Annotated in this window: 36 protein-coding genes, 1 tRNA gene, 1 other RNA gene and 1 pseudogene (1 of these 39 cut by a window edge); 13 read left to right on the plus strand and 26 right to left on the minus strand. The window is 66.6% G+C overall.

All coding sequences use genetic code 11. The features are described 5' to 3' along the window. Positions 1–462 carry the 3' portion of an SDR family oxidoreductase gene (locus tag U9J41_RS16490; protein ID WP_322403267.1) on the plus strand. It extends 597 nt beyond the left edge of the window, so only the last 462 of its 1059 coding nucleotides appear in the window; its start codon lies off the left edge, out of view; it ends in the stop codon at positions 460–462. Positions 463–492: 30 nt separating this feature from the next. Continuing rightward, complete coding sequence (locus U9J41_RS16495; RefSeq protein WP_322403268.1) at positions 493–1533, plus strand: SDR family oxidoreductase; 1041 nt, start codon at positions 493–495, stop codon at positions 1531–1533. Between the two features lie 245 nt (positions 1534–1778). On the opposite strand, the gene U9J41_RS16500 is transcribed toward U9J41_RS16495, so the two are convergent. Beyond that, positions 1779–2210, minus strand: a complete 432-nt coding sequence (locus U9J41_RS16500; protein ID WP_322403269.1) for a hypothetical protein — start codon at positions 2208–2210, stop codon at positions 1779–1781. A gap of 83 nt (positions 2211–2293) precedes the next feature. After that, a complete protein-coding gene (locus tag U9J41_RS16505) occupies positions 2294–3196 on the minus strand; it encodes a porin (RefSeq protein WP_322403270.1) in 903 nt (300 codons plus the stop codon). A gap of 482 nt (positions 3197–3678) precedes the next feature. Here U9J41_RS16505 and U9J41_RS16510 point away from each other — a divergent pair, with 482 nt between their 5' ends. Next, entirely contained in the window at positions 3679–4911 is a 1233-nt protein-coding gene (locus U9J41_RS16510) for an alpha-amylase family glycosyl hydrolase (RefSeq protein WP_322403271.1), read from the plus strand. 18 nt (positions 4912–4929) lie between these two features. Here U9J41_RS16510 and U9J41_RS16515 read toward each other — a convergent pair whose 3' ends face one another. From U9J41_RS16515 to U9J41_RS16565, 11 genes are all read right to left on the minus strand, one after another. Continuing rightward, entirely contained in the window at positions 4930–5382 is a 453-nt protein-coding gene (locus tag U9J41_RS16515; RefSeq protein WP_322403272.1) for a hypothetical protein, read from the minus strand. Between the two features lie 49 nt (positions 5383–5431). Further along, positions 5432–5689, minus strand: a complete 258-nt coding sequence (locus U9J41_RS16520; protein ID WP_322403273.1) for a hypothetical protein — start codon at positions 5687–5689, stop codon at positions 5432–5434. Between the two features lie 8 nt (positions 5690–5697). Next, on the minus strand, positions 5698–6030 hold the full coding sequence (locus U9J41_RS16525; protein ID WP_322403274.1) for an ArsR/SmtB family transcription factor: 333 nt from the start codon (positions 6028–6030) through the stop codon (positions 5698–5700). 74 nt (positions 6031–6104) lie between these two features. Then, entirely contained in the window at positions 6105–6836 is a 732-nt protein-coding gene (locus tag U9J41_RS16530; RefSeq protein ID WP_322403275.1) for a helix-turn-helix domain-containing protein, read from the minus strand. Between the two features lie 166 nt (positions 6837–7002). After that, a complete protein-coding gene (locus U9J41_RS16535) occupies positions 7003–7455 on the minus strand; it encodes a TM2 domain-containing protein (RefSeq protein WP_322403276.1) in 453 nt (150 codons plus the stop codon). A 243-nt stretch (positions 7456–7698) separates the two neighbouring features. Next, positions 7699–8460, minus strand: a complete 762-nt coding sequence (locus U9J41_RS16540; RefSeq protein WP_322403277.1) for a PEP-CTERM sorting domain-containing protein — start codon at positions 8458–8460, stop codon at positions 7699–7701. A 501-nt stretch (positions 8461–8961) separates the two neighbouring features. After that, positions 8962–9051: transfer RNA gene (locus tag U9J41_RS16545), tRNA-Ser, on the minus strand. 67 nt (positions 9052–9118) lie between these two features. Continuing rightward, a complete protein-coding gene (locus U9J41_RS16550; protein ID WP_425260589.1) occupies positions 9119–11194 on the minus strand; it encodes a putative bifunctional diguanylate cyclase/phosphodiesterase in 2076 nt (691 codons plus the stop codon). A 1-nt stretch (position 11195) separates the two neighbouring features. Further along, a complete protein-coding gene (locus U9J41_RS16555; RefSeq protein ID WP_322403279.1) occupies positions 11196–12293 on the minus strand; it encodes an HDOD domain-containing protein in 1098 nt (365 codons plus the stop codon). Between the two features lie 170 nt (positions 12294–12463). Next, positions 12464–13102, minus strand: coding sequence for a response regulator transcription factor (locus U9J41_RS16560; protein ID WP_322403280.1), 639 nt, complete (start codon positions 13100–13102; stop codon positions 12464–12466). Beyond that, positions 13099–14466, minus strand: coding sequence for a cache domain-containing protein (locus U9J41_RS16565; RefSeq protein WP_322403281.1), 1368 nt, complete (start codon positions 14464–14466; stop codon positions 13099–13101). The genes U9J41_RS16560 and U9J41_RS16565 overlap by 4 nt, the downstream gene beginning before the upstream one ends. A gap of 321 nt (positions 14467–14787) precedes the next feature. On the opposite strand from U9J41_RS16565, the gene U9J41_RS16570 reads away from it, so the two are divergent. The 4 genes from U9J41_RS16570 (at position 14788) to U9J41_RS16585 (ending at position 22396) form a co-directional block, all read left to right on the plus strand. Next, entirely contained in the window at positions 14788–16863 is a 2076-nt protein-coding gene (locus U9J41_RS16570; protein WP_322403282.1) for a carbon starvation CstA family protein, read from the plus strand. Further along, the gene (locus U9J41_RS16575) at positions 16863–17060 is read left to right on the plus strand and encodes a YbdD/YjiX family protein (RefSeq protein WP_322403283.1); all 198 of its coding nucleotides are present in this window, start codon (positions 16863–16865) and stop codon (positions 17058–17060) included. The genes U9J41_RS16570 and U9J41_RS16575 overlap by 1 nt, the downstream gene beginning before the upstream one ends. 295 nt (positions 17061–17355) lie before the next feature. Then, the gene (locus tag U9J41_RS16580; protein ID WP_322403284.1) at positions 17356–20202 is read left to right on the plus strand and encodes a response regulator; all 2847 of its coding nucleotides are present in this window, start codon (positions 17356–17358) and stop codon (positions 20200–20202) included. 1 nt (position 20203) lies between these two features. After that, complete coding sequence (locus U9J41_RS16585; protein ID WP_322403285.1) at positions 20204–22396, plus strand: putative bifunctional diguanylate cyclase/phosphodiesterase; 2193 nt, start codon at positions 20204–20206, stop codon at positions 22394–22396. A gap of 146 nt (positions 22397–22542) precedes the next feature. On the opposite strand, the gene U9J41_RS16590 is transcribed toward U9J41_RS16585, so the two are convergent. Further along, the gene (locus U9J41_RS16590) at positions 22543–24891 is read right to left on the minus strand and encodes a penicillin acylase family protein (protein WP_322403286.1); all 2349 of its coding nucleotides are present in this window, start codon (positions 24889–24891) and stop codon (positions 22543–22545) included. Positions 24892–25135: 244 nt separating this feature from the next. Here U9J41_RS16590 and U9J41_RS16595 point away from each other — a divergent pair, with 244 nt between their 5' ends. Continuing rightward, entirely contained in the window at positions 25136–25441 is a 306-nt protein-coding gene (locus tag U9J41_RS16595; protein WP_322403287.1) for a hypothetical protein, read from the plus strand. Here the strand turns inward: U9J41_RS16595 and U9J41_RS16600 are convergent. The 6 genes from U9J41_RS16600 to U9J41_RS16625 form a co-directional block, all read right to left on the minus strand. After that, positions 25335–26660, minus strand: coding sequence for a DUF2334 domain-containing protein (locus tag U9J41_RS16600; protein WP_322403288.1), 1326 nt, complete (start codon positions 26658–26660; stop codon positions 25335–25337). The genes U9J41_RS16595 and U9J41_RS16600 overlap by 107 nt on opposite strands. Continuing rightward, on the minus strand, positions 26647–27810 hold the full coding sequence (locus tag U9J41_RS16605) for a glycosyltransferase family 4 protein (protein WP_322403289.1): 1164 nt from the start codon (positions 27808–27810) through the stop codon (positions 26647–26649). The genes U9J41_RS16600 and U9J41_RS16605 overlap by 14 nt, the downstream gene beginning before the upstream one ends. A gap of 230 nt (positions 27811–28040) precedes the next feature. Further along, positions 28041–28631 (minus strand): recombination mediator RecR, encoded by a 591-nt coding sequence (recR, locus tag U9J41_RS16610; protein WP_322403290.1) that lies wholly within the window; start codon positions 28629–28631, stop codon positions 28041–28043. Between the two features lie 34 nt (positions 28632–28665). Then, entirely contained in the window at positions 28666–28956 is a 291-nt protein-coding gene (locus tag U9J41_RS16615) for a YciI family protein (RefSeq protein WP_322403291.1), read from the minus strand. Between the two features lie 21 nt (positions 28957–28977). Then, entirely contained in the window at positions 28978–29304 is a 327-nt protein-coding gene (locus U9J41_RS16620; protein ID WP_322403292.1) for a YbaB/EbfC family nucleoid-associated protein, read from the minus strand. 64 nt (positions 29305–29368) lie between these two features. Next, positions 29369–31603, minus strand: a complete 2235-nt coding sequence (locus tag U9J41_RS16625) for a DNA polymerase III subunit gamma/tau (protein ID WP_322403293.1) — start codon at positions 31601–31603, stop codon at positions 29369–29371. Positions 31604–31698: 95 nt separating this feature from the next. On the opposite strand from U9J41_RS16625, the gene U9J41_RS16630 reads away from it, so the two are divergent. Further along, positions 31699–32370, plus strand: a complete 672-nt coding sequence (locus tag U9J41_RS16630; protein WP_322403294.1) for a hypothetical protein — start codon at positions 31699–31701, stop codon at positions 32368–32370. A 52-nt stretch (positions 32371–32422) separates the two neighbouring features. On the opposite strand, the gene ffs is transcribed toward U9J41_RS16630, so the two are convergent. Continuing rightward, an RNA gene (ffs, locus tag U9J41_RS16635) (signal recognition particle sRNA small type) lies at positions 32423–32521 on the minus strand. Positions 32522–32633: 112 nt separating this feature from the next. Then, positions 32634–34133 (minus strand): 4-hydroxy-3-polyprenylbenzoate decarboxylase, encoded by a 1500-nt coding sequence (ubiD, locus tag U9J41_RS16640; RefSeq protein ID WP_322403295.1) that lies wholly within the window; start codon positions 34131–34133, stop codon positions 32634–32636. Between the two features lie 619 nt (positions 34134–34752). Between ubiD and U9J41_RS16645 the strand changes: the two genes are divergently transcribed. Further along, positions 34753–35523 carry a transglycosylase SLT domain-containing protein gene (locus U9J41_RS16645; RefSeq protein WP_322403296.1) on the plus strand — a complete coding sequence of 257 codons (771 nt, stop codon included), beginning with the start codon at positions 34753–34755 and terminating at the stop codon, positions 35521–35523. A gap of 564 nt (positions 35524–36087) precedes the next feature. Here U9J41_RS16645 and nusB read toward each other — a convergent pair. The 3 genes from nusB to ribBA all read right to left on the minus strand — a co-directional run bounded on the left by nusB (position 36088) and on the right by ribBA (position 38234). Continuing rightward, a complete protein-coding gene (nusB, locus tag U9J41_RS16650; protein WP_322403297.1) occupies positions 36088–36558 on the minus strand; it encodes a transcription antitermination factor NusB in 471 nt (156 codons plus the stop codon). Between the two features lie 4 nt (positions 36559–36562). After that, on the minus strand, positions 36563–37042 hold the full coding sequence (gene ribH / locus U9J41_RS16655) for a 6,7-dimethyl-8-ribityllumazine synthase (RefSeq protein ID WP_056447556.1): 480 nt from the start codon (positions 37040–37042) through the stop codon (positions 36563–36565). A 76-nt stretch (positions 37043–37118) separates the two neighbouring features. Next, positions 37119–38234, minus strand: a complete 1116-nt coding sequence (gene ribBA, locus U9J41_RS16660) for a bifunctional 3,4-dihydroxy-2-butanone-4-phosphate synthase/GTP cyclohydrolase II (RefSeq protein ID WP_322403298.1) — start codon at positions 38232–38234, stop codon at positions 37119–37121. 246 nt (positions 38235–38480) lie between these two features. On the opposite strand from ribBA, the gene U9J41_RS16665 reads away from it, so the two are divergent. Continuing rightward, entirely contained in the window at positions 38481–41354 is a 2874-nt protein-coding gene (locus U9J41_RS16665) for a M16 family metallopeptidase (protein ID WP_322403299.1), read from the plus strand. 131 nt (positions 41355–41485) lie between these two features. On the opposite strand, the gene U9J41_RS16670 is transcribed toward U9J41_RS16665, so the two are convergent. Then, positions 41486–43468 carry a S9 family peptidase gene (locus tag U9J41_RS16670; protein ID WP_322403300.1) on the minus strand — a complete coding sequence of 661 codons (1983 nt, stop codon included), beginning with the start codon at positions 43466–43468 and terminating at the stop codon, positions 41486–41488. A 666-nt stretch (positions 43469–44134) separates the two neighbouring features. Between U9J41_RS16670 and U9J41_RS16675 the strand changes: the two genes are divergently transcribed. Further along, the gene (locus U9J41_RS16675; protein WP_322403301.1) at positions 44135–44647 is read left to right on the plus strand and encodes a hypothetical protein; all 513 of its coding nucleotides are present in this window, start codon (positions 44135–44137) and stop codon (positions 44645–44647) included. 344 nt (positions 44648–44991) lie between these two features. Continuing rightward, positions 44992–45094: pseudogene (locus tag U9J41_RS16680) on the plus strand (IS5/IS1182 family transposase); the annotation flags it as partial.

Raw genomic sequence — 45094 nt, forward strand, 5'->3', positions numbered from 1 at the left:
GCCCACGCCAAGAATTACATGGACAAGGAACCGAGCCTGCCGCCGCCGGTCTACGCACCGCAACTCGTGGCCAAGGCGATCCTGTACGCGGCCCAGCATCCCAGGCGCGACGTGTTCGTCGGCGGCGCGGCCAGGGCGCTCTCGGCCGGCAATTTCGCGCTGCCCACCGTGCTCGACCGCTACATGCGCGCGACGATGTTCAAGCAGCAGCAGTCGGACGCGACCAGCGCACCGAACCGCGGCGATGCCCTGCACGGACCGAACCCGCAGCACGCACTGCGCGAACGCCAGGGCATCTCCGCGCACGTGATCGAGACGTGCCCGTACACGGCGCTGTCGCTGCGCAAGGGCAAGGTGATGGGCGCGCTGCTGGGCGCCGGCGCCCTGTACGCCGCGTGGAAACTGGCGGGACGTCCGGCCGCGCGCACGTGGTCCGCGGGCCGCCTGCGCCAGGCGCTGTGAATCTCTGGCATCGATCGACAAGGAGGCAACATGTCCCTCAAGCTGAAAAAACTGGATGAACAGGTGATGGTGATCACGGGTGCGACGAGCGGCATCGGCCTGGCCACCGCCCGCATGGCGGCCGAAGCCGGCGCACGGCTCGTGCTGGCGGCGCGCGACGCCGACGCCCTCGACACCCTCGCACTCGAATTGCGCCAGCGCGGCGTGGACGTGGCGACCGTGACGGCGGACGTCGGCAACCCGGCCGACGTGGCACGCATCGGCCAACAAGCGATGGAGCGCTTCGGCCGCGTCGACACGTGGGTCAACAATGCGGGCATCAGCGTGTACGGCAGGAACGAAGACATCGCGCTGGAAGACATGCGCAAGGTCATGCAGACGAATTTCTGGGGCGTCGTACACGGCTCGCTGGAAGCCGTCAGGCTGATGAAGGGACGCGGCGGCGGCGCCCTCATCAACCTCGGCAGCGAAGTGTCGGACCGCGCCGTGCCGCTGCAGGGTACGTATTCCGCGTCCAAGCACGCGATCAAGGCGTTCACGGAATCGCTGCGCATGGAACTGGACAAGGAAGACGCGGGCATCTCGCTCACCGTGGTCAAGCCGTCCGCCATCGCCACGCCGTTCCCGAACCACGCCAAGAGCTATATGGAACACGAGCCCGACCTGCCCCCGCCGAACTACGCGCCGGAGCTGGTGGCGCAGGCCATCGTGCACGCGGCCCAGGTGCCCGAACGCGACCTGTACGTGGGCGGGCATTCGAAGCTGACGTCGCTGGCGGGCTACCTGATGCCGCGCGCGCTCGACCGCTTCATGGGCACGACAATGTTCAGCCAGCAGCAATCGGAGCGCCCGAATTCGAGCGCACGCCGCGACACGCTGTACCGGCCGGACGCCGCCCAGGAACTCCACCAGCGCAACGACAGCGACCACCGCGTCGTCGAACGGAGCCCCTACACATCGTTCGAGATGCGATCAAAGTCCACCAAGACCGTGTTGCTGGGCGGCGCGCTGCTGGCGGCCTGGGCGCTGACGCGCAAGCCGTGGCAGCGCACGGTGTGGCACGCGTCGTAGGGTGGGCACCCCGTGCCCACGTCCGCACCGCCATGACGCATGCACCTGGGCGCTGACGCGCAAGCCGTGGCAGCGCACGGAGTGGCACGCGTCGTAGGATGGGCACCCCGTGCCCGCGTCCGCACCGCCGTGACGCATGCATTTGGCGGACACGGGGTGCCCGTCCTGCGGCCATGACGCGTGCGTGGCAATGACAAAGGGCCGGATGGCATCCACCATCCGGCCCTTGTCGTTGTCGCCGCAGCTTACTTGCCCGGTGCCCGCCCCCGCGGCGGCTCGCTGCCGAGGAAGTCGACATCGTCGTCCGTCAGCGGCAGGTTCGGAATCGATTCGATGCGGTCCGTATCGATGTCGCTGCCGTCCTTGCCGATCAGGTCGCGTCCGGCCGCGGCCCGCTCGCCGGTGCCACCGAAGTCGCTGTCGCTTTCGAAGTTCGGGTCGCCCAGGTCGGCGCCGGCGCTGTCGTAGCCGGCTTCGTTGTCCGACGTCGTGCCGGTGTCGAGGTCGATCTTCTGGTCGTCGTCCAGATTGGCCGCGAAGCCGGGACCGCCGACGACGTCGCTGCCGGTATCCGAAATATCGCTCGGACCGAGTGAATCGATGCCGTGGCCCTTGCCCAGGCTACGGTCGGGTGCTTCTGGAAAGTTATCAGGATCAAGTGTGCTCGTACCAGTCATGTTGCCTCCGAAATAATGCAAAAATCATGAGGACAGGCTACCTGCTTTTGGCGCGCGGGGGCGCAACGCACGGGAGCCGGACGCTAGAACGCGTGGCGCATGCCGATGTTCACGGCCGAACTGCCGCTCGGGCGGGCCGCGCCGCCGATCGGGATGCCGGTACCGTTCGTGTTGACGGTGCGCGAGAACGCGGCATAGAAGTCGGTGCTGCGCGAGACGACGTAGCTGGCGCCGATCGCGAACTGCTTCGCGTCGCGGTTGGCCAGGTCACGGTCGTTCTTGTGGATGAACGAGGCGAGGAAGGTGGTCGAATGCGTCACCGGGACCGCGACGCCGACGAGGGTGTCGCGGCTGTCGGTCGACGACGTGCTGGCCACGCCGGCGCCATATGGATTGTCGGGGTTGTACAGCGGCGAACTGCCCCAGCCGCGGTTGGCGGAATAGGCCGCATAGGCCGTGCCCCAGCGCATGCGCACATTGGCCGCAATCAGCGAATTCTTGGCATCCATATTGTTGCCGGCCAGGTCGTACAGATGGATCTGGGCCACGTGCCGGTTCTGGTGGGCGGCGCGCAGCGACAGTGCGCCATAGTCGAAGCCGATCGACATGCCCCAGGCGCGGTCGCCGAGCGGGTCGCCGCCGAGCGTGTCGGTGGTCCAGGAGGCCCCGGTGCTCAGATGCTTGAACTGGCTGTTGTAATAGCGCACGGCGCCGTCGACGGGCAGGCCGCTCTGGGTGATGAGATTGCTGGCCTTGCCGGCCGTGCCGGCATGGAACGGGTCGCCGACGTCGGGATGCGCCAGGTATTCGAAGTTGTACTGGTGGCCCAGCGTGAAGTGGCCGGTGCCGGGAGGGGTGCCGATGTCATCGAGGCGTCCGTAGGTGCGGCGCGGCAGCGAGGCCCAGGCAACGCCGCCGCTCCGGGTCGGCTGGCCGGTGAACACGGCGATGTCATGTCCGCCGGGCGCTTCGCCGACATAGTCCATGTCCGCGCGCCTACCTGCCGGCCGGACGCAATCGGTGCAAGCGCTCTTGCGCGTCGCATCCGGATTGCCGGCACTGGCCGCACTCCCAGAATCCTGTGCGCATGCGAGCGAGGTCCATCCGCCCAGCATCACACACACAACGAAGCCCTTGTTCATGGCGCAATCCCTCTCTACGCCTTAACAGTATCTGCTTGACCGCAGCTTTGTCTGTCCAATATCGCACAAATCTACTCTCATCTTTTCCCGATGTCTTGTCAGCGTATTCTGACGTATGTATGCATGGAAAATATGAAGGTTCCGATTTTGCCGACTGGTCATCGCCGGGTTTCCGATTTAGAATCGCATGGGTCAATTTGTAACTAAACTACGGAATAACGAGAACCATGAGACAACTCCGCCGTACCCTGACTACAATTTCCCTGGCCCTGTGCGCCGCCCTGCCCGCAATGGCCATGACCACGAAAACAACAGTTGTTGCACCAATGAAACACGTAAGCTGGTCGCGCAACGCCAATATCTATGAAGTGAACATCCGGCAATACACGCCCGAGGGTACGCTCAAGGCCTTCGCGCAACATCTGCCGCGCCTCAGGCAGATGGGCGTGGACATCCTCTGGCTGATGCCGATCCAGCCGATCGGCGAAAAGAACCGCAAGGGGACACTGGGCAGTTATTACGCCGTGCGCGATTACACGGCCGTCAACCCGGAATTCGGCACGCTCGACGATTTGCGGGCCCTCGTCAAGCAGGCGCACGGCCTCGGCATGCACGTGATCCTCGATTGGGTGGCGAACCACACGGCGTTCGACAATCCGTGGACGCAGGCGCACAGCGACTGGTATCTCAAGAACGACAAGGGCGATATCTATCCCGTCACCTACACGGATGGCGCCGAGCCCGAATACTGGACCGACGTGACGGGCCTCGACTACAGCAAGCCCGGCCTGTGGAAAGGCATGACGGACGCGATGTTGTACTGGGTGCGCGAGGCCGACGTCGACGGCTTCCGCTGCGACGTCGCCGGCAAGGTGCCGACGCCGTTCTGGAACCAGGCTCGCGCCGAGCTCGACCGCGTAAAACCCGTGTTCATGCTGGCCGAGGCCGACAAGCCCGAGCTGCAGGAGCACGCCTTCGACATGACGTATGGATGGGACACGAAAGACCTGTTCAAGGCCGTCGCGAAGGGCAAGGCGGACGCGCGCGCCCTCGCGGCCTTCGTCGACCATCCACCGAAAGCGTTCCCGCCGGGCGCCTACCGCATGCGCTTCACGAGCAACCACGACGAGAATTCGTGGGCCGGCAGCGACGTCGAACTGTACGGCCCCGCATTCAAGGCGATGGCCGTGCTGGCCGCCACGCTGCCGGGCATGCCGCTGATCTATGGCGGACAGGAATCCGGCCTCGACAAGCGCATCCAGTTCTTCGAAAAAGACCCGATCCAGTGGAAGGACGACGCCTATGCGCCCTTCTACACGCAGTTGCTGGCACTCAAGCACGCCAATCCGGCGCTGTGGAACGGCCAGTACGGCGGCCCCGTGCAGGTGCTCCAGACCGGCAACGACAAGGTGTTCGCGTTCCGCCGCACCCTGGCGGGCAACAGCGTGCAGGTGACAGTCAACGTGTCGAACGGCGCGCAGCGCTACACCCTGCCCGGCGGCAAGCCGCAGACGCTGGCCGCCTGGGACTACCGCATCGACGCGCCGCACCAGCGCTGACCGGACAGGCGGCCGGGCTCAGGCCTCGGCCGCCCTGCGCTCGGGCGTCCCGGCGAACGCGGAACGGTCCGCGCGCCACGGGTCCCCGGGTGCGCGCAGATAATGGCGCACGAGATAGCCCCAGGGAAGCACGAACGGCATGATCACGACGAAGGCACAATTGAACGCGTTTTCCGCAGTGGCGGCGTCCATCGTGCCCGCGCGCCATGCCGGCCAGGCGACCATGCCGAGCCACAGCACCTTCCACACCAGTTCCCACAACAGCACGGGCAGCATCCGCAACGGATAGCGCAGGCCGACGATGCACAGCAGCCAGAACGCCAGCAACATGGCATCGACAATACCCGGTGCCAGCTCGCGCTGCCCCGCATGGCGCAGAATCGACGGCACGGCAAATACGCCGAGTCCGCCGACGACCAGCAAATACATCGCCCGCAACAGGTACAACCGCAACAACGACACTTCGCGCATGATGGCTCCTCGAACGTTGGGGGACGGCCTTGCGGCCATTGAACTGCGATTACTCGACTTCCTTCAACACTTTCTCGACCGCGCCCATGCGCCCCTCCAGGCGTGCGAGCGCGGCATTCATCGCCGCCAGCTGGGCCACGGTCTCGGTCTGGGTCCGGGCGAGCTCGTCCGCCAGCCGGCGGTCGGCCTCGTCGCGGGCCGTGCGCGCCTTCGCCTGCTGGACCATGGCGAAATACTTCATGCCGAAGACCAGCAGCACGGTGGCCAGCGGCAGGCAGATCGTCAACAGATACACGGTGGTGGACATGGCAGCCTCTACTCTTCCTCGTGAAGGTTCAACGTCTTGACCGCTTCGGCGATGGCGGCGGGCGCCAGCAGCACACCGAACTCGGCCACATCGAAATACTTGAGCGCCTTGCCGTCGCTGGACAGTTCGAGCTGGCTCGTGACGAGCCCGGCCTCTTCCAGCTTTTGCAGGTGCAGGTGCAGCAGTGGACGACTCAACCCGATCTCGCGCGCCAGCTGGCTCACGTAATTGCGCCCGCCCGTCTCCAGCGCCGCGACGATGCGCAGCCGGTGCGGATTGGCGAGCGCCGCCAGCATGGCCAGCAAGCGGTCTCCCTGCAGGTGTTTGGCTTTGTCTTTCACGTGTAAACAATATCTGACATGTGAAAGAAAGTCCAGAACGGATTGATGCATATGCGCCGCCGGCGCGCCGACCGTCAGCGCCGCAGCGCCGTGAACCCGGCCGGCTCCCACTCGCGCAACGCCAGCAGCAGGCCGCTGCCGCGCCGCTTGGGCAGCGGCGACGCCAGGCTTTCCTCATGCAGTTCGGCGAAGCGGGCGCGCAAGCGGCGCAGCTCTACCTGCATCGCCGCGAGCGCGCTCTCCGTCAGCATCCCGTGCGTGAAGGCGAGCGTCTCGTCGGGCCGGTCGAAGCGACCGTCGAGGAAATCGGCCAGGCCCTGCGTGCGAAAGTAACGGCGAATGGGACCGTCGGGCAACCAGTCGAAATCGCGCGCCACGTTCAGGCGGATGCGATTGCCCGGCATTAGCGCGATCAGATGCAGGCGATCGAGGTGCAGCAGCTTCTGCAGGCACTCGGCCTCCGTCAGGCGGTACACGGCGAGGATGTCCGCCAACGTCCAGTGATTCAGCGCGCACGCGGCGACGAGCAACAGTTTCGTGTCCGACACGAGTTCCTTTTCCTGCTCGGGGCTCAGGGTATGCAGCCGGGTGCCGGACAGCGCCGCCTCCTGCGCGAGCTCGGCCAGCGTAAAACCGAGCATGTTGCTGATCTCGATGAGACGGTCGACGCCGAGCGTGTCCGACGTCAGCAGGCGCTTGACGCTCGCCTCCGACAGGCCCAGCGTGCCGGCCACGTCGCGGTATGTCTTGCCTTGCAGCTTCAGCTGGCGCTTGATCGTGGTGATGATTTGCGTGACTTCGGACATGGTCGCGGATTTCGATACGGAGGGCAGGAGGATGGGCTTTGACTCTTGCGATCGTAGCATGTCCGGCCAACACAACGGCGGGACCTGATGAGCCAGGCCGACGAGCTGGCCCACGGCGCGACGCGAAGACGCGGGTCTTCGCTTGCAATATGGCAGTCTTTGATGTTCAGGCGACGAGCGACGGCGTTGTCTTTGCAACCGGGACGGCGATCACGGCGTGAACGGCCGCATACCGGGGGGCGTCGATGGAAACGCTCGACTTCGCCGCTTCGGCCTTGATCCGATAACTCTGGTACGCGGGGATCGCGATGGCGGCAAGGATGCCGGCAACGAACGCCACGGGGAAAATCAATACGAGAATCCGGATCGCGATATGCACAGGCTCGCTGATCACACCGTTGTTGTATTTTCTCGCCCAGCTCTGCTGGCTCATGAAGGTGTAGATGAAGGTCTCGACGAGGGCGATCAGACCTGGAATCCCAGTCCAGCAAAACAGGATGTAGAAGATACCGGAGATTGGGCTGCGCAAATAGAACCGATGGATACCGATCCCGCCGACGAATGCCGCCAGCACCGCGGCCACGCTCTGGCTTTTGATATTGCCAGTCGCAGCGGCCATCTGCTGGCATCCACAATGCGGACATGAAACGGCCGTTTCATGGATTTCTTTACCGCAGCCTCTGCAAAACACCATCGTCATGCTTCCCCCAACAGTTGGATTTCGAATTAACAACTATTGTTGAAGAGTATCGCATGTATTTCGTGTTGGCAATAAATTATCAATCAACGTTCAGAGGGCATCGACAGGACCGGCCATCGCAGCCCTGTCGGATACGACGATGGTCTTTCGGAGTCTCATTCCTTACGCGCACATCGCGCATGAGTACGTGGCGCACGATGAACGCCGGCGCGCGTATCCGCCCACGACGGCCAGCCCGGCGACCAGCATCGCCATCGAAGTCGGCTCCGGCACCGGCTGCAACAGGGCATGGGCCGCCGTGGCGAATTCGAGCGTTCCCATGCGTGCGACGCCGGCCGAGCGCAAGGTGACCGCCAATGTGTCGGAAGACGCGAGGTAGCTGGACAGGCCATCGGTGTCGAGGATGTGGTTGCCCTCCTCGTCCGTGACGGTTCCGTTCACCGCCACGGTGGCAAACGCATAGTTCGGCGAACTGGCCGCGCTGGCGGTTGCCCTGGCATCGATGGTGAACGTGACTTGCGTGTACGGCGCCAGGACGAAGCCGAGGAAGCCGTCGGTGTTGGTATCGCCGATGCCGCTCTCGATGGTGACCAGCGAGCTGGCGCTGGTCGGGGTGGCGTCGCCGGCCAGGTATGCGTCCCCCGTGTCGATCCGTACCTGGACGGGGCGCTCGTCCCTGCTGCCGTCCTGCACCGATTCGCGCACGGCGCCGTTGCTGTCGCGCAGGAGCGCCCAGCCGTTCACCGATGAATCGAGGAAGCTGACGCTGGGATCGATGCCGTCGCAGGCATTGAGGTCGACCAGTTGATAGGAGAACGAATCGAACGATGAGGTTGCACTCACTTGTGCCGAAGCACTGGGCGAAGTGCCCAGCATTGCCGCGGAAAGAAGCGTCGCGATGGCTGCGTGATGCGAGGTTTTCATGATCTGCTCCGTTGACGGGCACCCGGCGCGGCCCTGGCGGTATCGCAGTCGTCTGACCCTGGGGATATTGCCAGGCGCGCAGAATGGGATAGGTGACGAGCCAGCCGACCTCGATCGACTATAAGAAGCGCTGCCATTCTTTCGCTTATGCGAACGCAAACGTGCGGAGGTCTCTGTCGAGATGTGGTGCGGGGCGTGTTGCGCGGGCATATTGCGTCCGCTGTGCGGCGCCGGATGCGGCGTTGGCGGCAGCGACCAGCACGTGTCTGACACAGCCCGCCAACCTAGGCAAGCAGCAGACCTGCTGGACGACCTCGATTGAGTGGTCCATCTTCGGGAGGCCGAACCGGCCCGGACACGCGGCGCAGATATTCGCACTCCGCAGTGCGCGCCCCTGGCGCGCAACGCTGTCCGCTGCGCGGCCAGCAAACGGGCGATTCGGGAGGGATGGCCCTGCGGGGCCATGCCCTTCGAATCTCACACGCGAGGCGCGCAGGCGCCTGGCGGAAGCGGTGAGATTCGAACTCACGAACGGGTTCCCCCGTCGGCAGTTTTCAAGACTGCTGCCTTCAACCACTCGGCCACGCTTCCTGAGGAACCGGCATTATACATAAATCATTGCCCCACGGGCAGCAAACGGGCGGCAAACAGACAGGGCCTACTTGGCCGACCACACGACCGATCCAATCGTCGCATCCGCCTCCATGCGCGCCATCAGCAGCCAGTTCTCGCGCAAACTCTTCTCGAACTCATACGCCGGCAACGGCTTCCCGTACAGATAGCCCTGCACTTCGTCGCACCCCGCCTGGCGCAGGAACTCCAGTTGTTCCACGGTCTCCACGCCTTCCGCGATCACGCGGTGCCCCAGCTTGCGCCCCATGCCGATGATGGTGCTCGCGATCGCGCAGTCGCTCGGGTCCTGCGGGATGCCGGTCGTGAACGAGCGGTCGATCTTCAGCGTGTCGATCGGGAAGCGCTTCAGGTACGACAGGCTCGAATAGCCCGTGCCGAAATCGTCCAGCGACAGCGCCACGCCCAGCGCGCTGATGCGGTCCATGATGGCGATCACGTGCTCGATGTCGTGCATCAGCGTGCTTTCCGTGATCTCCAGTTCGAGCCAGTGCGCGTCGAGGCGGTAGCGGCGCAGGGTTTCCGCGACGCGGCCCGGCAGCGAGGCCGTGAATTCGCGTGCCGACACGTTCACCGCGAGGCGGAACGGCGGCAGGCCGGCGCGCTGCCAGATCGCGGCCTGGGCGCAGGCCTGCTCCAGCACCCACTCGCCCACCTGCACGATCAGGCCCGTGCTTTCGGCCAGCGGAATGAATTCGATCGGCGGGACCATGCCGCGCACCGGATGCTTCCAGCGCACGAGGGCTTCCGCGCCCACGAGGCGGGTCGAGCCGATCTCGAATTTGGGCTGGTAGTGCAGAATGAGTTCGCCGTTGCCGAGGGCGTGGCGCAGGCCGGATTCGATCAGCATGCGCTGCTGCATGCCCTCGTTCATGTCGAGGCGGTAGAAGGCGACGCTGCGGTCCGGGTTCTCGGCGTGTTCCTTGGCGCGCTCCATCGCGATGTCGGCCATGCGCAGCAGCGTTTCCGCGTCCTGGCCGTCCTGCGGGTAGACCGAGATGCCGACGCTCGCGCCCACGCGCAGGTCGTGGCCCTGCACGAGGAACGGCGCTTCCAGCGCGCCCTGCAGCTTTTGCGCGACCGTCGTGGCCTCGAAGTGCTGGCGGATGTCGAACAGGCCGACGGCGAATTCGTCGCCGGACAGGTGCGCCACGACGTCCTCGTCGCGCAGCGTGTTGCGCAGGCGTTCGGCGACCTGGCGCAGCAGCTCGTCGCCGACCCTGCGGCCCAGTGTGCCGTTGATCAGCTTGAAGCGGTTCAGGTCCAGGTACAGCACGCAGGCCGTCGACTCGTTGCGCTGGGCGACCATCAGGGCCTGGTCGACGAGGCGGCCGAACAGCGTGCGGTTCGGCAGGCCGGTCAACTCGTGGTAGTAGGCCAGATGATGCAGGCGCTCCTCGGCCAGCTTGCGTTCCGTGATGTCGGTGAGGTAGGCGATCAGGCCGATGCGACGGTCTTCCAGGTCGCACAGCGGCGACAGCGACAGGCTGGCCCAGAACACTTCGCCCGATTTCTTCCGGCGCCGCACTTCCATCATGCGGCCGCCCTGCTCCGCGAAGGCGTCCTCGAAGTCCGGCTCTTCGTCCGCGTACAGGAACAGGATGTTGCGGCCCACCGCTTCCAGCGCCGTGTAGCCGAACAGGAGTTCCGCGCCCTTGTTCCAGCTGGTGATGTAGCCCATCCGGTCCAGCGTGAGGACGGATTCGTGGATCTGGTCCAGGATCTGCGACTGGTGCGCCAGTTGCGCCTCGACCTGGGCATAGGCATGCGTGGTGCGCCGGGCCAGCGAATGCACCTGCAGCAGCGAACCGGTGAGGCCGGCCAGGCCTTCCAGCAGGCGCCAGTCTTCCAGGCTGTAGGCGCGGCCGGCGACTTCGTAGCGGCCGAAGCACATGCCGTCGGCGCGCACTTCCTGCAGCAGCGCGCCGTCGACCGCGGCTCGCGGAATGGCGTCGTCGGGGATGAAGGCGCCGTGCGGGCTGGCGAGCAGCGCCCCGGCGATGCGTCCCAGTTCGGCGTACAGGGCATCGCCCCGGAGTTTCAATACAGCGTCGCAGACGGCAGCGCTGCCGCCCACGAAATCCATCGTCGCAGCGGCTGGCATCTTAGACATTGCGGGCTACCTGGATGGCCCAGTGATAGGCGTGCAACTGGCTCTGCCACCAGTCCGGCCCGGAGACGCCCGCTTCCTCCAGCGTCTCCGGGTCGGGCCGGCCTGCTTCGGCCAGCCGCAATCGTTGTCCGAGCTGCCCTTCGCGCCGCAGCAGCGCGGCTTCGACGTGTTCGGGCAGGTTCAAGTCCTGTACGACCTCCGCCATCGGCATCTGGAACAGGCGGTCCAGCAGCGAGAACACGCCGGCCATGAAGGCGAGGTCCTGGTCGTCGCGGTCGCCGCCGTCGCGCTTGCACAGCGCTTCCAGCGCCGCGCCGCGCAGCGCGGCCACCGGCAGCATCAGGTTCGGCGGACTGTCGGGATGCTGGCGCGCGTACAGCAGCAGTTGCAGCCAGCGCTGCAACTGGCGGCGGCCCAGGCGGCTGATCGCCTGGGCGAAACCGGTGATCTGGGTGCCGACGGAAAACGCGGCCGAATTCACCAGCTTCAAAAGATGGTAAGACAGGGCCGGGTCCTGCTTGAGCTGCGCTTCCAGCTCGCGCGAATCGGCATCGCGGGCCAGCAGCGCGAGCATCGTCAGCATGTGGCGGCGCGAGGTGCCGTCGTCGCCTTCCGGCACGCTGCCCTGCAGCGCGTAATCGCCGCTGAACCAGGAAAAGCCGGCGTTCTCGCAGGCGCGGTAGCGCGCCATGTCGTCGACCTGGTAAGCCAGGTGCGGGCCGAACAGCGCGGGCAATCCGCCGGCGCGCGGCAGCTCGGCACAGGCGTCGCGCGCGACGGTGCGCAGCGCGATCGGTGCGGCGACGCCTTCCGGCAGCGCACCGTCGATCAGTACCCGGTAGCCGGCCATCTGCAGTTCCGCCAGGCGGCGCGCCGTGCCATCCGTCGCCAGCGCCGCGGCGCGCACGGCCAGCAGCACGCGGTTGGCCGGCAGGACGTTCAGGATGGGCGGCGTGAGGACGGCGACGTCGTCGAGCCGGACGACGCAGTCGAGCGGCGCGATGGCGGCCAGCAGGTCCGCCGTGCCGAACACGCCCAGCAAGCCGGCGTCGTCGAGCCCTTCTTCCGGCGTGCCAAGCAAAAGCGCCACCCACTCGTTCTGCGCATTGGCGACGGAACGTATTTCAACCACCGGGAACGGGGCGCTGGCCATTGGCGGATTAGCGATTATGCATTGATAGTAACCAGCTAATAGTAGAGCACCCCTTTTCGGAAAGCAACTGTTTCTGTTTCCTGCGGGATACGTTTTTGTAGATATATTTACGTCCCTGCGCTGCCGAACCGGCCGTGCTGCACGGCGAACTTGATCAGCTCCGCCTGCCCTTCGATGCCCAGCTTGCGCTTGATGTTCAGGCGGTGCGTTTCGACGGTGCGCACGGACAGGTCGAGCGCCCGCGCGATCTGCTTGTTCGACTCGCCGTTGGCGATGTGGCGCAGCACTTCCTGCTCGCGCGAGGTGAGCTGGTTGTCCTGGGCGGCCGGGCGCGCCAGCTGGCGCGCCACCGCGGCGCTGTAGTAGATGCCGCCGGCCATGACGGTGTCGATGGCGAGCACGATGTCCTTGCCCGGCGCGTCTTTCAGTACGTAGCCGCGCGCGCCCGCCTGCATGGCCTGCGTGACGTATTCCAGCTTGTCGTGCATGGACAGGATCAGCACCGCGATGTCGGGGAAATTCGTGGTCAGCCGCGCCGTGGCCTCGATACCGCTGCCGTCGCGCATGGTGATGTCCATCAGCACGAGGTCGATGCGCGTGCTGCCGGCGAGGCCCAGCGCGTCGGCGCCGGAATCCGCTTCGGCCACGACGCGGAAATGGGGCACGGCCTCCAGGCGCGCGCGCAGGCCGTCGCGCACGAGCGGATGGTCGTCGACGAGCATGATGTGGATGGTCCCGGTCGTCATTCATTCTCCAGTTCGACGCTTGCGCACACGGTGGTGCCGGCCGCCGACGATGCGATGTCGAGGTGGCCGCCGATGGCGTCCAGCCGTTCCATCATGTTGCGCAGGCCGATGCCGCGCTGCGGGTGCGTGGCCACGCCCTCGGCGTCGAAGCCGGCGCCGTCGTCGGCGATGGTGAGCAGCACGCGCCCGCGGGCCGTGTGCAGGGACAGGTCGATGTGCCGGGCGCCCGCGTGGCGCTCGATGTTCGTCAGCGCTTCCTGGGCGATGCGGAACAGCACCGTGCCGACGGTCTGCGGCAGGTACTCGGCATCGCGGTCGCCCGACGCCGCGAACGTCACCGGCGTGCCGCTGTGCTGCGAGAATTCCTCGGCCAGGTGGTCGAGCGCGGCCGCGAGCCCGAGGTCGTCCAGCAAGGTCGGACGCAGGTCGTGCGAGATGCGGCGCACCTCGCCCAGCACCTTGTTGAGTTCTTCGGCCGTGCGCTCGAAGCTGGCATGCGCCTGGCGCTGCTGGTCCGGCGTGCCTTTCATGCGGATGATGCCCGCCTCGATCTGCAGCTTGATCGACACGAGCCACTGGCTGATGCCGTCGTGCAGGTCGCGCGACAGGCGCGCCCGTTCCTGCTCCTGCGAATCGACGACGCGCTGCGCGAGCGCTTTCAGCTTCGTGTCCGCCACGCGCGATTCGCTGACGTTCAGCGCGAGGCCGGCGCCGCCGATGACGAGCGTGGCGAGGATGGCGACGCCGGCGATCCACCACATCGTCGTCTGGATGTTGCGCGACTGCTGGGCGTCGACCTGGTCGAGCGCGGCCTGCACGTCATCCAGGTACAGGCCGCTGCCCATGATCCAGCCCCATTGCGGGATCGCCACGACGTAGCCGAGCTTGGGGCCCGATTTGTTGGTCGACGGCTTGACCCAGTTGTAGCGCACGAGTCCCCCGCCCTGCTTCGCCACGGCGACGATGTTCTGGATGGTCGGCGCGCCGAACTGGTCGCGCAGGTTCCACAGGTCGCGGCCGACCAGCTCGGGCTGGCGCGGGTGCATCAGGTTGCGGCCCTGCATGTCGTAGACGAAGAAATAGCCGTCGTCGCCGAAGCTGAGCGATTGCAGCACGCGCTTGGCTTCCGCCAGCGTGGCCGGGTCGCTGCGGCCGGACGCCGTCAGGTTGGCGATCGAGTGCGAGGCCAGGTCCACGTAATGGCGCAGTTCGGCCTGCTTGCTCGCCAGATAGGCCTGCTGGATGGTGGCGTGCTGCTCGTGCGCCAGCGCGATCGCCTGCTGCCGGACGAACAGCGCGATCGCGCACAGCGCCACGATCAGCGGGGCGATCGCGAGGAAGATGACCTTCTGCCGTAATTGCATGCCGTGCGCGTGGAATGAGTCGTAACATCAAATTGTACAGCGTAGGGTGCGCACCCGGTGCCCACGCGTGACGTATGTGCCGTGTTGGCGTTGCGCGTGGGCTCGGGGAGCCCACGCTACGGCCCGGGCGAACGACGCGCCGCCCGAGCGCGATGTCGTCTCGTGGGCTCGGGGACCCCACCCTACGTAGGATTACGTAGCGCGCTGCGTAGTCGTGCGCTTGTTGGATGCCGACCCGTGCAAGATACTGGATGGCACGCTGCTGTTCATGCAAGCCGGCATCGACCGGTCGGGCAGCGCATCCAATCGGAGGAGTCAATAATGAAACGTCTAACAAGCCAGCTCGGCTGGGCTGCGCTGTCGCTCGCGGGCGCCGCCTCGCTCGCCTACGTCGCCCTCAAGCGCGGCGAATCCATCAACGCCGTCTGGGTCGTCATCGCGGCGGTCTGCGTGTACCTGATCGCGTACCGCTTCTACAGCCTGTTCATCGCCGACAAGGTGATGGGGCTCGACGCGCGCCGCCAGACCCCGGCGTACAAGTACAACGACGGCCTCGATTTCGTGCCGACGAACCGCTACGTGCTGTTCGGCCACCACTTCGCCGCGATCGCCGGCGCCGGTCCGCTCGTCGGTCCCGTGCTCGCCGCGCAGATGGGCTATCTGCCGGGCATGCTGTGGATCCTGGCCGGCGTCGTGTTCGCCGGCGCCGTGCAGGACTTCATGATCCTGTTCATCTCGATGCGCCGCGACGGCCGCTCGCTCGGCGACCTGATCAAGTCCGAAATGGGCGAGATCCCCGGCGTGATCGCCCTGTTCGGCACGTTCATGATCATGGTGATCATCCTGGCCGTGCTGGCGCTGATCGTCGTGAAGGCCCTGACCGCCTCGCCGTGGGGCGCGTTCACCGTGATGGCGACGATCCCGATCGCGCTGTTCATGGGCATCTACTCGCGCTACATCCGCGTGGGCCGCATCGGCGAAGTGTCGCTGATCGGCTTCGTGCTGCTGATCGGCGCCATCGCCGGCGGCCAGTACGTGCACGACTCGGCCACCCTGGGCGCGACGTTCAACTTCACCGGCATCCAGCTGACGTGGATGCTGATCGGCTACGGCTTCGTGGCGTCGGTCATTCCCGTGTGGCTGCTGCTGGCGCCGCGCGACTACCTGTCCACGTTCCTCAAGATCGGCACCATCGTCGGCCTCGCGCTGGGCATCGTGTTCGTCGCACCGATGATGCAGATGCCCTCGATCACCCGCTTCATCGACGGCACCGGTCCGGCCTGGTCCGGCTCGCTGTTCCCGTTCCTGTTCATCACCATCGCGTGCGGCGCCGTGTCCGGCTTCCACGCGCTGATCTCGTCGGGCACCACGCCGAAGATGATCGAGAACGAACAGCATGCCCGCTTCATCGGCTACGGCGGCATGCTGATGGAATCGTTCGTCGCCATCATGGCCCTCGTCGCCGCGTCGACCATCGATCCGGGCGTCTATTTTGCGATGAACAGCCCGGCCGCCGTGATCGGCACGACCGCCCAGACGGCCGCCGCCGCGGTCTCGCACTGGGGCTTCGTGATCACGCCCGACCAGCTGACGCAGATCGCGAAGGACGTCGGCGAAAACACCATCATCTCGCGCGCCGGCGGCGCCCCGACCTTGGCCGTCGGCATGGCCCACATCCTGTCGAACGTCATCGGCGGCAAGGTCATGATGGCGTTCTGGTACCACTTCGCGATCCTGTTCGAGGCGCTGTTCATCCTCACCGCCGTCGACGCCGGCACGCGCGCCGGCCGCTTCATGCTGCAAGACCTGCTGGGCGTCTTCGCGCCGTCGTTCAAGCGCACCGAGTCGCTGCCCGCCAACCTGATCGCCACGGGCCTGTGCGTGGCCGCCTGGGGTTATTTCCTGTACCAGGGCGTCGTCGATCCGCTGGGCGGCATCAATACCTTGTGGCCGCTGTTCGGCATCGCCAACCAGATGCTGGCCGGTATCGCGCTCACGCTGGGTACCGTCGTGCTGTTCAAGATGAAGCGCGGCCAGTACGCCTGGGTCTCGATCGTGCCGACCATCTGGCTGCTGATCTGCACGCTGTCCGCCGGCTGGCTCAAGATCTTCGATCCGAACGTCAAGGTCGGGTTCATGGCGCACGCCCACAAGTTCCAGGCCGCGCTCGACCAGGGCCAGGTGCTGGCGCCGGCCAAGTCGCTCGACCAGATGGGCCGCATCATCTTCAACGACTACGTCGACGCCACACTGTGCGGCTTCTTCATGGTCGTCGTGATCGCGGTGCTGCTGTACGGCATCCGCACGGCGCTGGCCGCGCGCCGGAATGCCCGCCCGAGCGCGCAGGAAACGCCGTACGTCGCGGCGCCGGCCGCGTCGATGGCCGAGGTGCAGTGATGCTCGGCGCGCTGGCACAGGCGGGCCGCTACCTCGGGCAAAGCATGCGCCTGATGGTCGGCCTGCCGGAATACGACACCTATGTGGCGCACATGGAAAAGACCCATCCGGATCAACCGGTCATGAGCTACGAGGCGTTCTTCCGCGAGCGCCAGCAGGCGCGCTACGGTAACGGCAAGCGCGGCGGGTGTTGCTGAGCTTGCCGTTCACAAGTAGCGCCTGAATACTCGTCGTCCCTGCGGAGGCAGGGATCCAGTTTTGCATGTGCTGTGGTAACGCATACAGAACTTGGGTCCCCGCCTCCGCGGCGACGACGTTTTTATAGATATTCCCTCTTCTCCCGACCGCCCCGGCTCCCCGCCACTTTGCGCCAGCACAAACGGCGCGCCATAGCCCTCCCCTATAGTCAATTCCTGCAAGAATTTGCTTTCTTGCATGGTGAACCTGCTTGACAGGTTCGTTCGCAGCGCCGACCGCCGGATCCGCCCAACCATGCTGACTCTCGAGCGCTCAAGCCTCAACCGAAAACTGACGTCGATGTGCCTGCAGGCCGCGGCCAGCGCGCTGCTGGTCGTCTACATCGTCTTCGCCGTGGCGACCGTGGCCGGCCAGCGCCGCGCGGAGCGGCAGGAGCTCGATGCGCTCGCGGCCGTGCTCGCGCAGGGCAGTCTCGATGCCGTGCAGTTCAACGACCGCCGCCTGGCCACGCAGTTGCTGGCGGCGCTGGACGCCCGCCAACGCCTCAGCGCCGCCGTCCTGTACGACCGCAAGGGCCGGTCGTTCGCCGCCTGGCACGCGCCCGGCCACGACGCCGGCCCGGACGAGGCGCTGGACAGCGTCGCGCCGGACGCCCTCGCCGCCGCAGCGGCCGCCGGCAGCCGGCCCTGGCTGCCGGCGCTGCGCGTCTATCACGTGCTCGGCGCCGCGGCGGATGCGGACGGCCATCCCCTCCCGCCGGTGGGCGCCGTGATGATCGAGAGCGACCTCGTGCCGCTGTGGCTGGACATCGCGCGCGCGCTGGGCGTGATGGCCGCCGCGCTGGGCGCCGCGATGCTGACGGCGTTCGTGCTCGCACGGCGGCTGCGGCGCAGCATCGGCGACCCCATCGGCAAGCTGATCAACGCGGCGCAAAAAGTGTCGGCCAGCCAGAACTACACGCTGCGCATCGCCCACAACCGCAGCGACGAACTGGGCATGCTGATCGACAGTTTCAACAATATGCTGGCCCAGGTCGAAGGCCGCGGCGCCGCGCTCACCCACCACCGCGACGAACTGGAGCGCCAGGTCAGCGTGCGCACCGAACAGCTGGAACGGGCGAAGAACGCGGCCGAGGCGGCGAGCCGCGCGAAGAGTGCCTTCCTCGCCACGATGAGCCACGAGATCCGCACCCCGATGAACGGCGTGCTCGGCATGACGGAAATGCTGCTCGGGACGGAGCTGACCGAGACCCAGCGCAACTACACCCGCCTCGTCAAGCAGTCGGGCGAGCACCTGCTGGTGATCATCAACGACATCCTCGACTTTTCCAAGATCGAGGCCGGCAAGCTCACCGTCGAGTACATCAATTTCAATCTGTGGGACCTGCTGGACGACATCCACACCGTCTACACGCCGCAGGCCGAGGCAAAGAACATCCTGCTCCACTTCGACATCGCCAACGACATCCCGGTGGCGATCTGCGGCGACCCGAACCGCCTGCGCCAGATCATGGCCAACCTGCTCGGCAACGCGGTCAAGTTCACCGACCAGGGTCGCATCCTCGCCAAGGTGCGCATCGCGAGCGAGGACAACCAGGCCGTGATGCTGCGCTTCGAAGTGCACGACACCGGCATCGGCATCTCGCGCGACGCGCGCGGCCGCATCTTCGAGGCGTTCTCGCAGGCCGACGATTCCACCACGAGAAAATACGGCGGCACCGGACTCGGTCTCGCCATTTCGAAACAACTGGTGGAGCTGATGGGCGGCGCCATCGGCGTCGAGAACGCCCTGACGCAGGGGTCCGTGTTCTGGTTCACCGTCGCCTTCGACAAGCGCCGCGTCGACCCCGATGCGCCGGGCGACCACCAGCACACGATCGACGGCCTGCGCGTGCTCGTCGTCGACGAACGGGAAACGAGCCGCGTCGGCCTCGAACGCCACCTGGCCACATGGCGCGTCGAGTGCGATGCCGCGGAAAGCGCGGACGAAGCGCTGGCCCGCCTGGACGACGCGGCGCGCGCCGGCCAGCCGTACGACGCCGCCATCCTCGACATGGAGCTGGCGCATACGAGCGGCCTGCTGCTGGCCGCGCAGGTCAAGTCCGACCCGGCCACGCGCGCCACGCGCCTCGTGCTGCTCAGTCCCGAACTGCTGGCCGCCGACCCGGTGCAGCGGCGCGAGGCCGGCGTCGCCTACCAGCTGATCAAGCCGGCGCGCGCGGCCGACCTGTTCGCCTGCCTGGCGACGCCGCCGCGCGGCCAGGTGGCGCCGGCGCCGCGCTTCCTGCCGCCGCGCGCCCTGCAGCTGGACGCCAGCCGCCCGCGCACGCGGCGCGTGCTGCTGGCCGAGGACAATCCCGTCAACGTCGAAGTGGCCCGGGCGATGCTGGAAAGCCTCGACCTGCAGGTCGATTGCGCCCGCAACGGCCAGGACGCCCTGCAGGCCGTGCAGGAGCGACGCAACGAGAACCAGTACGACGCGGTGCTGATGGATTGCCAGATGCCCGTGATGGACGGCTTTGCCGCGACGGCCGCGATCCGGCGCGCCGAACGCGAAGCGGGCCGCGGCCGCGTGCTTCCCATCATCGCCATCACGGCGAACGCGCTGCAGGGCGACCGCGAAGCGTGCCTCGCGGCCGGCATGGACGACTACCTGTCGAAGCCGTTCAGCCAGCAGGAACTGGCCGCCGTGATCGGACGCTGGATGGCGCTGCCGCTCGCCGCCACCATTCACCACGACGACGCGCCGCCGCGGCTGCCGCGCGAATCCGTCGACGTGATCCGGCGCGACGTCATCAACCGCGTCGCGCTGGAGAAGATCCGCGCCCTGTCGCGCGAGCGTGGCGACGCCCTCGTGCAGAAGGTGATCGCCGCCTACGTCGACGACACACCGCAGCAGCTGCGCACGCTGCGCGGCGCCATCGACGGCCTCGATACGGGCAATGTGCGGCGCATCGCGCACACCCTCAAATCGGCCAGCGCCAACGTGGGCGCCGAGGCCCTCGCCGCCCTGTGCAAGGCACTGGAGCACCTGGGCCGCGCCGACACCACCGAAGGCGCCGGCGCGATCCTGACCGACATGGAACACGAGTTCCAGGCCGTCCGGCATTCGCTCGCCGCCATCCTCGAAAAGGAAACCTGACATGCCAGCCCATTCCACCCACCAGCGCGCTCGGTTGCCCGCCACCGTCCTGGTCGCCGACGACGATCCGGTGATGCGCCTCCTGATGCTCGAAATGCTGGACGGCGTCGGCCTGGAAGGCATCGAGGCCGCGGACGGCGAACAGGCCGTGGCCCTCGCGCACGCGCGCACGCCCGACCTGATCCTGCTGGACGTCGAGATGCCGAAGATGGACGGCTTCGCCGCGTGCCGCGCGATCCGCGACCTGCCGAACGGCGCGATGGTCCCGATCGTGATGGTCACCGGCGGCGACGACCTGGAAGCCGTCACCAATGCCTACGAGGCCGGCGCCACGGACTTCGTGTCGAAGCCGATCAACTGGCCCATCCTCGGCCATCGCGTGCTGTACGTGCTGCGCGCCAGCGACGCCATCGTCCGCCTGCGCATCGCCGACGCCCAGAACCGCGCCGTGCTGGCCGCCATCCCCGACACGTTCTTCCGCATGTCGCGCGACGGCGTCTACCTCGACTACGAGCCGGGCCGCGAGGGGCCGGGCCGCGAAGGGCCGGGCCGCGACGGACCTGGCCGCGGCGTGCGCGACGCCGGCGCGGAGGAACAGATCGTCGGCCGCCACGTGACGGACGTCCTGCCGCGCGACATCGCCGAACGCCTGCTCGAACAGGTCGGCATGGCCCTGCACGTGCGGCAGGTGCGCTCGGTCGAATATGAACTGATCCGCTTCGGCGAGGCGCAGCATGTCGAGGCGCGCCTCGTCGCCACCGGCCCGGACGAAGTGCTGGGCCTCGTGCGCGACATCAGCGAACGCAAACGCGCCGAGGAACAGATCCGGCGCCTCGCCTATTGCGACAGCCTGACGGGCATCCCGAACCGGCAGGCCTTTCTCGAGACGCTGGAACGCGAGCTGCAGCGCTCGAAGATCAGCAACAAGAAGTTCGCCGTGCTGTTCATGGACCTGGACGCGTTCAAGCGCATCAACGACACGCTCGGCCACAACGTCGGCGACCAATTGCTGAAGCAGGTGTCGGACCGCCTGCGCGAGACGATCCGGCCGAACGACCTGCTGTCGCGTGGCGACCTGCTGCCGCGCGTGGACGCGGCCGGGAGCGCGGACACGAACCTCGCGCGCCTGGGGGGCGACGAATTCACGATCCTGATCCCCGACCTCGAACGGGTCGAACACGCCCTCAACGTGGCGCACCGCGTGAAGGACGCCATGCGCCGCCCGTTCATCATCGAGGGCAACGAGATCTTCGTCACGGCGAGCATCGGCATCTCGCTGTTCCCCGAGGACGGCGACGACTGCACGTCGCTGCTCAAATACGCCGACACCGCGATGTACCACGCGAAGAACTGCGGCAAGAACAACGCCAAGCTGTACTCGTCGTCGCTGACGATGCAGATCATGAGCCACGTGAAGCTCGAAGTCGGCCTGCGCAAGGCCTTGCAGAACAACGAGCTGTACCTGCTATATCAACCGCAGCTCGACGTGCGCTCGTCCGAGATCGTCGGCGTGGAAGCCCTCGTGCGCTGGCGCCATGCGGAGCGCGGCGTCGTCTCGCCCAACGAATTCATCCCGCTGGCCGAGGAGACGGGCCTGATCGTGCCGATCGGCGAATGGGTGCTGCGCACGGCATGCAACCAGGCGCGCCACTGGCAAAAGCTGATGCGCCGGCCCGTGCGCATGGCCGTGAATCTGTCGGCCAAGCAGTTCAAGGACGAGAACCTGTCGCAGATCGTGCTGTCCGCCCTGCACGACACGGGCCTCGACCCGCGCCTGCTGGAACTGGAGCTGACCGAGGGCACGCTGATGGACGATGCGAAGGCGACCCTGGCGACGCTGGAACAGCTGCGCGGCATCGGCGTGTACCTGTCGATCGACGACTTCGGCACCGGCTATTCGTCGATGAACTACCTGAAGCGCTTCGACGTGCGCACCCTCAAAATCGACCGCAGCTTCATCTGCGGTCTGCCGCAGGATTCCGAGAACGCGGCGATCACCCGCGCCATCATCGCCATGGCGCACGGCCTGAAGATGATCGTCGTGGCGGAAGGCGTCGAGACGGGCGAACAGCTCGTGCTGCTGGAGGAATACGGCTGCGACCTCGTGCAGGGCTTCTACCTGGGCCGGCCCGCGCCGGCGGACTCGGTGACCGGGATGCTGCGGCAGTTGTGGGTGCCGATGACGGCGCGCTGAGAGCCCGCCGTTTCCACGGACGCACAAATATCCGTCGCCCCCGCGCAGGCGGGGGCCCAAGTGTTCAGTGACCGCGCACACAAAACCGTGTTCCCGCCAAGGCGCACCGCCAGTCCGGCAACGACGGTGTGCCGTTCGCGCTGCCGCTATCTCGTGAACGTCAGCGTATGCACCGCCGCCCCGGGCAGCAGGGGCGTCGGCTTCCCGTGCACCCAGTCCTCGTGCCCCTTCAGGAAGTCCGGCGACAGCGGATGCCCGCTCTGCCCGCCCGGCATGTCGAACAGCCCTGCTTCCTCATGGCCCGGCGCCACCGTCAGGCGTTCCGACTGTCCGAACTTGGGCCCGGCCACGCGCGGCATGTTGGCGTCGCCCGGCAGCTGGTCCGGCGGGACGCTCAGCCAGCGGCGCAGCGCCGGCACCGCGATCGTGAACGGATGCGCGATCGCGGCCGTGTTGCGCCGCCCCCAGGTGGCCTGCGCGAGCGGCGTGCCGTCGGCCGTGAGTCCGGCGATGGCGCGGTCGACGGCGGCCAGTTCCAGGTCCTGCCAGCTGGCGTAGCCGGACGGCAGCCACGCGGCCGGACGCTCGTCCAGCAGGCGGGCGACGACCTCCGGCCAGCGCGACGTCGCGACCACCATGCTGGCCTTCGGGTCGAGCCTGGCCAGCGCCGCGTCGACGCCGGCGAACAGCAGATCGTGCAGCGACCACATGAACCCGCGCGCCAGGCGGTAGCCGACGGACGTCGTGCTGGCGTGGCCGTCCCAGCTCGTTTCCAGCAGGCGGCGGAACTCGGCGCGCTGCGGGTGTTTATCCAGCGCGGAGGCATCCAGCGCCGCCAGGGCGCGCTGGCGCCAGAGCGCGATGAACGGCGCGCGGTCGTCGAGCGAGGCCTGGAACGCGGCCGGGACGTCCGTCTTGTCGCCCAGCCGGCGCACGTTCCCGCTCAGCTGATGGACGCGCGCGCCGAGGTCGAAGCCGCCGTCGCCGATCGCCTGCGCCGCGTCGCCCGCCAGCTGGCGGCTGTTCGCGGTGACCAGCTGGCCGCCGGGCGGGTTCACGACGCGCGGGTGCGCCTCGGGCGCGAGCAGCCCGTCCCAGGTCGGCACCGTACCGTCGAAGGCAAGCGGGAACGAGATGCCGACGCCGCCCTGCGTCCGGTGCGGCAGCGCGCCGCCGATGGTCCAGGCGATGTTGCCGCGGTCGTCGCCGAGGACGATGTTCTGCGCCGGGATGCCGTCGCTCGCCGCCGCGGCCAGCGCTTCATCGAGGTTCGTCGACGACTCCAGCTTCAGGTGATTCAGGTTCAGCGCCTCGGGCGCATGCGCCACCCAGTGCACGGCGTACGGCGTGCCCTCGACCGTGCGGATGGGGCCGAGGCTCGTGTCGCGCACGGTCATCGATTGCGCCGGGCCGCCTTTCACGAGCAGCGTCTCGGTGTGCGCCACGGGCGTCTCCCAGCCGGAAGGCAGGCGCACCTGGCCGGGGTGGGCCGCATCGGTGCCCAGCCGGACGAGGTCGAGCGTATCCGCATAACTGTTGGTGAAGGCCCACGCGACATGGCCGTTGCTGCCGACGATGACGGCCGGCGGCGTCCCCGGCAGGCTCACGCCGACGATGCGGCGCGGCTGGCCGTGCGCGTCCGGGAAGCGCAGCGCGAGGCGGTACCACGTGTTCGGCAGTTGCAGGCCGAGGTGCATGTCGTCCGAGACGATGGCGGCGCCGCTCGCCGTGCGCGTGCCGGCGATGGCGTAGTTGTTGCTGCCGACCGAATCCGTGAACGCGATGCCCGCCACCTGGCGCGCGGGCACGGCGTCCTTGCGGCCCCACCAGGCCGGCGCCGTGGCCGGAATCGGCGCGGGCGCCGGCGCGACGGCGAGCGCATCCAGCGGCGTATCCCAGCGGGTCGCTTCCGGCAGCAGGAAGGCCAGCTGGGCCGGATCGAGATGCGCGGCCAGCCAGCCGCGCGCCAGTTCGCGCGGCTCCTGGTTGCCTTGCAAGTCGAAGTACATGGCCCACACGGCCAGCAGCGAATCGGCCGGCGTCCACGGCCGCGGCGCCGTGCGGCTCAGCAGGTATTCGAACGGCCGCGCATGGAGCCCGCCGAGGCCGTCGTTGACGCCGGCGGCATAGCGGTCCAGCAGCGCGCGCTCGGCCGGCGTCATGCGCTGCAGGACCTGCGCGGCGCGGGCACGGAAGCGGTGCAGCCGGTGCGCGCGGTCGAGCGGCAGCGCCTTGGGTCCGAACAGCTCGGCCAGTTCGCCGGCGGCGCTGCGGCGCAGCAGGTCCATCTGGAAAAAGCGCTCCTGACCGTGCACGAAGCCGGTGGCATAGGCGACGTCGAGCCGGTCGGCCCCGCTGATCGTCGGCACGCCGTCCGCGTCGCGCTCCACCGTCACGGGTGCGGACAGCAGCGGCGAATGGTGCTGGCCGTCGAGTTCGGGCAGGCTCGCGCGCAAGGTCATCCAGGCACCGCCCGCGACGAGTACCGGCAACACGACGACCCCTGCCGCGACCCGCCGTCCCCACTTCCGCCATCCACGCTGTCCCATGCCGCTCATCCCGTCGGAAAAAACGCATCTTGCCAGAAATTCCACGTCCGGGCGAGTACGTGACATTTCATATCCGCCGTGGTTCCCCTCACGCGATTGAGCGACCTCGATGGTCGGCCGGCGCGGTCTTCTAAGCTGACGACAGACGCGCAGGACGCGCGTGTCGGATGAGGGAGGCGCCATGGTGCGCATGCTCACTTGGATATGCACATCGCCGCGGTGGGCAGGTCTGTCCGTCGTGCTGGTGCTGGCCCTGGCTGCGTGCGCCACGCCGCAGGAACGCGCGGCCCAGGCGCAGGCCGACGTCGAGCAGATGATGGCGATCTATGGACCGGCCTGCACCCGGCTGGGCTATGCCGCCCAGTCGGATGCGTGGCGCGGCTGCGTGATCAATCTGGGTGCGAAGTATGATCTGCAGCGCTATGGACCGGGTCCGGGCTACTACGGCTGGGGTCCGGGTTACTGGCGGGGCGGCTGGTGGGATCCATACTGGTGACGCTGCGGGTGAGGCGGCGCGCGCACTCGGCCTTCGTGATGGCCTCGCGCCGTTCCAGCAGGCGTTCCAGCACTTGCTGGATGTGCCGAATGAGTTCCGGATAGCGCGCATCGGGCGGATGCAGGCTGAAGCGCACGAGCGGCGACTGCGCCAGCATGGCGGCCGTCGCATCGGCCACGCGCGGCGACAGGAGGCGCCCGCCGCGGTTGCGCGCCGCGTACACGAGCGACGGCGACAGGAGCGCGTGCGTGCCGCGGCGGTTGTTTTGCGTGAACGGCCCGGGCAGGTCGCGCAGGGTTTGCAGGTGCTGCTCGTCAGGCTGGTTCGGGAGCAGGTTCGTGGGCTGGTTCGCGGGCTGGTTCGCGGGTCGATTCGCTTCGTTGTGCCGGCTGCGCGCATCGTGCGCATCGTGCGCATCGTGCGCATCGTGCGCATCGTGCGCATCGTGCCCACCGTCAGTGGCAACGGGACCAGTCCAGTTGCTTCGATCGAACTGCCGGTTCGGGCTGTCGTGTCGCGACTGGTTCCCCTGGCCATTCTGCATGGCCCCGCTGCCATACTGAATGCCCGCACCCGGCATGCCCGCGCCATCACCGCCGCGATAGCCCTCGCGACGTCCGGACGCGTGCCGCGATGCCTTGCCGCGTTCGCGCGACGGCACTGCGCCGCTGCGCTGCCCGTCCCTGCCGGGTGGATGATCGCGCGCACCCGGCAGGCAGTGGAAATGGCTGAACGTCGTCGTGTACGCGAACGGCGAATCGCGCAGGGCCCGCCACGCGCCCTCGCCCAGCAGCCAGGCCGGCGGGATGAAACCCGTCGGTGTCCAGCCGCGTGCCGCGAACCAGTCGAGGCCGAGCGCCAGGCGGCGCCGCGCTTCCGCCTCGGCCAGCGCCGCGAACTCGCCCTCGCGCCGCGTGTAGACGGTGCGCAGGAAGCGGGCGCGCAGGCCGCCGCCCCCCTCTTCCGTATCGAGATGGCTGTAGCCGTGCAGCGCCAGCTCGTCGCCGCGTTCCAGCGCCACGTTCAGGCAGGCTTCCATGGCCAACGATTGCTCGGGACGGAAGTGATAATGCGGCACGACGAGCCACGTCAGCGGGATGTCCGCCACGGCGCGCACGGCCTTCACGAGGCGCAGGCAATCCGTCCAGGTGGCCGGCGCCACGTCGTGGATCGAGACGCACAGCATCTGCTCGTCGATGGGGGCGTCAGTCGGCGACATGGATGCGCTCCCGCTCGTTGATCATGTCGCCGGCGACGATACGGCCCACATAAGGATGACCGCCGACCAATGCCTCGTAGCGGCCCACCACCTGCGGGAGGATTTCGTTCCAGTCGTAGCGGTCGACGGCCTTGCGCCGCGCGGCCTCGCCCATGCGTTCCAGGTCGCGCCGGAAGATTGCTTCGATCGCGCCGGCCAGGCTGTCGACGTGGTTCGGCTCGGCCAGGATGCCCGTCTCCGTATCGACCAGCTCGGCCACGCCGCCCCGGTTGGTGGCGACGACGGGCAGGCCGCACGCCATCGCTTCGAGCACGATCAGGCCGAAGGTCTCGCAATCGCCGGGGTGCACGAGCACGTCGCAGCTGGCCAGCAGGCGGGCCAGCTGGCGCTGGTCGCGCCGGAACGGGATGTGCGTCACGCGGTCGCAAAACGGCAGCACGCCGCCACCGCCGACGAGGATCAGGTGATAGGGATCGCCCAGCTTGCGCACGGCTTCGATGAGCACATGCAGCTTCTTTTCGGGCGTGAAGCGGCCGGCATAGACGAGCAGGCGCGCATCCGGATGAAGGCCGAGACGGTCGCGCAGCGTCTCGTCGCCGCGTTGCGGGCGGAACACGCTGCTGTCGATGCCGAGCGGCTGGTGGACGGCGCCGCGTACGCCGATCGCGTCCAGCTGCTGCACCATGATGCGGCTGGGCGCGAGCACGAGGTCGAACTGGCGGTACAGGTTGGCGAGATAGCGGCAGGTGCCGCGCGCGATCCAGCGCCCGAGCCGCGGCTGCACGAGACGCGGCAGGTCGGAGTGATAGAACGCGACGGCCGGGATACCGTGGCGCTTGCGCATGCGCAGCGCGGCCCAGGCGCAATGTCCGGCGTCGCCCGCCTCGACGACGTCGGGCTGGACGGATGCCAGCAGCCGCGCCGGCCCCGCCACGGACAGCGGCATGCGGAAGCCGTGGAAGCCGGGGACGCCCGCGGACGGTATCTTGACGAGCGCGGGCACCGCGTGGTCGCAGGTCTCCACGTTCGAGCTCATGATCGTGTGCCGGACGCGGCTGCGCCTTGCCAGCCAATGCGCCTTGGCATTCAGATAGGTACTGACGCCGCCTCCTTCGGCCGCGTAAAACATCGTGATGTCGACGAGGTGCATGCTTGGGATCCGGTCAAAGTATCCCCACGATAGCAGCGGAACCGGTGCGCCATGTGCGCACTGTCAAGCGGACACCGCCTGCCGCCGGGAACCCTGCCTGCCGCGCAGGCGATGACAGGACGTCCGGCCGATGCATCGCGGCCGCGCGCACGTACGGGACGCTCAGCGCCCGTGCGGTCCTTCATTGCTCAGTGCGCGACGATGGTCGGGCTCCCTGTCGGGGAGGCCCATTATGCACTTCGCCTGTCGAGCATGGCGCGCGCGATGGTGCCGGCGTCCACATACTCGAGCTCGCCCCCGACCGGGACGCCGCGCGCGAGGCGGCTGACCCTGAGGCCGCGCGCCTTCAGCATTTCGCTGATGTAATGGGCGGTCGCTTCGCCCTCGTTGGTGAAATTGGTGGCGAGCACCACTTCCTTGACGTCGCCGTCGGCGGCGCGGCCGACCAGTTTTTCCAGGTGCAGGTCCTTGGGACCGATGCCGTCCAGCGGCGACAGCCGCCCCATCAGCACGAAGTACAGGCCCTTGAAGGTCAGGGTCTGCTCGATCATCATCTGGTCGGCCGGCGTCTCGACGACGCACAGCAGCGTGCGGTCGCGCTGCTCGTCGGTGCACAGGTCGCAGACCTCGGTTTCCGAGAACGTATTGCACATCGCGCAGTGGTGCACGGCGTCGACGGCCTGGTACAGCGCGCGCGACAGCATGGCCGCGCCTTCGCGGTCGTGCTGCAGCAGGTGGAAGGCCATGCGCTGCGCCGACTTCGGCCCGACGCCCGGCAGGCGGCGCAGGGCCTCGGTGAGGAAGTCGAGCGATTTGGACATTACTATCTCCGGGTCTCGGGGGCAGCGCCAGCGCTTACTGCGCGCACCAGGCGGCCAGCGCGTCGACGCTCATGGTGGGCACGAACTCGGTGATCGCATAGGTCGCGAGGCCGGCCTGCCCGAACGGATCGTCGCGCAACGCGGCATCGAGCTCGGCGCGGTCGGCGGCATGGACGATGAGGATGCCGCCGTCGCGCGGCTCCTTGCGGCCCGACATCAGCATCAGCCCGCGCGCATACTGCTCCTCCAGCCAGGCGCGGTGCGCCGGCAGGTAGGCGTCGATGCGATCGAGCGGCGCAATATAGGTGAGTGTGACGATGAACATTCAGTGAGCCTCAAACGCGCATCAGAACGGCATCTTGAAGCCCGGCGGCAGCGGCAGGCCGGCGGTCAGGCCGCTCATCTTTTCCTGCGCGGTCGCTTCGGCCTTGCGCACGGCGTCGTTGAACGCGGCGGCCACCAGGTCTTCCAGCATGTCGCGGTCGTCGCCCAGCAGCGACGGGTCGATCGACACGCGTTTGACGTCGTTCTTGCAGGTCATGATGACCTTCACCAGGCCGGCGCCGGACTGGCCTTCGACTTCGATCTGGGCCAGCTGGTCCTGCGCCTTCTTCATGTTGTCCTGCATGGCCTGCGCCTGCTTCATCAGGCCTGCGAGCTGGTTTTTCATCATGATGCGTTCTCCAAAAAAGTCGGATGGATAAATCGTTTATATCGTTTATACGCGCGAATGCGGATCAGGTCGCGATCGGACGCACGGAGCCGGGCACGACGAACGCGTCGAACGTGCGCGCCATGTCCTGCACGAACGGATCGGCATCGACGGCCGCCTCGGCCTCGCGCTGCAGCCGCTCGCGCCTTGCCTTGGCTTCGGCGCTGGCCGTGTACCAGGTCGGCGCGATCTCGGTCTCGACGTTCACGCGCACGGCCGGGAAGCGTTCCTGCAGGGCCGCGCACAGCTTTTCGCTGTTGCCGCTGGCGCGCAGCGTGTCGACCGGCACGCGCAGGCGGAACGTGGCGGCGGCACCGTCCGCGCTGCACTCGACCAGCTCGGTCTGGAAGGCGAGCTGCTGGGCCACGCCGCGCAGCGGCAGCGATGCCGCCAGCGCCGGCCAGTTGCCGTCCCAGTCGATGGCCGGCACGGGCGTGATGACGTAGGCGTACGGCGGGGCGCTCGGTGCGGCGGCGCGCGCGGGCACGGGCGCAGCCACGGGCGGCGCGGCCACGGCCGCCCCATCCATCGCGACGGCGCTGTCGTCGGAAAACTCGGTGACCCAGGCCGGCGGCTCGTCGTCGGCCACGGCCTGCCCGTTGGCGTGTCCGTGCGCCTGGGCCGGCTGGTGCTGCATGGACGGCTGCGACTGGGGCGCCGCCTGGGGCTGCGTCCGCGCCGCGGCCGTTGTCGTGTTTTGCGGCGAGGCGTCCCACGGTGCCGTGGACGCCGCACGCGCCGGTGCGGCCGCCGTATCGGCAACCGCGCCGGAGCCGGGCGCCGCCGGCGCAACCGGGGGCGCGGCCGGCGCCGGTGAAGGCGTCGCGGCCGGCCCGCCCGCCGGCGCCGGACGCCGGGGTACGCCGCCCATGCGCGAACCGGCGCGCGCCGCTTCCAGCGCGGCGTCCAGGGCCGCGCGGGCCGACGTCATGGCGCGTCCGGCGCCGCCTTGCGCGGCCTGCGGCGCGGGTGCATGTGCGGCCGGAGGTGCTGCGGCTGCCGCGGGCGCCGCGCCCGGTGCGGCCGGACGTGCCGTCGCCGGAGCTGCCGGCGCCGGAGCTGCCGGCGCCGCGGCTGCGGCCGGTCGTGCCGGCGCCGCCTGCGGCATCGCCCGCGCCAGCGCGGCGGGCGCGGGTTTGGCTGCCTGGTCGGCCCCGCCCTGCCCCGGACGGAACGCCAGCATGCGCAGCAGCGTCATGGTGAAACCCGCGTACTCGTCCGGCGCGAGGCCGATCTCGTTGCGGCCATGCACGGTGATCTGGTAATACAGCTGCACTTCCTGCGCATCGAATGCCGTCGCCAGGCGCTGGATGTCGGCCAGTTCCGGCAAGTCGTCCGGCAGCGCCGCAGGCACGGACTGCGCCAGTGCGATCCGGTGCAGCAAGGTACCCAGGTCCTGCAGGGCGCCGTTGTACGACAGGCTGCGGCTGGCCATCTCGTCGGCGACGGCCATCAGGTCGGCGCCGTCCTCGTTGGCCAGCGCGTCGAGCAGGCGGACCAGATAGGACTGGTCGAGCGCGCCCAGCATGCCCTGCACGGCGTCGAGCGTGACGGCGCCGGCCGCATAGGCGATGGCCTGGTCGGTCAGCGACAGCGCGTCGCGCATCGAACCATGCGCGCCCTGGGCGAGCAGGCGCAGCGCGGGCTGCTCGAACGTCACGCCTTCCTGGCCGAGGATGTTTTCCAGGTGGCCCACTATATGGCCGGGCGGCATCTGCTTCAAATTGAACTGCAGGCAGCGCGACAGCACCGTCACGGGAATCTTTTGCGGGTCCGTCGTCGCGAGGATGAATTTCACGTGCTCGGGCGGTTCTTCCAGCGTCTTCAGCATCGCGTTGAAGGCGTGGTTCGTGAGCATGTGCACCTCGTCGATCATATAGACCTTGAAGCGCGCATTGCTCGGCGCGTAGACCGCCTGTTCCAGCAGCTGGGCCATCTCGTCGACGCCGCGGTTCGACGCGGCGTCCATCTCGACGTAGTCGACGAAGCGGCCGGCATCGATTGCGCGGCACGGTTCGCACTGGCCGCACGGTTCGGCCGTGATCGACCCGTTGCCGTCCGGCCCGACGCAGTTGAGCGACTTGGCCAGGATGCGCGACAGCGTGGTCTTGCCCACCCCGCGCGTGCCGGTGAACAGATAGGCGTGGTGCAGCCGTCCGGTACGCAAGGCATGGGTCAGCGCACGGACGACGTGCTCCTGGCCAACCAGCGTTTCAAAGTTCCGGGGACGGTATTTGCGGGCGAGGACTTGATAGGACATACCGCGATTTTACCGTAGACCGGGGTGGGAGCGGCAACATTAGACGCTCGTCGGGAATTCCCCTACACTGATGTTTTTCTTTCAATTCGGAAAAAATGAAAACATCCCTGCAGCTTCCGCTGGTCATCGCTTCCCTGCTGCTCGCGTTGCCGGGCCATGCCGCCGAACGCGAATGGATTCCGTACCGCAAACTGGTCGACGTCATCAAGCTGGACAAGTTCGATGCCCTGCCGCCGGCCGAGCGCGACAAGGTGGTGTTGTACGCCAAGCTGGTGCCGGTCAACAAGGCGATCTCGCCGCTGGATGCGGGCCTCGTCGTCGTGGACGGCGCCAGCCGGACGCCCATGCCGCTCGATGCCAGCGGACGCGCACGCATGGTGCTCAATCCGCAGTGGCTCGCGCATGACGCGCAGATCTGGACCAGCCTGCCGAAGGGCGAAAAGATGCGCATGGGTTTCGACCTCGGCGCCGTGCTGCCCGAGACGACGCAGTGGCGCTATGCGGCCGTGATGGGCGCCATCCCCCAGACCAATGCCGCGATCGGCAAGGTCGCCGGCGCGCTGAGCCTGTTCGTGCCGACGATGAAATCGGTGATCTTCAAGTTCGACAAGCCGGCCCAGCTGACCATCAAGACCGCCGGCGGCGACAAGCGCTACGCCAGCGATGGCCAGCACCGTATCAGGCTCAAGTTCGACGAGGACACGCTGAAGGAAAACCCGCTGGTGGAATGGTCGACGCGACCGTTCGAAGCGGAAATCGACGACTGACATCAGCCGCGACAAACAAAAACAGCTGCCGCGGCAGCTGTTTTAAGAATGAGAAGGCGAGCCTGATCTGCGGCACTTGCGGTGAACGGCTTTGGCTGCTTCGTTCCCGACCTGACCAGGTAAACCATGCCACAATGCGCAGGGGCCCGCCAGCGCTCATTATAACCGAGTGTGGGGGCGGCGGCAAACCGCATTGCCGGCAGTGGATGATGCGTGCATACCTTATATAGACTGCGCACGCATCCGCCAGCGCCAATCGAACATCACAGCCCCAGCTGCTGCCAGATCCCATCCACCCGCGCCTTCACATCCGGCGTCATGACGATCGGCGTACCCCACTCCCGGTTCGTCTCACCCGGCCACTTATTGGTGGCATCGATACCCATCTTGCTGCCCAGGCCGCTGATCGGCGACGCGAAGTCGAGGTAATCGATCGGCGTGTTGTCGACCAGGACCGTGTCGCGCGTCGGGTCCACGCGCGTCGTGATGGCCCAGATCACTTCCTTCCAGTCGCGCACGTCGACGTCCTCGTCCACGACGACGATGAACTTGGTATACATGAACTGGCGCAGGAAGCTCCAGACGCCGAACATCACGCGCTTGGCGTGGCCGGCGTACTGCTTCTTCATCTGCACGACGGCCATGCGGTAGCTGCAGCCTTCGGGCGGCAGATAGAAGTCCGTGATCTCCGTAAACTGTTTCTGCAGCAGCGGCACGAACACTTCGTTCAGCGCCACGCCGAGGACTGCCGGCTCGTCCGGCGGCTTGCCTGTGTAGGTCGAGTGGTAGATCGGATCGCGCCGCATCGTGATGCGGTCGATCGTGAACACGGGGAACCAGTCCTGCTCATTGTAATAACCGGTGTGGTCGCCATACGGACCTTCGAGCGCATGTTCGAAGCCGGACGGATGGGTCTCGTCCGGATAGATATGGCCCTCCAGCACGATCTCGGCGGATGCCGGCACCCGCAAGTCGCTGCCGATGGCCTTCGTGAGCACCGTGCGCTGGCCGCGCAGCAGGCCGGCGAACTGGTATTCGGACAGGGTGTCCGGCACCGGCGTCACCGCGCCGAGGATCGTGGCGGGGTCGGCGCCCAGCGCCACCGCCACCGGATAGGGCTTGCCGGGATGGGCGATGCAGTGTTCGCGGAAGTCGAGCGCGCCGCCGCGGTGGGCGAGCCAGCGCATGATGACCTTGTTCGGCCCCAATACCTGCTGGCGATAGATGCCCAGGTTCTGGCGCTTCTTGTTCGGTCCCTTCGTGATCACGAGGCCCCAGGTGATGAGGGGCGCGATATCGCCCGGCCAGCAGTGCTGGATCGGCAGGCGCGCCAGATCGACGTCCTGGCCTTCCCAGACGATCTCCTGGCACGGGGCGCCCTTCACTTCCTTGGGCGCCATGTCCCACACGGCCTTGACGAGCGAGCCGAGGTCCATGATGTCCCGGAAGCCCTTGGGCGGCTCCGGCTCCTTGAGGCGCGCCAGCACATGGCCGATCTTGCGCAGCTCGCCCACGTCGTCGGCCCCCATGCCCAGCGCCACGCGGCGCGGCGTGCCGAACAGGTTGGCCAGGACGGGCATGGAATACGGCGCGCCGTCCGGGCCGACCGGCCGTTCGAACAGCAGCGCCGGTCCGCCGGCGCGCAGGACGCGGTCGCACACCTCGGTCATTTCAAGATTCGGTGAAATAGGCGCGGATACGCGCTTGAAGTCATCCATTTCTTGCAACTTAGCAATAAAATCCCGTAAATCAGAGTAGTTCATCGAATTTTTAATTCTTTTTTACATCTTTTGAGGTGTGCTAACAATCGCCGGCAAGTGGTTGATTTGCCAAAGAATTGATGAGCTCCAGGGCGTTCTTTAGATCTAAAAGTAATAGAACGATTGAGTGCTAGTATTGACTTGATATAAACGAGCTTCTACAATCCGGCGTACAAATTGAGACGGGCCCGTCCAGCACGTGATTTTAGCCGGTCTCATTCTTTCACGGGGTCGGGGCCCCAGCGACATTTTAGGAGTGTTTTCACTGGGCGTCTGCCCAACCAACCCCGAGACAGTTGTTAGCCACTGGGCGCCTCCACTGCAGCGCGGCCCAGCTGAAGCAAGCAATGACGGCGTTCCTCGACCGCTACGGGCGGCGACGGACGGTTTTCTGATGCACGGCATGAGTACGCTCGAACGCTGCGCCCACGCGCTGCGCCGGGACCGCTTTTTCCGCGACAAAGGAGAGACGATGATCCATCGCTTCATCGGCACGAGCGCAAGGCTCGTCCAACAGATGGCCAGCCAGCCAGTCACGTGGTCTTCCGTGATCAAAGCGGCACGCGGTTTAATTACTACCGCACAACATACCCTGACCGTTTTCGGTCTTTCTGCAGTTGCAATGATTGCCCTGCTGTACAGCCGCCCCGATTTTGCGAAACGGGTGTCGGATTTCTTGAGCCCGCATCAGAGCGCACCGGCGCAGGTTGCGGCCAGTCCAGCGCTCCAGCTCGTTGCGGCGCGCGGCGCGGACGCCGTCGAGATCGCCAACAGCGACGACAAGGCGCAAAACCATCCGACCCGTCAGCAGAAGTACGTGACGGACTGGCTGTCGCGCCGCTACCGCGTGGCCGGCGACGCCGCCAATATGCTCGTCTCGACCGCCTACAGCACGGCGCACGAGATCAAGCTGGATCCGCTGCTGATCCTGGCCGTGATGGCCATCGAGTCGGGCCTGAATCCGTTCGCGGAAAGCCCGATGGGCGCGCAGGGCCTGATGCAGGTGATGTCCAAGGTCCACAGCGACAAGTTCGAGGAAGTCGGCGGCTCGCAGGCCGCCCTGAATCCGGTTGCCAACATCCGTGTCGGCGCCCTGATCCTGAAGGACTACGTGAACCGCACCGGCTCGGTCGAAGGCGCCCTGAAGAGCTATGTCGGCGCCGGCGCGGCCGATGACGATTCCGGCTACGGCTCCAAGGTCCTGACCGAATACAAGCGCCTGAAGCAGGTCGCCAGCGGCAAGAACGTGCCGATCTACTTCCCGCCGGCCTCGGCACCGGCGCCGACGACGCTGGCCCAGAAGTCGCTCAGCGCGCCGGCCAAGCCGGACAGCGCCGCGGTCGACGCGGCCCACGGCAGCAGCGAGAGCGGCGAAACGGTCGCCGGACTCTGAGTCCTACCCTTTCCTGGTCGAAAGCCACTGTCGGCGAGAGCTGGCGGTGGCTTTCTTTTTGCGAGGCACCGCTTGCTTTGCCGTGGCACCGCTTGCTTTGCCGTGGCTCCGCTTGCTTTGCCGTGGCTCCGCTTGCTTTGCCGTGGCTCCGCTTGCTTTGCCGTGGCTCCGCTTGCTTTGCCGTGGCTCCGCTTGCTTTGCCATGGCACCGCTTGCTTTGCTGTGGCACCGCTTACCCTGCCGTCGCCCCCGCGAAGGCGGGGGCCCAATTTTGCTGCCGCTGCCGACACAGCCGCCATTGCGGCTCCGGCAACACCACTTGGGTCCCCGCCTTCGCGGGGACGACGTTGCATTTTGCTGCCGTTGCCGTTGCCGTTGCCGTTGCCGTTGCCGTTGCCGCTGCCGCTGCCGCTACCGCTGCCGCTGCGGACACATTGGCCACGATGGCTCCGGTAACACCATTGCCCCCGCCTTCGCGGCGACGACGTTCGACGGCAGTCACATAAAAAAAGCCGCCCCGGTTCCCCGGGACGGCCTTCTAATATATAGCTAGCAGGAAACAGCTCAGCGCCGCGCGTCCGCCGTCACCTCATCCGGCCGCAGCTTGCCCGCCAGGCGGTCGAGCACGCCGTTCACGTACTTGTGGCCGTCGATGCCGCCGAAGGACTTGGTCAGTTCCACGGCCTCGTTGATCACGACGCGGTACGGGATCTCGATCTGGTTCTTCAGCTCGTACGCACCGAGCAGCAGCACGGCGTGTTCGATCGGCGACAATTCCGCGATCGGACGGTCGACGGTCGGCGCAATCACGTCGCGCAGCTCGACCGACTGGGCGATCGCACCGTGCAGCAGTTCCGTGAAGTACTCGCCGTCGGCCTTGTCGAAGCCGTGCGCGCTGCGGATGTTGGTGACGACCGTAGCGGCCGGCTCATTGTTCAGCAGCCATTGATACAGCCCCTGAAGCGCGAACTCGCGCGCGCGGTGGCGCGGCGTGCGGTTCTTGTTGGGGTTGGCGTGCGCGTTCTTGTCAGTCATGGTTTTACTCTTCTTCGGCTTGCAGCTCTTCGAGGCCCAGCAGCAGGTTGGCCATCTCGACCGCAACGCGTGCCGCATCGGTCCCCTTCTCGGCCATGCGGGCTTCCGCCTGCTCGTCGTTCTCGGTGGTCAGCACGGCGTTGGCGATCGGCATGCCGTAATCCAGGCCGATGCGGGTGATGCCGGCGCCCGATTCGTTCGACACGAGTTCGAAGTGGTAGGTTTCGCCGCGGATGACGGCGCCCAGCGCGATCAGGGAATCGAACTGCTGCGTCTCGGCCATCTTCTGCAGGGCCAGCGGGATTTCCAGCGCGCCCGGCACGGTCACGTGCAGGATGTCTTCGTCGGCCACGCCGAGGTGTTTCAGTTCCGCCAGGCAGGCCGACAGCAGGCCATGGCCGACGTCGGCATTGAAACGTGCCTGCACGATACCGATGCGCAAGCCTTCACCTGCCATATTGCTTTCAAAAGTTCCTACCGTCATGGCTATGCCTCTTGTTCTCTTGCTTCGTTAATTAATGGGTCAATGTTACCGCGTTACCTATGCCGTGCGTAACGCGTTATGCCTTGGTTTCACATCCGGGCTTGGCCAGGTAGCCGGTCACTTCGAGGTCGAAGCCGGTCATGGACGGCATCTTGCGCGGGTTGGCCAGCAGCTTCATCTTGCGTACGCCGAGCTGGCGCAGGATCTGCGCGCCGATGCCGTAGGTGCGCAGGTCCAGGTTGGCCGCGCGGCCGACCGGGCGAGCCGGCTTGTCCTCGAACTGGGCGAACAGTTCGTCGGCCGTCTCGGCGCAGTCGAGCAGCACGATCACGCCCGACTCCGACGCCTTCACGGCCTGCATCGCGGCCGCCATGTTCCACGAGTGCGACGTCGAGCTACTGTCGAGCAGGTCGAGAATCGATACCGGCTGGTGCACGCGCACGAGGGCCTCGCGGTCTTCCTGCGGAGCGCCGTGCACGAGCGCCAGGTGCGCCGAGCCGCTCGGCTTGTCGCGGAAGGCGACCAGCTTGAACTCGCCGTGCACGGTCGACAGCGCACGTTCCGCCACGCGCTCGACGAGCGTCTCGTTCTGGCTGCGGTAATGGATCAGGTCGGCAATGGTGCCAATTTTGAGGCCGTGTTCCTGCGCGAATTCCAGCAGGTCCGGCAGGCGTGCCATCGTGCCGTCTTCCTTGATGATCTCGCAGATGACGGACGCCGGCGTCAGGCCCGCCATCTCGGTCAGGTCGCAGCCGGCCTCGGTGTGGCCGGCGCGCATCAGCACGCCGCCCTTGACGGCGCGCAGCGGGAAGATGTGGCCCGGCTGGACGAGGTCTTCCGGTTTCGCGTCCTTCGCGACCGCGACCTGGATGGTGCGGGCGCGGTCGGCCGCCGAGATGCCGGTCGTGACGCCTTCGGCCGCCTCGATCGAGACGGTGAAGTTGGTGCCGAACGACGTGCCGTTACGGCTCGTCATCATCGGCAGTTCGAGACGGTCGCAGATCTCCTGGGACAGCGTCAGGCAGACGAGGCCGCGCGCGTGGCGGATCATGAAGTTGATCGCCTCGGGCGTGACGTGTTCGGCGGCGAGCACCAGGTCGCCCTCGTTCTCGCGGTCTTCCTCGTCGACCAAAATGACCATGCGCCCGGCGCGCAGTTCGTCAACGATTTCCTGGGTGGTGGAGATGGGCATGTGGATTCCTCGATTACGGACCGGCTGGTGCGGAAATCCGCTATTTTAAAGGATTTGCCAGCCCTCGACCGGATCGCCGCCGGGCCGCCGCCCCGTCTAGAGTCCCGCTACCACTATCGCCCCATTGTTTCGTTGCATAATGACAACGAGACACTCGATCGGTCCTGCGTTACATCATGCTCATTTACAAGTGTGACGCCGGTCGGGCAAGGTAGAATGATTTTTTCTGTGTGAGGACGTCGTCACATGCTGATCCGTATCGCCCGTATTTCTTTCCTCGTCGCCGCCCTGCTCGTGCAGGGCCTGGCGCCGGGCGCGCCCCTGCGGCTGGACGATCCGCTGCCGGTCGGGGCCCAGGTCAAGGTCGGCAAACTCGACAATGGCCTGACCTATTACGTCCAGCGCAACCGCATGCCCGAGCACAAGCTGGAACTGCGCCTCGTCGTCAAGGCCGGCTCCATCCTCGAGGACGACGACCAGCAGGGCCTGGCCCACTTCACCGAGCACATGGCCTTCAACGGCTCGCGCCACTTCAAGAAGCACGAACTGGTCTCGTACCTGCAGTCGATCGGCGTGAAGTTCGGCGCCGACCTGAACGCCTACACGTCGTTCGACGAGACCGTCTACATCCTGCCCGTGCCGTCCGACCGCAAGGAAGACCTGGACAAGGCCTTCCTCGTGCTGGAAGACTGGGCCCATGGCCTGACGCTGACGGATGCCGACATCGACAAGGAGCGCGACATCATCCTCGAGGAAGCGCGCCTCGGCAAGGGCGCGGGCGACCGCATCCAGAAAGTGCTGATGCCCAAGATTTATAACGGCTCGCGCTATGCCGACCGCCTGCCGATCGGCCAGGAAGACGTCATCCGCAGCTTTAAGCCGGACACGCTGCGCCGCTTCTACCGCGACTGGTACCGCCCGGACCTGATGGCTGTCGTCGCGGTCGGCGACATCGATCCGGCGAAGGCCGAACAAATGATCCGGCGCCATTTCGCCAGTCTCAAGAACCCGGCCCACGAGCGCCCGCGCGAGTACGCGAAGATCCCGGCGCGCACGGACAACGAAGCGCTCGTCGTCACCGACAAGGAAGCGGGCCCGGCGTCGATCCTGATCCGCTACCCGGTCCGCCCGTTCCACGAGCGCGAGACGCTGCGCGGCTACCGCGAGCAACTGGTCGAAGCCCTGTTCGCCGGCATGCTCAACCAGCGCTTGCAGGAATTGTCGCAAGAGCCCTCCCCGCCCTTCATCGGGGCCAGCAGCGCGCTCTCGCGCCTGACCCCGCGCTACCGTTCCTACAATGCGATGGCCGCGCTCGGCATGAGCGGCGCCACCGTCGCGATCGACGCGCTCGTGCAGGAAAACGAGCGCGCGCGCCGCTTCGGCTTCACGGCGGCCGAACTCGACCGCATGAAGAAGACGATGATGCGCACCTACGAACGCGCCTGGAACGAACGGGACAAAACCGATTCCGCCGTCCACGCCGCCGAATTGATGCGCAACTTCCTCGAAGGCGAATCGATCCCCGGCATCGATGCGGAATACCGCTACGTGAAGGAACTCGCGCCCGGCATCACGCTCGACGAAATCAATGCCTATGCGGCCAGGACCATCCCGGCCGACTCCGGCAAGCTCGTGATCTACACGGGCTCGACCAAGGCCGACGGCGACGCCCCGATCCCGACCGGCGACCAGCTGCTGGCGGCCATCACGGCTGCCGAAAAGCGCGACGTGCACCCGCACGACGAAAAGGCCGTGGCCGCGCACCTGATGGAACACCCGCCGGCACCCGGCAAGATCGTCGACGAAAGCCGCGACGCGTCGCTCGGCCTGACCCGGCTGACGCTGTCGAACGGCGTCAAGGTGATCCTCAAGCCGACCAGGTTCCGCAACGACCAGGTCCTGATGAGCGCCGCCCGCTTCGGCGGCCAGAGCCTGTTCGACGACAAGGACATGTTCAGCGCCCGCTACGCCGACACGATCGTCGCCGCCATGGGCCTGAAGGATTTCTCGCCGCTCGACATGCGCAAGATCCTGGCCGGCAAGGCCGCGTCCGTGAGCGCGGGCCTGGGCAACAACACGGACGTGGTCGCGGGCACCGCCGGCGCCACCGACGTCGAGACGATGCTGCAGATGGTGTGGCTCAAGTTCGCCGGCGTGCGCCGCGACGAGGATTTATACAAATCCTTCATCGGCAAGCAGATGGAACTGGCGCGCAACCGCCTGTCGCAGCCGGGCGCGCTGTTCGGCGACACCGTGCTGGCGACGCTGTACAACAACAACCCGCGCGCACCGCGTGCGCTGCGCCCCGAGGACATCACGAAGATCGACCTCGACCGCGCCATCGCCATCTACCGCCAGCGCTTTTCCAGCGCCAAGGACCTGACGTTCATCTTCGTCGGCAGCTTCGACGTGGCCGCCATCAAGCCGCTCGTGGCCACCTACCTCGGCAGCCTGCCGACGCCGGACATCCCGACGGCCTACCGCGACCTCGGCATCCGCCCCGTGTCGGGCGTCGTCAAGCGCGAAGTCAAGAGCGGCTCGGAAGACCGCAGCACCGTGTCGCTGACCTTCACGGGCCCGACCGACGTCACGGAACTCGAGGAACTGCGCCTGTCCGCGCTGACGGAGGTGATGAACATCCGCATCATCGACGTGCTGCGCGAAAAGCTGGGCCTGATCTACGGCGGGGGCATGGAAGGCTCGATGACGCGCATTCCGTACAGCCACTACACGATCGGCGTCACCCTGCCCACCGGCCCCGACAACGTCGACAAGGTCTTGAGCGCGACCTTCGCCGAAATCGAGCGCATGCGCACGGCGGGACCGTCGCAGGCCGACCTGGACAAGGTCAAGACGAACTGGCTGCAAACGTATCGCAAGTCGCTGCAGGAGAACACCTACTGGCTGGCCGCCCTGCAGACGTCGCTGACGGAAGGCACCGATCCGGGCACCATCCTCACGTTCGACAAGGAAGTGCAGAACCTGACCGTGGACGACGTGAAGCGGGCCGCGCAGCGTTACCTGAACACGGGGAATTACGTGCAGGTGGTGTTGAACCCGGAAGCGAAGGCCGCGGCCGCCCAGGCCAAGAACGACACCGACAAGACACCGAGGTCGTAGGGCATTCGAGGCCGGGGCCTCAAATGCAACGTGCCCGCGGGTGACGTATATCGTATGCGAACGTCGCGCGTGGGCACAGGGTGCCCACCCAACGTAGTCGTTACACCGCCATCGGCATTATCGTACCGTGATCATTTCAGGTATTTGTTGAACCACGCAATCTCGCGCGCCCGCAGGTCGCGGTGGTTCTCCGGCTTGCGGAACGCGTGTCCCTCGCCGTCATACACGAGCAACGTGGTCGGCACACCCATCGCACGCAGGCCGTGCCAGAACTCGAACGACTGCGCCGGCGGGCACTCGACGTCGCGCTCCCCCACATAGACCAGCGTCGGCGTGCGCGCCGCCTTGATCGATTCGATGGGCGATGCCGCGCGGTAGATCGCCGGATCGTCGTACATCGTCGCGCCGAAATACGGCACCATCCACTGGTCGATGCCGTTCTGGCCGTAATAGCTGATCCAGTTGGCGATGCCGGCGCCGGCCACCGCGGCCTTGAAACGCTCGCTGTGCGTGACGCCCCACATCGTCATGAAGCCGCCGTAGGAATGGCCCGCCAGCCCGAGGCGGTTGCCGTCGATGGGCGCCTGTGCGATGGCAGCGTCGACGCCGGCCAGGATGTCGCGCCAGTCGCCGCCGCCGAAGTCGCGCTTGTTCGCCCGCGTGAACGCCGCGCCCTGGCCATAGCTGCCGCGCGGATTCGGCATGAAGACGAAATAACCTTCCTTCACCAGCTCGCGCACGAGCGGGTTGCCGCTGTCCCCGCCCGACACGTAACGCGGCGTCACGGCCGCCGCGGGGCCGCCGTGCACCTGCACGATCATCGGATACTTGCGGCCCGCGGCGACGTCGCGCGGCCCCACCAGCCAGCCCTGCACGTTGAAGCCTTCATTGGTCCAGCCGACGCTGCGCGCCGCCACCTGTGGGGCGAAGCCGTCGTTGTCGCGGGTGACGGGCACCAGTTCCGGCAGGCGTCCGGCGACGATGCGCGGCGCGTGCTCGAAGTCCTCCGTCACCGACGCGGCCACGCGGCCGTCCGCGCTGAACACGAAGTGCCCGTCGCGATTGGCCGTTGCGCCCACCGGCGCCTGCCATAGCATGCGCGTCGCGCGCGCGTCCGGGTCGATCGCCGCGATGCCGGCATCGCTGCCCGCGAGCACGGAGGCGAGCAACGCCTTGCCGCGCCACGTGATGCCGTTGAAGGTGCCTTTGTAGTCCGGCGTCACGTCGACCGGCTCGCCGCCTGCCAGAGGCACCGTGTACACGTCGCCGCCGACCGAGCCGAAGTCGCTCATCAGGCCGCCGATGAACGCCACCGTGCGGCCGTCCGGCGACACGTGCGGCATGTTCATCTGCATCTTCGGCGCCGCGATCACGCGCAGGCGACCGCTGGCCGCGTCGACGTGGCCCAGCGTGGCGATCCACCAGTTGTTGTCGCCATTGCCCTGCGCGCTCGTGACGACGAAGCCCTTGCCGTCCGGCGTCCAGTCATATTCATAAACGAAGGTATCGGCCGGCGACACGAGACGGTAGTCGCCGCCGGCGACCGGGACGATGGCGATGCGCTGCTCGTCCTCTTGCTGCGCGAGGCCGATCTCGCCGATCTGGCGCGCGCCCGCTTCGACGGCGCCCGTCAGTTTCTTCGCGCCGACCGTCGCCAGGAAGGCGACCTGGCGCCCGTCCGGCGACCAGCGCACGCTGCCGGCGACGCCCTTGACGGTGGCGAGCGGCGTCATCCGGCCGTCGCGCAGCAGCACGACGGTGGCCGTGCCGGCCCTGGGATCGGTGACGATCGCGGCCAGCGTCTTCTGGTCCGGCGACCAGGCCAGCGTGTCGAGCCGGCATTGCGCGCAATCGGACTTTTGCCACGTCGATGCGATCCTGCCCGTGGCGGTGTCGCGCACGACGACCCGCGGCCCCGTCTTCGACTCGCCCTCCACCGCCTCGACGGCCGCGATGCGTTCACCGCCCGGCGTCATCGCGAGCGTGCGGTAGGTGCGCATGCCGGCCGGGTCGGCCTGTGCGAGCCCCGCAGCAGCGAATGACACAGCCAATGAGGTGATCAACGCCGCGCCGCGCGCGCAGGCCTTGCCATGCTTGTGAAGATCCAGCGTCATCGTCTCGTCCTTGTTATCGTTGTGGATTCCAACGTAAAGACGAAGACGCGAATGACCCGCCTACGCTGGAGCAAATGCCAGCGAGAAGTCTACGCCAACTATGCCAGCGTTGGCATCCCTGTTTTTGCGGCGGGACCGCAAACTTACGCCTTGGCGGCGCTGAGCATGCGCTCGACGTAGCGCGCGATTACGTTCAAAAGCGTCACAACCCGCATGGTTACTGAGATTCGCGCGAGCCGCATGTGAAATACCGTCAGATATACCGTAAATGGTTGAGCTCGCGCCTGCGGTTACCGCTGTCGCACTAAACGATTGGTTTATCTGTCGAATGCTGCCAAGGCTACACGAGTTAAGAACTGGAGCACCGAAAAACCTGCGGTCCCTCAGACACGCGAAGGGCAGGCAAGCGATGTCTAGGTCGCTCGATACTTGCGCTCCAAATCTCCCGCAAAGTTATTTTGTTGTAAAAATATCTATATTTTATGATAAAATATTGCTGCTGAGCTACTTTTTCACCGAACGGTACAGCCAGTGAAGCACGGCCATCGTTAGCACCCCTTGAGCGCACTACTCTCGCGCTACCCGAAACAATTCCCCATTTAGCTGTTTCGCCCTCTGACGGGATGGCGTGGCCGTGCACGTCCTAACTTAACCATTGGAGTCATTATGACCACATCTATTCCTACCAGCGTTACCTCGACCGCAGCAGGATTTCAGCCGGCATTCAAACCTGTTACGACCAAGGATAGGCATGCTTGCGCCCTTGCCGCAGTCGCCATGCTTGCGTCCACGACGCTCGACGATGTTTGGCAAAAAGCGGAAGAGCTCGGCCTCCCGAAAAGTGGCCCATATGTGCATGTGCTCGACGGTGACTTCCTGGCGAAGTTGCTTGCCCAATACTCATGGGTCGCGACGGTGTGGAAAGAGTGCGAAAAGCCGTCGCAACTTCCTGACTTGTGCATCGTTATGGTGGACTACGACCCCGAATGGGAAGTAGGCCGTTACGGCGTTTTTCATCGCGCCAAGGGCAGCCACGATGCGAAATTTGTGGAATATGTGATCGATCCAACCGCTAGCGCGGATCGTCTTGTGAGGACTGATCTAAACGTGCTTGTTCCGAGCTGGTACATCGGTGTGCATCCAATGGGGAAAACGTCAAGCACTACAGCGAAGAAGTGACCATTAAGGCAAGGCTCAGCTGTCAGCGGCGTTAACTGCTGGCTATCGGACTCGTCGACTTCGATATTCTCCCCCTCTCTCGAACACATGCAAACCGGACGGCCAGACCGTCCGGTTTGCTTTTATGCGTCCAACAAATATCCAATCATGACCAAATCTACTCAAGCCAACAATGGGGATCATTGCCGTTTTGCGTCAGCGCGCAGCGTTCCACTGTTTCCGCTCGGCCAAACGGTTGCAACTCCCGGCGCTCTAGGGAGCCGCTGATCAATTCATCCGCCGCAGGTGCCACAGGCCTGCCCATCTGCGATAATTTCAACCCATCCAACGCTGTCGTGTCGATCATGCAAAAGAGCTTCTCGGACCTTGAATACGCAAACAAGAAGAAGCTGACGCGGCGCGACCGCTTTCTTGCGGAGATCGAAAAGATCACGCCGTGGGAGCCGC

It is taken from the genome of Massilia luteola (assembly GCF_034420155.1).
In the GTDB taxonomy this organism is placed as follows: Bacteria; Pseudomonadota; Gammaproteobacteria; order Burkholderiales; family Burkholderiaceae_D; genus Telluria; species Telluria luteola.

What these genes read in the sequence shown, in the direction of transcription:
- U9J41_RS16500 (WP_322403269.1), bottom strand. Translation starts at nt 2,210, where the DNA reads ATGACTGGTACGAGCACACTTGATCCTGATAACTTTCCAGAAGCACCC.
- U9J41_RS16630 (WP_322403294.1), top strand. Translation starts at nt 31,699, where the DNA reads ATGAAAACATCCCTGCAGCTTCCGCTGGTCATCGCTTCCCTGCTGCTC.
- U9J41_RS16600 (WP_322403288.1), bottom strand. Translation starts at nt 26,660, where the DNA reads ATGTCGCCGACTGACGCCCCCATCGACGAGCAGATGCTGTGCGTCTCG.
- ribH (WP_056447556.1), bottom strand. Translation starts at nt 37,042, where the DNA reads ATGACGGTAGGAACTTTTGAAAGCAATATGGCAGGTGAAGGCTTGCGC.
- U9J41_RS16675 (WP_322403301.1), top strand. Translation starts at nt 44,135, where the DNA reads ATGACCACATCTATTCCTACCAGCGTTACCTCGACCGCAGCAGGATTT.
- U9J41_RS16535 (WP_322403276.1), bottom strand. Translation starts at nt 7,455, where the DNA reads ATGGCCGCTGCGACTGGCAATATCAAAAGCCAGAGCGTGGCCGCGGTG.
- U9J41_RS16620 (WP_322403292.1), bottom strand. Translation starts at nt 29,304, where the DNA reads ATGATGAAAAACCAGCTCGCAGGCCTGATGAAGCAGGCGCAGGCCATG.
- U9J41_RS16495 (WP_322403268.1), top strand. Translation starts at nt 493, where the DNA reads ATGTCCCTCAAGCTGAAAAAACTGGATGAACAGGTGATGGTGATCACG.
- U9J41_RS16580 (WP_322403284.1), top strand. Translation starts at nt 17,356, where the DNA reads ATGCTGACTCTCGAGCGCTCAAGCCTCAACCGAAAACTGACGTCGATG.
- U9J41_RS16560 (WP_322403280.1), bottom strand. Translation starts at nt 13,102, where the DNA reads ATGACGACCGGGACCATCCACATCATGCTCGTCGACGACCATCCGCTC.
- U9J41_RS16565 (WP_322403281.1), bottom strand. Translation starts at nt 14,466, where the DNA reads ATGCAATTACGGCAGAAGGTCATCTTCCTCGCGATCGCCCCGCTGATC.
- U9J41_RS16540 (WP_322403277.1), bottom strand. Translation starts at nt 8,460, where the DNA reads ATGAAAACCTCGCATCACGCAGCCATCGCGACGCTTCTTTCCGCGGCA.
- ubiD (WP_322403295.1), bottom strand. Translation starts at nt 34,133, where the DNA reads ATGAACTACTCTGATTTACGGGATTTTATTGCTAAGTTGCAAGAAATG.
- U9J41_RS16670 (WP_322403300.1), bottom strand. Translation starts at nt 43,468, where the DNA reads ATGACGCTGGATCTTCACAAGCATGGCAAGGCCTGCGCGCGCGGCGCG.
- U9J41_RS16515 (WP_322403272.1), bottom strand. Translation starts at nt 5,382, where the DNA reads ATGCGCGAAGTGTCGTTGTTGCGGTTGTACCTGTTGCGGGCGATGTAT.
- U9J41_RS16520 (WP_322403273.1), bottom strand. Translation starts at nt 5,689, where the DNA reads ATGTCCACCACCGTGTATCTGTTGACGATCTGCCTGCCGCTGGCCACC.
- U9J41_RS16510 (WP_322403271.1), top strand. Translation starts at nt 3,679, where the DNA reads ATGAAACACGTAAGCTGGTCGCGCAACGCCAATATCTATGAAGTGAAC.
- U9J41_RS16645 (WP_322403296.1), top strand. Translation starts at nt 34,753, where the DNA reads ATGATTGCCCTGCTGTACAGCCGCCCCGATTTTGCGAAACGGGTGTCG.
- U9J41_RS16530 (WP_322403275.1), bottom strand. Translation starts at nt 6,836, where the DNA reads ATGTCCGAAGTCACGCAAATCATCACCACGATCAAGCGCCAGCTGAAG.
- recR (WP_322403290.1), bottom strand. Translation starts at nt 28,631, where the DNA reads ATGTCCAAATCGCTCGACTTCCTCACCGAGGCCCTGCGCCGCCTGCCG.
- U9J41_RS16615 (WP_322403291.1), bottom strand. Translation starts at nt 28,956, where the DNA reads ATGTTCATCGTCACACTCACCTATATTGCGCCGCTCGATCGCATCGAC.
- U9J41_RS16605 (WP_322403289.1), bottom strand. Translation starts at nt 27,810, where the DNA reads ATGCACCTCGTCGACATCACGATGTTTTACGCGGCCGAAGGAGGCGGC.
- ribBA (WP_322403298.1), bottom strand. Translation starts at nt 38,234, where the DNA reads ATGCCCATCTCCACCACCCAGGAAATCGTTGACGAACTGCGCGCCGGG.
- U9J41_RS16570 (WP_322403282.1), top strand. Translation starts at nt 14,788, where the DNA reads ATGAAACGTCTAACAAGCCAGCTCGGCTGGGCTGCGCTGTCGCTCGCG.
- U9J41_RS16595 (WP_322403287.1), top strand. Translation starts at nt 25,136, where the DNA reads ATGCTCACTTGGATATGCACATCGCCGCGGTGGGCAGGTCTGTCCGTC.
- nusB (WP_322403297.1), bottom strand. Translation starts at nt 36,558, where the DNA reads ATGACTGACAAGAACGCGCACGCCAACCCCAACAAGAACCGCACGCCG.
- U9J41_RS16575 (WP_322403283.1), top strand. Translation starts at nt 16,863, where the DNA reads ATGCTCGGCGCGCTGGCACAGGCGGGCCGCTACCTCGGGCAAAGCATG.
- U9J41_RS16585 (WP_322403285.1), top strand. Translation starts at nt 20,204, where the DNA reads ATGCCAGCCCATTCCACCCACCAGCGCGCTCGGTTGCCCGCCACCGTC.
- U9J41_RS16625 (WP_322403293.1), bottom strand. Translation starts at nt 31,603, where the DNA reads ATGTCCTATCAAGTCCTCGCCCGCAAATACCGTCCCCGGAACTTTGAA.
- U9J41_RS16550 (WP_425260589.1), bottom strand. Translation starts at nt 11,194, where the DNA reads ATGCCAGCCGCTGCGACGATGGATTTCGTGGGCGGCAGCGCTGCCGTC.
- U9J41_RS16505 (WP_322403270.1), bottom strand. Translation starts at nt 3,196, where the DNA reads ATGGACTATGTCGGCGAAGCGCCCGGCGGACATGACATCGCCGTGTTC.
- U9J41_RS16665 (WP_322403299.1), top strand. Translation starts at nt 38,481, where the DNA reads ATGCTGATCCGTATCGCCCGTATTTCTTTCCTCGTCGCCGCCCTGCTC.